The sequence below is a fragment of the Lentzea chajnantorensis genome (assembly GCF_054300775.1).
Window position 1 is genome coordinate 232047 of the sequence record NZ_JBSDZT010000002.1, and the last position, 55879, is coordinate 287925.

Sequence of the window (55879 nt, forward strand, 5' to 3'; positions counted from 1 at the left end):
TGCCCGCCGAGGCGCAGGGGCTGGTCGACCGGTTCACGAAGAAGGTCAGCGGCAGCTGGGGCACCGGCAAGCTGTTCACCACGAAGGTCGCGAACGTCCTGATCGCGGACGACGGCCGCGTGGTCGCGGGTGCCGTTCCCGAGCAGGTCCTGTTCGACACGATCGGACAGGTGAAGTGACCACCTCGACCAGCGCGCCGGCGGCCGCACCGGTGCAGACCGGGGTCGCCGCGCGGACCAGGGGTCTGCGCAAGGAGTACGGGAGCACGGTCGCCGTGGACCGCGTCGACCTGGAGCTGCCGGAGGGGGCCGTGCTCGGCATGCTCGGCCCCAACGGGTCGGGCAAGACGACCACGATCCGGATGCTGCTCGGGTTGGTGCGGCCCACCAAGGGGGAGATCGAACTGCTCGGCCGGCCGCTTCCGGACGGGGCCGAGCAGGCGCTGCCGCACGTGGGCGCGCTGGTCGAGGGTCCGGGGTTCCACCCGTTCCTGAGCGGGCGGGAGAACCTCATCCGCTGTGCCGCGTTCGAGCCGCTGCTGCCGAAGAAGCAGGTCAAGCAGGCGGTGGAGGACGCACTCGAACGCGTCGGGCTCGCCCAGGCGGCCCACCGCAGGTTCCGCGGGTACTCGCTCGGCATGAAGCAACGTCTCGGCCTCGCCGGGGCGTTGCTCGTGCCGCGCAGGCTCGTCGTGCTGGACGAGCCCACCAACGGGCTCGACCCGGCCGGCACCAGGGAGATCCGCAAGATCATCGCCGAGCTGCACGCGAGCGGCAGCACCGTGATGGTGTCGAGCCACCTGCTCAGCGAGGTCGAGGCGACCTGCACCCACGTCGCCGTGCTGCACCGGGGAACCGTTGTGGCGCAAGGAGAGCTGACCGAGCTGCTGCAGGCGGGCGGTTCGGCGCTGCAGGTGGTCACGCCGGACGTGGAGGACGCGCTCGGCGCACTGCGCCAGGCCCGCATCTCCGCGCGACCGCTCGGCGAGGGCCTGCGGGTCGAACTCGCGGGGACCAGTGCCCCGCAGGTGATCGAGACGCTGGTCAAGGCCGGCGTGCACGTCCACGAGGCGACGCGCTGGAAGACCGGCCTGGAGGAGCTGTTCGCGCGGCTCACCGACGCCGAGGAGGCCGAGCGCGGGATGTCCGCCGTGGACACGCTGGACGGGGGGAACGCGATGATCACGCGTCAGCTGGGGTCCGAGGTGCGCTGGATGCTGCGCAGGCCGCGGACCCTCATCGGGTTGTTCGGCCTGGTGCTCGTGCCCATCGTCATCAGCTTCGGCATCTGGACGGCCGACGGCGACGGCGGCGGGCCGGGCCTGTCCGCGATCCTCACCGGCAACGGCCTGGTCGTGTCCATCTTCACGCTGTTCCTGTCGCTCAACCTGCTGCTGCCGCTGGTGGCGTCCATCTGGGCGGCGGACGGGCTCGCGGGCGAGGCGCAGCACGGCACGTTGCGCGGGCTGCTGGTCGCGCCGGTGTCACGGGTGCGGCTGCTGTTCGTGAAGCTGTTCGGCATCAGCGCGATGTCGCTGCTGGCCGTCACGCTGATGGCGGTCGTCGGCATGGCCGCGGGCACGGCGTTCCTGGGCAACGACGGCATGATGACGTTGTCCGGCAACACCCTGTCGACCGGTGAGGGCCTGCTGCGGATCGCGTTCTTCATCGTGCTGGTGACGTTCCAGATGATCGCGGTCGGCGCGGTGGCGCTGGCCGTCTCGTCGACCACCGAGCACCCACTGGTGGTGCAGGCGGCCACGATGACCGGGATCATCGTGTTCCAGGTGCTGGGGCAGTTCCCGTCGCTCGACTGGCTGCACCCGTTCCTGCTCACGACCGGGTTCCCCGGCTTGGTCGACGTGATGCGCGACCCGATGCCGCTCGACCAGATCTGGGACAGCACCCTGCTCGCGGGCTGCTACCTGCTGATCGGCACCGGCCTGGCGGCGGCTCGCCTGATCACGAAGGACAACTGACGTCTGCCTGGGCAGGCAGGGGGTCAGCGGAAGCCGCCCTCGCTGTTGATGACCTGGCCGGTGACCCAGCCGGCGTCGTCGGTGCAGAGCCACGAGACCAGCCGGGCGGCGTCGTCCGGCTGGCCCCAGCGGCCCAGCGGCATCCGCTCCCGCACCCACTCGTGCGCCTCCGGCGTCGCGTAGCCGGTGTCCGTCGGGCCGGGGTTCACGGCGTTGACCGTGATCCCCTGCCTGATCAGGTGGTGCGACAACGTCGGCAGGATTCCCACCAGGGCACCCTTCGACGCCGCGTACGCGACCTCACCGGGCATCGGGCCCAGGTTCTGACCGGACGTCATGAGCACGACCCGTCCGCCACGAGCGCCGTCGTGCTGCCGGGCAAACGCTTGCGCGAGCAGGATCGTCGACCGCGTGTTCACCGCGTGGTGCGCGTCGAGCATCGCCGCGTCCAGCTCGCCCAACGGCCCGTCGCCGCCGGAGCGGGCGTGGTTGCAGACCAGGACGTCGACCCGGCCGTACGCCTCGACCGCGGCCGCCACCAGCCGGTCGGGCGCGTCCGGCTCGGCCAGGTCGAGGCCCAGGTGCTCGACCCGTCCGCCGATGCCCGCGACGACCTCGTCGACCGAGTCGGCACCCCACGGCTGTTCGGCGTCGTGCGGCACGTGGTGCTGCACGAACAGGTCGGCGCCGAGTCCGGCCAGGCGCGTGGCGATCGCGTACCCGATGCCCTGCCGCCTGCTCACGCCCGTGACCAGTGCGACCCGCCCGTCGAGATGTCCCATGGGCCAACAACTACCCGACGCGCGCGACACCGTCCAAGTCGATTGCGAGCCGCACCCGGTCACCGACCGACACCGGTCCGACGGCCTCGTACTCCTCGCCGTCGATCTCCACGAGCAACCGCACGTGGTCGCGCCGGTGCACCCGTTCCACCACCGTCCCGGACAACGGCCCGTCGGCGTCGACGCGCAACGCCGTCGCCCGCAGCCCCACTCGCGGAACGTCCAGCCCGACGAACGAACCGGGCACGAACTTGCCGCACCCCAGGAACTTCGCCGTCTCCACGTCGACCGGCGCCGACCAGACCTCCGCGGGCGGCCCGACCTGGACGACCCGGCCGCGCGACATGATCGCCACCCGGTCGGCCAGCGTGAACGCCTCGTCGTGGTCGTGCGTCACGACCAGCGCCGTCGTGGCCGACTCCCGCAGCAGCCGCGCCAGGTCCACCGCGAGCTGCTCGCGCAACGCCCGGTCCAGCGCCGACAGCGGTTCGTCCAGCAGCAGCAACCGCGGTGACGGCGCCAGCGCCCGTGCCAGCGCCACCCGTTGCTGCTCGCCGCCGGACAGCTGCGTCACGCGCCGGTCGGCGTACCCGTCGAGGCCGACGAGCTCCAGCAGCGACACCACCCGCTTGTCGCGCTCCTCGCGGTCGACGCCCCGCATCCGCAGCCCGAACGCCACGTTGCCCGCCACCGACCGGTGCGGGAACAGCTGCCCGTCCTGGAACACCAGCCCGAACCCCCGCCGGTGCACCGGCACGCCGGCCAGGTCAGCGCCGTCCCAGCGCACCGCGCCCGCGGACGGCTTCTCCAGTCCCGCGACGGTGCGCAGCAGCGTCGACTTGCCGCAGCCGGACGGCCCGAGCAGCGCCACGACCTCGCCGTCGGCGACCTCCAGCGACACGCCGTCGACGGCCGTCGTCCGTCCATACCGGACGGTGATCGAGCCGAGTGCCAGTGCCATCAGAACTCCCCGCTGCTCGGCACGCGCAACCGCTCGATCAGCAGCACGCACCCGACCGTGACGACCATCAGCAGCGCGCACGCCGCGTAGGCCATCTGGCTGTTCAACTCCCCCGGCCGCGACATCAGCCGCGCGATCACCACCGGCAGCGTCGGCGACTCCGGCCGCGCCAGGAAGCTCGTGGCACCGAACTCCCCCAGCGCCACCACGTACCCGAACCCGGCCGCCGCCGCGAGCGAGCGCCCGACCAGCGGCAGGTCGACCTCGCGCCACACGCGGGCGGGCGAGGCGCCCAGCGTGGCCGCCGCCTGCCGCAGCCGTTCGTCGACCGCCCGCAGCACGGGCAGCACCATCCGCACGACCAGCGGCGTCACGACCAGCGCCTGCGCCAGCGGCACCAGCAGCGGCGAGGTGCGGAAGTCGCCCGGCAGCGCGTCCATCGTGATGAGGTACCCGAAGCCGACGGTCACCGCGGACACGCCCAGCGGCAGCATCAGCGCGGTGTCCAGCACCTCGGCGAACCGGCCGCCCGCGCGCCGCAACCCGACCAGCACGACCGCCGAGAACACCCCGACCACCAGCGCCACGGCGGTCGCGTCGAACGCCGTGCGCACCGAGTTGAGCGCCGCGTCGATCCCGGTGACCGCGAGCGTCCCGCGGTCACCGCGGGTGGTCAGCGCGGCGTACCCGGCGAGGCTCCAGCCGTCCCTTGTGGACAGCGAGCGCGTGACCAGCCCCACCACCGGCGTCAGCAGCGCGGCCACGACGGCGAACGCCGCGAGGACCACGTACCACTCACCACCGGACGGCCGGCGTGCCAGCTCCTCCCTGCCGCGCAACGACAGCGCGGTCTCCCGCCGCCTTCGGGCCAGTGCTCCGAGCACCAGCACCGCCAGCACTGCGGCGAACTGGAGCAACGACAGCGCGGCGGCACCGGACAGGTCGAACAGCTCGACCGTCCGCAGGTAGATCTCGGTCTCCAGGGTCCGGTACCGCGACCCGCCGAGCACCAGCACCACACCGAAGCTGGTGGCGCAGAACAGGAACACCACCGCCGCGGCCGACCCGACGGCGGGGGCCAGCGCCGGCAGCACCACCGACAGGAACGCCCGCGGCCGTGACGCCCCCAGCGCACGGGCGGCGTCCTCGGCCCGCCGGTCCGTGTGCGCCCACAGCCCGCCGACGGTCCGCGCGACCACGGCGACGTTGAAGAACGCGTTCGCCAGCACGATCGGCAGCACCCCGCCGTCGGGCCAGAACGTCCGGAACGCCAGGCCCACCACCACGGTCGGCAGCACGAACGGCACCATCACCGCCGCGCGCACGAACCCGAGCCCGCGAATCCGGCACCGGGCCAGCACGAACGCGAGCGGCATCCCGGCGAGCACCGCCACGGCCGTCGAGGCGAGGGCCTGGCCCAGGGTGAACCCGACCAGCTCCCAGGTCTCCCCGGCGAGGACCGCGTCGAGCACCCCGCCCTCGCGCAGGCCGAGGGTGACGATCGCCAGCACCGGCCACGCGAAGAAGAGTCCGAGGAAGGCCAGCGGCAGCAGCGCCGCCGCCGACCACCCGGTGCGGGCCGAGACCAGCGTCAGCCCTGCACGAGCTTGCGCCACTGCTCGACCCAGGCTTCGCGGTTGTCCTTCACCTTGTCGGCGGGCAGCGTCTGCGGGTTCGCCGGCAGCGGGGCGTCCTTCGTCCACGACTCGGGCAGTGCGACGCCCTCGCGCGACGGGTAGACGTACATCTGCTCGGCGACCTGCGCCTGGAACTTCTCGCCCAGCAGGAAGTCGAGGACCTTCTTCGCGTCCTCGGAGTTCTTCGCGCCGGACAGCACGCCCGCGTATTCGACCTGGCGGTAGCAGGTGCCGAGCACGGCCTTGGTCTTGCCGCCCTCCGCCGACGGCGACGACGCGTACGACACGACGATCGGCCGGTCGCCCTTGGTGGCGGAGAACTCCTGGTTGTAGGCCTCTTCCCAGCCGCTCACGACCTTGACGCCGTTGGCCTTGAGCTTGGTCCAGTACTCCTGCCAGCCGTTCTCGCCGAACTTCGCGATCGTGCCGAGCAGGAACGCGAGACCGGGCGAGGACGTGGCCGGGTTCTCCACGACCAGCTTGTCCTTGAACTTCGGGTCGACCAGGTCCTCGTAGGAGGCCGGCTCGACACCGCCGAGCTTCGCCGGGTCGATGTTGAGGCACACGTCACCGACGTCGACGGCCTGCAGCCGGTTCGTGCCGTCGACCTGGTAGCGCTGCGCGCCCTTGGCCGCCTCCGGTGAGGCGTACTCGGCGAAGACGCCCTCGGCCAGCGCCCGCGACGCGAACGTCGAGTCGACGCCGAACGCGACGTCGCCGATCGGGTTCGCCTTGGTGAGCACCAGCTTGTTGGTGAGCTCACCCGCGTCACCGCTCGCGATCTGCTTCACGGTGATGCCGGTGGCCTGCTTGAACTCGTCGAGCAGGCCGTCCTTCACCGCGAACGAGTCGTGCGTCACCAGCGTGACCTCGCGCGCCTGCGGGGCGGTCGACGTGCCGGCCGAGCACCCGGTGACCAGCGCCGCAGCGGTCAGAGCAGCGAAAATCCTTCTCATCATCTCTCCCTACGCCGGTATGACCCGGATCAGGTGGACGGTCGAGGGCTTGCGAGCCCTCCTCTCAGCCCGGCGCTTCACCGGACTCCCGTGGCGAACGCGCAGCTTACGTGACGTGGTGGGACGATCAGGACATGGCCGAGCTGTTGAGCGACGATCAGTTGAACGACGTGCTGCCCAAGCTGCCCGACTGGACCGCCCAGGACGCGGCACTGGTCCGGACGGTGGAGCTCGCGAGCTTCGCGCAGGCGATCATGGTCGTGAACCGGGTCGCGGAGATCGCGGAGAACGACAACCACCACCCGGACGTCGACATCCGGTACAAGACGCTGACATTCCGCCTGAGCACGCACTACAAGGGCGGGATCACCGCGCTGGACGTCTCCCTCGCCGAGGAGATCGACGGGGTGGTGGACGCGCTCTCCTGAGGGAGGCTGCCGTCAGCCGGCGACCCGGCTCGGTGCGCCGTCGGCGGCCTTCTCCTCACCGGAGGGCGGGCCGCCGGCCCGGCGCCGGGCCGCGAGCCCGATCGCGACCAGCGTCAGCAGGCCCGCGGCCGGGTAGCCCCAGCCGAGCACCACGAGGTACCAGGGGCGGGCGAAGTCCCAGATGTTCGGCTGGGCGAGCAGCAGGAACGAGATCAGGAAGCCGCCGGTCAGCAGCACCCACAGGCCGGCGGTGATCGTGCAGAGCACGTGGCCGCCCTCGTAGACCAGCCACAGCAGGGCGGGCACCACCCACACCCAGTGGTGGCTCCACGAGATCGGCGAGACCAGCAGGCCGAGGAACTGCACGCTGACGATCAACGCCAGCACGTCCCTGGTCCTGCTGACGGCGAACCACGCGAGCGCGGCCGCGACGACGACGGCGACGAGGTAGAGCGGCCCGGTCTGCACGTCGTGGCCGACCGTGCGGCTCAGCGCGCCGCGCATCGACTGGTTGATCGCGCTGCCGACCGGCCCGACCCGGCTCGCGTCGCCGAGCAGCTGGAACCAGAACCTGTCCGACTGCGACGGTGAGATCGCCCAGCCGATGCCGTACGTGGCCGCGAAAGCGACGAACGACCAAACGGCGGCCATCCACCTCTTCGTGATGAGGAAGTACAAACCGGAGATCGCGGGCGTCAGCTTGATGCCCGCAGTGAAACCGACACCCGCGCCGCCGACCCAGTTGCGCGCGCTCGCGAGCGTGCCGATGAGGATCGCGCACAGCACCAGGTTGATCTGCCCGTAGTTGAGCGTGGTGCGCACCGGCTCGATCCACAGCACCAGCGCGGTCCACAGCATCGCGCGGCGCGGGTCGTCGAGCCTGAGCAGCTTCAGGCTCGTGCGGACGATGAAGTACAGGCACCCGAGGCAGATCAGCTGCCAGATCCAGCGGGAGGCCTCCCACGGCACCCAGCTCATCGGCGTGAAGATCGCGGCCGCGAACGGCGGGTAGGTGAACGGTAGCGGGAAGACGTCCGCGTACTGGTCGAGCCGCCACTCGTAGAGGTCGCCCCGGAACAGGTGCGGTGATCCGTTGCGGTAGACGAGCAGGTCGATCATGGTCATCTTCGCCTGGAAGGCGACCATGAGCAGGTGCCCGACCACCGACAGGGCGAGCAGCCACGGCGCTACGGAGAGCACACGCGCTTCCACAGCACGGAGTTTCACGCGGAAAACGTTACTCGATGCAACGCGAGTGGGTACCCGAGCGTCATCAGAACGGGAGAGATCGCCGTAGGGAGTTTTTCTGATCATGTCTGTTGATCTTGTTGTTGCCGCTGTCGCCGCTCTGGGCATGCTGGGAGTCGCGTTCGGAGTGTTCGCGGCGGCCGCTCGGAGCAAGAGCAGCCTTTAGGCAGCTGAAGCCGGAGCAACGTCCACAAACCGTTGCCGCCCAAGCCGAAAGGGGGAGCCTCCACAGTGGAGGCTCCCCCTTCTGGCTTCTTAGCCCTGCTTCAGGACCGCGGTCCTGGCGTCAGGACCTTCTTAGAAGTAGTGCGCGCGACCGCCGATCGGCTTGCCGACCGCGCCGAGAACGGCGAGGATCGCGCCGATGACCAGCAGCACGACACCGATGGTCGTCAGAATGCTGATACCGGCGAGCCATCCGACGACGAGCAGGATCAGTCCGAGGACGATCATGACACCTCCAGGTGGGGAAATCCTCAACTCGGATACCCCACGAAGGTCGGTACAAACACGAATTTTCTAGCCCCGCACGACATTCAGCTCTCTGCGCACGTCTCGTGACGATCCGTCATCACGTTCGCCGATGATGTATTCCGCCTCGCGCAGACATTCCTCGCACCGCCGCAGGTCACCGGTCTGCTTGAGGACCTTCCCGAGCAGCACGAGCGTGTGCGCCAGGTCGTAGGTCGCCCGCATCTCGCGCAGCAGGCCCACGGACTCCTCGTAGTACGCGATGGCCTCGGCATACCGCCCGGCCTTCAGGTGCAGGGCGGCGAGCCCCTCGATGTTGCGGCACAGCACCGGGGTCGGCCGGACGCCGGCCTCCCGCATCGCCGCCCGCGCCTGTTCCCCGACCACGAGCGCCTGCTCGTCGTCACCGGACATCAGGTAGAAGTCGCCGAGGCTCGCGAGGTAGTTCGCCCGCTCCACCCGGTCGGCGAGCCCGTCGGCCAGGTCCCGCACCCCGAGCAGGGCGGCCAGCCCGTCCGCCGCGCGGTCCTGGAACTGGTAGATCTGGGCGAGGCCCCTGGTCAGGTTCACCCTGGAGGCGGGGTCGTCCTCCTCCAGCCGCAGCGCCGCCCGCAGGTGCAGCTCGGCGTCGTCCAGCGCCCGCATGGCGATGTACGTGCCAATCAGGCAGCGGTGCATCCGCGCACGGCCCCAGCGGCTGCCGGCGCGTTCCGCCGCCGTGAGCCCCTGGAGGTTGAGCGCCACGGCAACGGCGAGGTCACCGGCCCGCAGGACCGCCAGGTGCATCGAGAACGCCAGCGCCCACGCGACGTCGTCCGCGCCGGACCGGGCCGCGTGCGCCACGACCCGCAGCAGCGCCGGTTTCTCCGCGGCGAACCACTCCCCCGCGGCGGCCAGGTCCGCGACCGGCCGGACCACCGCGTGCGCGACCGGCGGTGCGACCGGCGGCTCGACGACCACCGACCGGACCTGTGTCCAGGCGAGCAGCGAGGTGTGCAGGTAGTGGTCGAACATGCCGCGCAGCGCGTGCTCCCGTTCGGTCTCCGGCAGCTCGGCGGCCCGTTCCGCCGCGTAGTCGCGCAACAGGTCGTGCAGGGAGTACCGGTCGTCCGCGCCGTGCTGGACGAGGGTGCCGGCGACGAGCTCGCCGAGCGCCGCGCGAGCGGTCTCCACCGGCACCGCGGCGAGGCTGGCCGCGGCGTCGGCCGTGAAGTCGGGGCCGGGGTGCAGGCCGAGGAGCACGAACACCCTCGCCGCGGTCGCGCTGACCGACCGCAGCGACCACGAGAACACGCCGCGGATGCCGGTCGTGGGGTCGTCGATGTCCAGCGCGTCGAGCCGTTCGCCGTCCAGCTCGCCGGCGAGGGTGCCCAGCGCGTCGCCGTACGCGGCACGGGCAGCGACGATGCTCAGCGCGAGCGGCAGACCCGCGCAGCGCCGCACCAGGCGGGCCACCGCCTCGGGTTCCGCCGCCACCCTGGCCGGCCCGATCCGTTCGACCAGCAGGTCGACCGACTGCCGGTCGTCGAGCACGTCCAGCGCGACCGGCAGCGCACCCTCCCGTTCCACCAGCCCGCTGAGCCGGTTGCGACTGGTGACGACCACGAGGGTCGCCGCACCGCCGGGCAGCAACGGCCGCACCTGCTCGACATCACGCGCGTTGTCCAACAGCAGCAGCACGCGGCGTTCGGCCAGCGCCGACCGATAGGCCGCGAGGAGGGCGTCCTCCGCCGCCGGCACACCGGCCGCGGCGAAACCGAGCGCCACCAGGAAGTCACGGGCCACCGACAGCGGGTCGACCGGCTCGGCACGCGAGTCGAACCCGCGCAGGTTCACGTAGAGCTGCCCGTCGGGGAACCGGTCAGCCTGCTCGTGCGCCCACCGCACGGCCAGCGCGGTCTTGCCGACCCCGCCGATCCCGTTGATCGCCGAGATCAGCACCGGCTCACCCGGCCGCGCCCGCACCAGCTCGGTGAGCCGGTCGAGCTCCCGCTCCCTGCCCACGAAGTGCGGGACACCGGCCGGCAGCTGCCGGGGCACGTCGTCGGGCGGCACCTCACCGCTGAGCACCTGCCGGTGCGCGTCGCGCAGCCGTTGCCCGGGACCGGTTCCCAGCTCGGCGGCGAGGCGGGCGCGGACCTCCTCGTAGACCGCCAGCGCCTCCGCCTGCTGGTCCGACCGGTGCAACGCCAGCACCAGCTGCGCCCAGAACACCTCCCGCAACGGGTACCGCGCGACCAGCGCCCGCAGCTCGGGCACGAGCGCGCCGGTGTCGCGGGCGAGGTCCTGGTCGATCCGGCGTTCCAGCGCCACGACCTGTTCTTCGAGCAGCGGTGGCACGTCGTCGCGGTGCAGCGGCTCGGAGACCACGTCGGCCAGCACCGGGCCGCGCCACAGCGCCAGCGCCGCGTGCAGCTCCCCCTGCTCCACCAGCACGCGGAACCGCGTGAGGTCCAGCTGTTCCGGCGCCACCACGGCCGCGTAGCCGCCGCTGCGGGTGGTGACGCAGCCGGCCGCGCCGAGCGCCTGCCGCAGCCGCGTCACGACCATGTGCAACGTCTTGTGCGCGCGGTCCGGCGCGGGCGGTGCGCCGTCCCACAGCCGGTCCACCAGCTCGTCGACGGACACGAACTCGTTGGCGCGCAACAACAACGTCGCGAGCAGCACCCGGCAGCGGCCGGCCGGGACGGTGACCGGCGCACCGTCGAGCAGGACCTCCAGCGGCCCCAGCACCCGGTACTCGGCCTTCACGCCGTCGTCCCGTCGGCGTCCTCGATCCGGTCGAGCCGGGCGAGCAGGTCCTGCAGGTCCTCCGCCCCCTGGTAGTACGTCGAGTCCTGGCTGCCCTTGATGATCTGCACGGCTTCGAGGAGGCACTCGCGCGCCTGGACGGGGTCCCCCATGGCGATGAACGCCTCGCTCATCTTGCGCAGGCAGTCGGCGATGTTGGTCGCGGTCCGCATGTCCCGCCACATCTGCAACGCCCGCCGGTAGATCACAACGGCCTCGGTGTGCCGTCCCAGCGCGTGGTGGATGTCACCCAGCGTCTCCGTGTTGCCGCACGGTCCCTCGTCCTGGCCGTTGAAGTCGGTCTCCGCGAACTTCTCGGCCGCCTGCAGGCAGAGCTGCAGGGCCCGCTCGTGCTGCCCGACGGTGTGGTGGGCGCGACCCAGTGCGGCGAGGTGGCGGCCGACCTCGTAGCTGTCGTCCTGGCCCACGATCCGCGGGTGGATCTCCGCCAGCACGTCGAGCGCGTCCGCCAGCCGGCCCTGCCGTTCGTAGGCGAACGCGAGCCCGCGCCGCAGGTGCGCCTCCGCGAGGACGTTGCCGCCGGGCCGGGCGCACCGGATCGCCTCGCGCAGGTGGAACTCGGTCTCCCCGTAGTCGTCGAAGCTCATGAGGATCGCGGCGATCCTGCGGTGCATGAGGCTCTGCGCCTCCACGTCGCCGAGCCGCTGCGCCGCGGCCAGCCCGAGGCGGTGCAGGCCCACCGCCTCCCGCATGTAGCCCTGCCGGGAGAGGTAGCCGTGCAGCATGAACGGCACCCGCCAGACGACGTGGTCCGCACCCAGCTCGTTCGCGCGCTCGACGGTGCCGAACAGCACCGGGTACTCGGCGCCGAACCGCGCCCACGCCACGTCCGAGTCCGGGACCTCCTCGACGACCACTCCCGGCGAGGGCGGCTCCGTGACGACCGGCGGGATGTTGAACTGCAACCGCTGCCAGCAGTTCTGGGTCAGGTGCAGGTAGTGCTCGAACATCCGGTGCACCGCCGCGTCCCGCACCTGCGCCGGCAGCTCGGCCGCCCGTTCCGCCGCGTAGTCGCGCACCAGGTCGTGCTGCGAGTACCGGCCGCTCGCACCGACCTGCACGAGGCTGCCCGCGACCAGCTCGGCGAGCGCGCGCCGGGCCTCGGCCGCCGGCAGCGCGGTGAGGCTCGCCACGGCGCTCAACGCGAAGTCGGGGCCGGGGTGCAGCCCGAGCAGCACGAACGTCCTGGCCGCCGGCTCGCTGACCGACCGCAGCGACCACGAGAACACACCGCGGACGCCGGTGGTCGGGTCGTCGATGTCCAGCGCGTCGAGCCGTTCGTCGTCCAGCTCGTCGGCGAGGGTGCCCAGCGAGTCCCCGTACGCGGCACGCGCGGCGACGATGCTCAGCGCGAGCGGCAACCCGGCACACCGCTTGACCAGCCGCCGCACCGCGTCCGGCTCGGCCTCGACCCTGGCGGCGCCGACGCGTTCGACCAGCAGGGCGACCGCCTGCCGTTCGTCGAGCACGTCCAGCGCGACCGGCAGCGCACCCTCCCGCGCCACCAGCCCGGCGAGCCGGTTGCGGCTCGTGACGACCACCAGGTTCGCCGCGCCACCGGGCAGCAACGGCCGCACCTGCTCGACGTCACGCGCGTTGTCGAGCACCAGCAACATCCGCCGCTCGGCCAGCGCCGACCGGTACGCCGCCACGAGCGGCTCCCCCGACGTCGGGATCTCGTGCGACGCGAAGCCCAGCGCCACCAGGAAGTCGCGGGCCACCAACATCGGGTCCGCGGGCTCGGCCTGGGAGTCGAACCCGCGCAGGTTCACGTAGAGCTGCCCGTCGGGGAACCGGTCGGCCTGCTGGTGCGCCCACTGCACCGCGAGCGCGGTCTTCCCGACGCCGCCGATCCCGTTGATCGCCGAGATCAGCACCGGCTCACCCGGCCGCGTCCGCAGCAGCTCGGTGAGCCGGTCGAGCTCCCGCTCCCGACCGACGAAGTGCGGCACACCGGCCGGCAACTGCCGCGGCACACCGCCGGACGGCACCTCACCGCTGAGCACCTGCCGGTGCGCGTCGCGCAACCGCTGACCGGGGTCGACCCCGAGCTCGTCGGCGAGGCTCCTGCGCACCTCCTCGTAGACGGCGAGCGCCTCCGCCTGCTGGTTCGACCGGTGCAACGCCAGCACCAACTGCGCCCAGAACGTCTCCCGCAACGGGTGCTTCCCGATCAACGCCCGCAACTCGGGCACCAGCACGTCGGTGTCCCGCGCCAGGTCCTCGTCGATGCGCCGCTCCAACGCCACGACGTGCTCCTCCACCAGCGGCGGCACGTCCTCGCGGTGCAACGCCTCCGAAGCGACGTCGGCCAGCACCGGCCCCCGCCACAACCCCAGCGCCGCCCGGAACTCCCCCTGCTCCACCAACGCCCGGAACCGCGTGAGGTCCAGCTGCTCCGGCGCGACCTCCGCGCGGTACCCACCGGACACCGTCCGCACGCAGCTGGCCGCCCCCAACGCCCGCCGCAACCGCAACACGACCGTCTGCAACGTCTTGTGCGCCCGTTCCGCAGCCGGCGGCGCCCCTTCCCACACCCGGTCCACCAACTCGTCGACGGACACGAACTCGTTGGCGCGCAACAACAAGGTGGCCAGCAACACCCGTCCCCGCCCAGCCGGGACGGCGATCGGCTCGCCGTCGGCCAGCACCTCGAGCGGTCCCAGGACGCGGTACTCGACGATCACACAGCGAGAGTCTAGGTGTGATCGTCAACCGAGTACCCGCGCGTTTCGACCGCGCGAGCCGGGAGTCCAGGTCACCGTCAGGACGCGTACGGGTCGATCAGCGTCAGCGGTGTCCGAGCCGCTTCGAGGGCCGGTTCCGGAAAAGCCGAACCGGCCGTGTAGAAGCGCGCACGGGTGCGACCGACAGGTGTGAGGACCCCGGCGGCGACCAGGTCCCTGAGATCACGCTGGGCTCGTTGCAGGCCCAGGTCCTCGGCTCGCTCGTAGCGGGTACGGCGCACCCGGCCCGACATCGCGACGTCGTGCAGAGCCGACACCACCCTCTGCTCCAGCCCCCGGGACGCGGCGAACTCGTCGAGCAGCACCCACACGCGACCAGAACGGTCCAGGCGACTGCGCACGGTCTGCGCCTGCTGGTGGTAAGCGGTGAGGTTGAACCGAACCCAGCCGGAGACGTCCTGGTCAGGACGGTAGATCGCCCCGCGGCTCTGCAGTTCGCGGTAGTACTCCCAGGTGTTGCCCGGCCGCCCGAGCCACGCCTCGATCGAGGAGAACTCCGGCGCCAGCTCTCCCTCCCTGGCGATCATGAGCGTCTGGAGCGACCGGGACATGCGGCCGTTCCCGTCCGCCCACGGGTGGATGGAGACGAGGTGGAGATGCGCCATCGCGGCACGCACGAGCGGATGACTGCCGTCGTCCGCGTTCAGCCACTCCACCAGCTCGCCCATCAAATCCGGCACGTCGGCCGCTTCGGGCGCCGTGTACACCGCGATGCTGGGGTCTCGGGCATCCGTCACGTACACCGCGCCGCGACGCCACTGGCCAGCCGGCTTGCGCGGGGTGTTGCGGTGCCCCTGCAGCATCCAGTGGAGCGCGTTGAGGAGCTCCTTGCCGTACCGGAAGTCCTCGACGTCGTGCAGCGTCTGGATGTACGTCATCATCCGCTGGTAGGCGAGCGTCTCCTCGCGATCTTCTTCGGAGACGTCGACGTCCCGTTCACCGTCGATCAGGTCCTCGACGTCCACGGTGGACACCTTGAAGCCTTCGATCGAGTTGGAGGCGGCCACCGCGTCAGCGGTCAGGAACTTGCGCAGCCCGTCGGTCCACTTCGTCGGAGCGGACCGGACCTGGAGGCGCAACGAGCGCCGCAGTTCCTCGATCTCGTGCAGAACACGCTGATCTTCGGACCTGAGGGCGGGCGTGGGGTACAGCATCGACCAACAATAGAATGACGCAAACATTGCGTCAATGCGTCAGGTGCCGGACCTCCACGATCCGGCACCGTCGTCCGGGGTCAGACGTTGAAGCGGAACTCCACGACGTCGCCGTCCGCCATCACGTAGTCCTTGCCCTCCATGCGGACCTTGCCCGCCGCCTTCGCGTCGGCCTTCGAGCCCGCGGCCACCAGGTCGTCGAACGACACGACCTCGGCCTTGATGAAGCCCTTCTCGAAGTCGGTGTGGATGACGCCCGCGGCCTGCGGGGCCGTCGCGCCCTGCGGGATGGTCCACGCCCGCGCTTCCTTCGGGCCCGCGGTCAGGTAGGTCTGCAGGCCGAGGGTGTGGAAGCCGGCGCGGGCGAGCGAGTGCAGGCCCGGCTCGTGCTGGCCGATGGACTCCAGCAGTTCGAGGGCCGACTCCTGGTCGAGCTCCAGCAGCTCGGACTCGACCTTGGCGTCGAGGAACACCGCGTCGGCCGGGGCGACCAGCTCGCGCAGCTCCTTCTGGCGGGCCTCGTCGCCCAGCACGCCCTCGTCGGCGTTGAAGACGTAGAGGAACGGCTTGGTCGTGAGCAGGGACAGCTCGCGGATCAGCGCGTGGTCCACCTCGGACTTCGCGGAGAACAGCGTGCGGCCGGAGTCGAGGATCTCCTTGGCCTTCTGCGCGGCCTCGAGGGCGGGGCGGCGGTCCTTCTGCATCCGCGCCTCCTTCTCCAGGCGCGGGACGGCCTTCTCCAGGGTCTGGAGGTCGGCGAGGATCAGCTCGGTGTTGATCGTCTCCATGTCGGAGGCGGGGTCGACGCGGCCGTCGACGTGCACCACGTCGGGGTCGTCGAACACGCGGATGACCTGGCAGATCGCGTTGGCCTCGCGGATGTTGGCGAGGAACTTGTTGCCGAGGCCCTCGCCCTCCGACGCGCCCTTGACGATGCCTGCGATGTCGACGAACGACACCACGGCCGGCACCTCGCGCTCCGAGCCGAAGATCTCGGCGAGCTTGGTGAGGCGCGCGTCCGGCAGCGGCACGACGCCGACGTTCGGCTCGATGGTCGCGAACGGGTAGTTCGCGGCGAGCACGTCGTTGCGCGTCAGTGCGTTGAAGAGGGTGGACTTGCCGACGTTGGGCAGGCCGACGATACCGAGGGTCAAACTCACGGGTGACGAGTCTACGGCAGGCCACGGTGGTGTCCGATTCCCGCGAGCCATAGCGCGTTCCCGCTGGCAGGATCGCTGACATGGTCATCGACGAAGAACACGCGTACCGGGTGTGCGCCGCACGTGACGCCCGGTTCGACGGGTGCTTCATCCACGCGGTGCGCACGACCGGCATCTACTGCCGGCCGTCGTGCCCCGCGGTGACCCCGAAGCGCCGCAACAGCCGGTTCTTCCTCACCGCGGCCGCCGCGCAGTCCGCCGGCTTCCGCGCCTGCCGCCGCTGCCTGCCCGACGCCACGCCCGGTTCGCCGGAGTGGAACCTGCGCGCCGACCTGGCCGCCCGCGCGATGCGGCTGATCAGCGACGGCGTGGTCGAACGCGACGGCGTGTCCGGCCTGGCGACGAAGCTCGGCTACTCGGAACGCCACCTCACGCGGGTGCTGACCGCCGAGCTGGGCGCGGGTCCGCTGGCGCTGGCCCGTGCCCACCGCGCGCACGCCGCCCGTTTGCTGATCGAGACGACCGAGATGGCATTCGCCGACATCGCGTTCGCGGCCGGGTTCGCCTCGGTGCGGCAGTTCAACGACACCATCCGCATGGTGTTCGCCTCCACCCCCTCCGACATGCGCGGCCGCGGCAAGGCGCCGGTCGGCACGCCGGGCCGGATCGTGCTGCGCCTGCCCTACCGGCCCCCGTTCGACGCCGTCGGCCTGCTCGCGCACTTCCGCGCGCACGCCCTGCCCGGCGTCGAGGAGGTCACCGACGACTCCTACGCGCGCACGCTGCTCCTGCCGCACGGCGAGGCGACCGTGCGGCTGACGTTCCCGGCCGACCACGTCCTGTGCTCGCTGCGCCTGGCCGACGTCCGCGACCTGGGTGCCGCCGTCGCGCGGGTGCGGCGCCTGCTGGACCTCGACGCCGACCCGGTGGCCGTGGACTCGTTCCTCGGCGCCGACCCGCTGATCGGCCCGCTGGTCCGCGCGGTCCCCGGCATCCGCGTCGCGGGCAGCGTCGACGGCGCCGAGACCCTGCTGCGCCTCGTGGCCCCGTTCGCGGGCGTCCCGCTGCGGGTCCCGGACGGCGCGCTGACGCACCTGTACTCGGCGGGTGACCACCCGGTGGCCGAGGCGCTGGCGAGCGGCAGACTCGTCGTGGACGTGGGCCGCTCCCTCGAAGACCTGACCGAAGAGCTCGCACCCCTGGTCGGCGCCCAGAACGCCGACGAGGTGGCCATGCGGGTCCTGGGCGCACCGGACGTCCTGGTGCTCCCCGCGCGACTGCGCGACCTGGCTCCCCACGGCCCGGACTGGCGGCCGTGGCGCTCCTACGCGAGCGCACACCTGACGAGGAAGGCAGCAACCCCATGAGCGTCGCCCACACGTCCACCGTGGACACCCCGACCGGCCCGTTCACCGCGGTCGTCGCGGCGGACGGAGCGGTGCTGGCCAGCGGCTGGACCGCGGACCTCGCCCTGCTGACGCCGCAGATCCACGCCTCGCTGATGCCGTCGGAGATCGTCCCGCGCCCCGACCTCGGCACCGTGACGAAGGCCGTCGAGGCCTATCACGAGGGTGACCTGGAGGTGATCGACACCGTCGAGGTGCGGCAGAAGTCCGGACCGTTCCTGCAGCACGCGTGGGACGTCCTGCGCACCGTCCGCGCCGGCGAGCCGGTCACCTACAGCGAGTACGCGTCCCTGTCCGGGCGTCCGGCGGCGGTGCGGGCGGCGGCGTCGGCGTGCGCGCGGAACTCCGCAGCCTTGTTCGTGCCGTGCCACCGCGTGATCCGGATCGGTGGGGACCTGGGTGGGTTCCGCTGGGGGTTGGACGTGAAGCGCTGGCTGCTCGCGCACGAGAGCTGAGCCCTGGGCGATAGGGACCGGGCGCGGAACGGCAGTTCGGGCAAGGCGGCGGAGCGAGACGCGTCCGGGCGAAGCGGAGCCAGCGACGAAGCGCGGCGCGTACGGGCGAAACACGAGCGGGCGAGGCGCAGGGCCGCTGTGCGGGCGGAGCGGTCGCGAGTGGCACCTGAGCAAAGCGGGTGGACGCGAGCGGAGCGCGAGCCTGCGGGCGCGCAGGCGAACCGCGTGCGAGCCGACGGCGGCGCGACGAACACCGAGCGAGCTGGTCGCGGCGCGACCAACCGCGTGACACCGGCTCCGCGCTGGAGGTGGTGCGGGACGGTCAGGCCAGCGACACCTCCAGCGTGGAACCGGTGCGGGCCTTGCGGACGCGCAGGCGGGTGGGGATGCGTTGGCGGAGCTCCTCGACGTGGGAGACCAAGCCGACGACGCGGCCACCGGCGCGGAGCTCGTCGAGGGTGTTCATGACGATGTCGAGGGTGTCGGAGTCGAGGGTGCCGAAGCCCTCGTCGACGAACAGGGTGTCGAGGAGGGCGCCCCCGGTCTCGTTGGCCACCACGTCGGCGAGGCCCAGGGCCAGGGAGAGGGAGGCGAGGAACGACTCGCCGCCGGACAGGGTCTTGGCCGGGCGTTCGCGGCCGGAGTAGTCGTCGAGGACGTCGAGGGTGAGGCCGCCGCGGGTGCCGCGGGCGCCGGCCGAGTCGGAGTGCACGAAGCTGTAGCGGCCCTGGCTCATGCGGTGCAGGCGGGCGGAGGCGGCGACGGCGACCTCCTCCAGGCGGGCGGCCAGGACGTAGGAGCGCAGCGTCATCCTCTTCGAGTTCTGGCCGCGGCCGTTGATCACGTCGGTGAGCGCGTCCAGCTCGGCGTAGGCGGCTTCCAGCGGTTCCAGTGCCTTGCGTTCGGCGCGCAGGCGGGCGGCCAGTTCGCCGACGCGGTCGAACGCGCCGCGGGCGCGGGCCAGGCGGGTGGCGGCCTCCGAGGCGGTCGTGCGGGCCGCGGTGGCCTGGGCGACCACCTCGTCGAGGTCCACGGCGGTGGCCGGGTCGACGCCGGCGAGCTCCTCCAGGGTGGCGGTGGCGCTGGCGCGAGCGCGTTCCCAGGCGGCGATGCGGTCGTCCAGGGCCTGCAGCTTCACCGGCGGGCGGGCGGCGGCCAGGGCGGTGGGCACGTCGGCGAAGCCGGCTTCCGCGGCGAGAGCGGCGACCAGCGCCTCCTGCTCGGTCACGCGGGCCAGCGCGGCGTCGCGGGCGGAACGGCGGTCGGCCAGCTCCACCAGGGCCTTGGCCAGGCGCAGGAGGTGGTCGCGGCGGGTCAGCACGTCGTCGTGCTCACCGCGCGCGGCGTCCAGGCGGGCGGCGCGGACCTCGACGGTCGTGGTCAGGGCGGTGTGCTCGGTGCGCAGGCCGACCAGGTCCTGCTCGACGCGCGACTTCTCCGCGCCCAGGTCGCGGGTCTTGGCCTCCAGCGCCACGAACTCCGTCTGCCGCTGCGACCGGGTCCGGGCGAGCTCCGCCGCGGCGCGGTGCTCAGCTACCACGACGCCGGGCTCGTCGGAGCCCAGCACCTCCCAGCACGACTGGATGCGCAGCTCGGCTGCGTGCTGGGCCTTCTCGGCCGCGTTGCGCTGCTCCAGCGCGGCCTGCTCGTCGCGCGCCGCGTCCTCCTCGTCGGCGGCACCGACACCGCCCAGCATCGGTTGCGCGGGGGCGGGGTGGCTGGGCGACCCGCACACCGCGCACGGCTTGCCCCGCTGCAACGCCGACGCCAGCTCGATCGCCATGTTCTCCAGGCGCTGCTGGCGGACCTGCTGCAGCACGTCCTTGGCCTTCTGGTGCACGTCGATCGCCTGGTGCAGCTCGTTCTTGCGCGCCTCCAACGCCTTCAGCGCACCGGGCAGCGCCTCGGCCGCGTCCGCCTTGGCCTTCAGGCCCTCCAGCCGCGCGGACGCCTCGGCCGCGGCGTCGAGCTGGGCACGGCACCGCGCCAGCTCCTCCGGCAGCACCTCCAGCTCGGCGTTCACCGCGAGCAGCCGCCGCTCGACCTGGTAGGACGCGTGCTTGAGCTCCGAGAGCCGCCGCTCGTCGGCCTTCTGCCGTTCGGCCTCCGCGGCCAGCTCCCCGAGCCCACCGGCCTCCTCGCGGAACCGCTCGGCGTCGGCCCGCAGCTCCGTGCCCGCGTACCCCAGCCGCTCCAGCGCCTCGGCGGCCCGCGCCTCGTCGCGCAGCGCGAACTCGTGGGACTGCCGCAGCTTCGCGATCTCACCGTGCGCGGGCACGACCGGGACGGCGCGGCGGGCGGCGTCGCGTTCGGCGAACCAGGCGGCGGAGTCCGCGTCCTCCACCCGCTGCAACAGGTCGCGGGCCTCGCGGACGCGGCGGATCTGGTCGGCCTGCACGCGCGCCTGCGCGAGCAGCGCGTCGGCCGAGTCGGCGAGCCCCGCGGTCTCCACCGACCGCTCCTCCAGCTCCTTCACCGCGCGGGACAGCCGGTCGAGCAACGCCTCCAGCCAGTCCGGCTCGTCGGACGGCTCCTCGCCTGCGGCCTCGGCGACCCGGTGCACCAGTTCGTTCGCACCGCGCCGGCGCTCGTCCAGCGCGCGGCCGGCCGTCAGCCGCCTGTCGCGGAACCACTTCTCCACGTCGAGGAACCGCTCGGTGCCGAAGAGCTTCTCCAGCAGGACCTCCCGCTCGGCCGTGTCCGACCGCAGGAACTTCGCGAACTCGCCCTGCGGCAGCAGCACGACCTGGAAGAACTGCTCGTACGACATGCCCAGCAGGTCCTCGACCGCGCGTGCCACGTCGTCGATGCGGGTGATGCCCTCGCCGTCCCAGCCCTCCAGCCAGGTCAGGGAACACTTCGCGGGCTGCGTGGTGAAGCCGCCGCCGCGCTTCTTCGGCCGGTCGAACTCCGGCGAGCGCACGATCCGGAACCGACGCGCCTGCACGGTGAGCTCCAGCGACACCTCGGTCGGCGTCTGCGGGTCGGCGTACTCGCAGCGCAGCTTCTTCACGTCGCCCCGCGCGCCAGGCACCCGGCCGAACAACGCGAACGCCACCGCGTCGAGCAGTGTCGTCTTGCCCGCGCCCGTGTCCCCGTGCAGCAGGAACAGCCCGTCCGCGCCGAGCTGGTCGAAGTCGACCGCCTCGGGTCGCGGGTAGGGCCCGAACGCCGTCAGCTCCAGGCGGTGCAGCCTCATCGCTCCCGCTCCCTCGCGACCGACGCGAAAGCCTCGCGCAGCAACGCCTTCTCCGCTTCCGACGGCTCGGACCCGCGCGCGTCGGAGACGAAGCAGCAGGCCACCTCCTCGTCGGTGCGGCCGCGCACCCGCTCGGCGTAGGTCATGGTGTGCTGCTGGCCCTGCTCCGGCCGCCACTCCACGTGCACCGCGTGCTCGAACCGCTTCTGCAGCTGCCGCAACGCGTCCATCGGCCGCACCCGGTCGGTCAGCACCACCGACAGGAAGTGGTCCTCCAGCGGCGTGTGCGCCGGGTCGGACAGCACGTCCTCCAGCGTGCCCGTCACCGTCGCGAGCGCCCGCGGCACCGGCAGGTCGCGCCGCTCCACGCCGACCAAGCCGCCCTCGTCGAGCTCCACCAGCCACACGGACTTGCGGTGCCGCGCCTCGGAGAACGAGTACGCGAGCGGGCTGCCCGAGTACCGCAGGTTGTCCGCCAGCGTCTGCGGCCCGTGCAGGTGCCCCAGCGCCACGTAGTCCACGCCCTCGAACACCCGGGAGGACACGTCCTGCACGCCGCCGACCGCGATGGTGCGCTCCGACTCCGATGGCGCCCCGCCGGTGACGAACGCGTGCGCCAGCACCACCGACCGCGCCGCGCGACCGGCCAGGTCGGCCCGCACCCGCCGCATCGCCTCGGTCAGCACCCCGGCGTGACCCTTCTCCACGACTCCCAGGACGTGCCGGGCCGGCTCCGGTTCCAGGAACGGGATGCCGTACAGCACAACGGGTCCGTGCTCGTCGGCCAGCTCGACGGGCGTGGCCAGCTCGGCGATCGAGGTGCGCAGGTGCAGCCCGCCGGCCGCCGCGAACTCGCCGAACACGCCGATCCGCGCCGCCGAGTCGTGGTTGCCCGGCGTGATCACGATCCGCGCGCCGGCCGCCCTGATCCGCATCAGCACCCGCGCGCACAGCGACACCGCGTCCGCCGACGGCACCGCCCGGTCGTACAGGTCGCCGGAGATCACGACCACGTCGACCCGCTCGGAGGCGACCAGGTCGGCGAGGCCGCCCAGCACCGACTCCTGCTCCACGAGCAGGTCCCGGCCGTGGAACGTCCGCCCCACGTGCCAGTCGGAGGTGTGCAGGATCCGCATGGGCCCAACCGTAGAGACGGGGTCCGACAAAACTCCGCCAGGGTTCCCGGCGTGTCACCCGATCGAGTTCACATCGGTGGTGGAGCATCATCGGTGCCGTGACCGCAGTGATCATCACCGCCTCCCTCGTCCTGGCCCTCGTGTGCGCCGGGGCGCTGGTGTTCGTCTGGCGCCTGTACCAGGACGGCGTCCGCCGGACCGACGAGGCCATGCTCGCCATCCAGGCCGAACGCGCGCGCGTGGACGCCCAGCAAGCGGCTTTGCAACGGTACGAGGTGGCGTTCTCCAGCGTCTCCGGCCGCGGCGAGCTCGGCGAACAGGTGCTCGTCGAGACGGCGCGCGCGCTCGGCCTGAGGGAGAACCTGCACTACACGTTGCAGACGGACGTGGCCGGCGGCGGCTCGGTGCGGCCGGACATGGTGCTCAACGTCGGCGGCGGCCGCGCGGTCCCGGTCGACTCGAAGATGTCGATGGCGACCTGGGCGGAAGCGGTCGAGACCGACGACCCGCAGGAACGCCAGGACGCGCTGCGGGTGCACGTCCGCAACATCCGCTCGCGCGCCGCGGAGCTGGCCGGCAAGGGCTACCAGCGCTGGGCCGACGCGATCTACGGCACGATCATGTTCGTCCCCAACGACGGCGCCGTCGTCGCCGCGCTGGACACCGACCCGGAGCTGCTGCGCTGGCTGCTCGACCGCCGGGTGTTCCTGTGCGGCCCGACCGGGTTCGCGGTGATCGCGTCCTCCGCGATGTTCGCGGTGACCGAACGGGCACTGGCCGACGACGTCGAACAGGTCCGCGTGCAGGCCGGGCGGGCCCACCGGGCCGCCGACGCCGCGATCGACGCCGTCAACCTCTCCTCCACCCACCTGCAGCGCTTCCTCAGCGCGCGGCGCCGTGCAGCTCGACGCGCTGGAGGGGTTCCGCGCGAGCGTGGAGCCGCTCACCGACGCCTCCGCCACCCCAACGCCCCTCCCGATCGTCCGAAGGGCGGACGAACAGTCCGCATAAAACGCACAGAGCGTGCAGTCGGGTTGCTTTCTCGTGAGATAACCACGGACTGACGAACACCGAATGGCCGAACGGCTACCGTGTGCCTCGTGAGTGAGCTGCGTGACCGTCAGGACGACCTCGACGAGGTCGAGGACTACGACGCCGTGCCGTGGAACTACCGGGCCATCGGCGGGTCGTTCAAGGGCATCCCGTGGTGGGCCGCGATCCTCTGCGCGTTCATCCCGGCGGCCATCAGTGCGTTCATCGACATCAGCGGCACCAAGACGGTCGGCTGGACGTTCAACGTGGCGTTCTTCCTCGGCGCGCTCGCCGCGATCCTGCTGGTGCAGCGCCGCAGCCTGTTCGCGCCGATGGTGCAGCCGCCGCTCGTCCTGGCCGCCACCGTGCCGCTGCTGGTCCTGATGACCGGCGGGGTGGAGAAGGGCGGCCTCGCCGCCATGGCGCTGGGCCTGGGCAAGCCGCTGATCGACAGCTTCCCGGTCATGGCGATCACCACCGCCGTCACCGTGGCGCTGGGCATCGTGCGGATCTTCCTGCAGAAGGACCCGAACCGGCCGAGCGCGGACGAGGTCCGCGAGGCGAAGGCCGAGATCAAGTCGCGCAACAAGCCCGCTCGCAAGCCCGCGCGCGAAGAGGTCGTCGACGAGCCGGAGGAGCGTCCGCGCCGCCCACGTCCCGAGGGGGCCCCTGCACGCCGTCCGCGTCCGGAGGGTGCTCCGGCCCGCCGCCCACGCCCGGAAGGTGCCGCCCGTGGCGAGCGCCCGGCCGGCCAGCGCCGTCCCCGCCCCCCACGCGACGACCGCTGAGCTGCTGAAACACCCTGACTCATTTGTCCGGGCCCGGCCCGCTCAACCACACCCCGCACAACCTCGGCTGAACGCACGCGGGGACCTTTCGTACTCAGTGAGAGTACGAAAGGTCCCCGCGTGCACTTCGGAGGACTAGCGGACGAGGTCCTTGCGGAGCTCGCGCGGCAACGAGAACGTGATCCGCTCGTTCGCCGTGGTGATCTCCTCGACCTCGCCGAAACCGTGCGTCTCCAGGAACTTCAGCAGCTCCATCACGAGCAGGTCCGGCACCGACGCGCCCGAGGTGACGCCGACGGTCTCGACGCCCTCGAGCCACGCCAGGTCGACCTCCTTGGCGTAGTCGATGAGGTACGAGGCCTTGGCGCCGTGCTGCAGCGCCACCTCGACCAGGCGGACCGAGTTGGAGGAGTTCTTGGAGCCCACGACCAGCACCAGGTCGCACGACGGCGCCATCGTCTTCACCGCGGTCTGGCGGTTCGACGTGGCGTAGCAGATGTCGTCCGAGGGCGGGTCCTGCAGCTCGGGGAAGCGGTCCTTGAGCTGCCGGACGCGCACCATGGTCTCGTCGACCGAGAGCGTCGTCTGCGACAGCCAGATCACCTTGTTCGGGTCGCGCACCTCGACGGTGGCCGCGTCCTCCGCGGTGTCGACGAGCTGCACGTGGTCGGGTGCCTCACCGGCGGTGCCCTCGACCTCCTCGTGGCCCTCGTGGCCGATCAGGAGGATGTCGTAGTCCTCCTTGGCGAACCGCACGGCCTCCTTGTGGACCTTGGTGACCAGCGGGCAGGTCGCGTCGATGGTGCGCAGCGACCGCTGCTCGGCCTCCGCGTGCACCGCGGGCGACACGCCGTGCGCCGAGAACACCACCAGCGCGCCCTCGGGGACCTCGTCCGTCTCGTTGACGAAGATCGCGCCTCGGTCGGACAGGGTCTCCACGACGTACTTGTTGTGGACGATCTCCTTGCGCACGTAGACGGGAGCGCCGTACTTCTCGAGGGCGAGCTCGACCGTCTCGACGGCACGATCAACGCCCGCGCAGTAACCACGCGGCTTCGCCAACAGGACTCGCTTGGGCATGCCTCCAGGGTACCCAGGACCGTTCCTAGGCATTTGCCGCGCTGGTGCGGCAGGCTAGGCGGTATGAAGCCACTGCCACTGGGTGTCCGAGTCGCCGCCGGGCTCGCGGTGACCGCCCTCGAACAGGCCCGCAAGCTGCCGCAGCAGCTGGCCGGACTCCCGTTGACGGTGGTCAGCGAGGCTATGCAGCTCTCCATGCGGGTGCAGCAGCATGTGACCGAACTCGCCATCAAGGGCGACGACGTCCTCTCCGGACTGAGGCCCGCGGAGGAGGAGCCGGAGTGGGCGACGTTCGACGAGGACGAGACGCCGGTCACGACTTCTCAGGAAACCCCCGCCGGTGACCCGTGGGAGGAAGAGGAACGCGCGCTCGCCGAGGTGCCGGAGTTCCTGCCGTCCTACGACGAGCTGACGATCGCCCAGCTGCGCGCCCGGTTGCGGAACCTGTCGCTGGAGCACCTCGAAGAGCTGTTGCGCTACGAGCTGGACCACGCCGCGCGGCCGGAGTTCATCGGCATGCTCAACCGGCGGATCGCGACGGTCAAGGCTCAGTGACCGACAAATCCACGCCGGAGAACCCGTGGCCGGTGCGGACGGTCGCGCGCAAGCTGCTCGACTGGATCAACCGGCTCGGCGAGGTCTGGGTCGAGGGCCAGGTGACGCAGCTGAACGCCCGCAGCTCCACGGCGTTCCTGACGCTGCGCGACCCGAGCGTCGACATGTCCATGTCGATCACCGCGAGCTCGGGGATGGTGCGCGAGCTGCAGCTGACCGAGGGCAGTCGCGTGATCGTGCACGGCAAGATCAGCTTCTACCCGAACCGCGGCACGCTCTCGTTGCGCGCGGACGAGATCCGCGCGGTCGGCATCGGCGAGCTGCTCGCCCGCATCGAACGGCTGCGCAAGCTGCTGCACGCCGAGGGCCTGTTCGACCCGCGCCGCAAGCGCAGGCCGCCGTTCCTGCCGCAGAAGATCGGGCTCGTCACCGGACGCGCCTCCGCGGCGGAGCGGGACGTGCTGACGAACGCGCGGAACCGCTGGCCCGGCGCGCACTTCCGCGTCATCAACGTCGCCGTGCAGGGCCCGACCGCGGTCACCCAGGTGATCACCGCACTGTCCACTTTGGATCGCGATCCGGAGTGCGACGTCATCATCATCGCCCGCGGCGGCGGCAGCGTGGAGGACCTGCTGCCGTTCTCCGACGAGGCGATGTGCCGCGCGGTCGCGTCGTGCCGCACTCCGGTGCTGTCCGCGATCGGGCACGAACCGGACACCCCGCTCATCGACCACGTCGCTGACGTGCGGTGTTCGACGCCCACCGACGCGGGCAAACGGGTGGTTCCCGATGTCGCCGAGGAGGGTGAACGGGTCAGGCAGATGCGCGACCGCGGCCGGCGCGCGCTGCACGGCTGGGTCGACCGCGAACGCCGCCTGCTCGACCAGCTGCGCTCACGACCTGTGCTTTCGGACCCGCACGGTCCGCTCGACCGCAGGGCAGAAGAGGTGAACCGGCTGCGGGAGCAGGGACGGCGAGCGGTCACGCAACGTCTCGACCGCGAGGACGTCCACCTCTCCGGGACGAAAGCCCGCTTGACGACCCTGGGACCAGCCGCCACGCTGGCGCGCGGATATGCCGTTGTGCAACTCGTCACACCCGACGGGCCGGACGGTGTGTTGCGGTCCGTGACGGACGCCCCCGGCGGAACACAGCTGCGGGTGCGCGTCGTTGACGGAGCAGTGCGCGCTGTGGTGACCAGCGCGGGAACCGATGCGGGAGGGGGAGGTACCGATGATGCGTGATGCCGTGTTCCTGCCCCTGACCATGGAGGCGGCCGGCGCGTGCGCGTCCGGGCTGCGCACCAAGGCGGAGGCGGCGAACAGGGCCGCGGCGGAGTGCTGGACCGATCTGGTGGGCGACTGCGACACCGCGAGCCGCCGGACGCTGATCCTGACGTTGCACGACCTGAGCGAGGCCACCGCGGGCACGGTGCAGTACCGGCGTGTCGCGGAGGCCGAGGCGCTCATCGACGAGGCGGTGCGAGAGGGTGACGGCGAGGAGTTCGCGGAGGCGCTGGTCGGGTACGACCTGGCCGTCGCGACCGTGCTGAGCCGTCTGAGGAGCCAGTCCGCGTGAGTCCGGAAGCGCAGAAGGAAACACTGGGTTACGAAGCCGCCCGCGACGAGCTGGTCGAGGTGGTCCGCAAGCTGGAGGCCGGTGGCCTGTCGCTGGAGGACTCGCTTGCGCTCTGGGAACGCGGTGAGGCGCTCGCCAAGACGTGTGAGCAGCATCTCGCCGGTGCGCGCGAGCGAATCGATGCAGCTCTCGCCGTGGTCGAGGAGGACGTTTCGCAGGCGTGATCCCGTGCAAGGATTCAGATTGCCGATCACAAACCCGGCACGCTGAGTAGTCGCATGGAGGCGCGCAATGGTGAACACCCCCGCGGAACGACGTCGCGAAGCCCCGGACCGGAACCTGGCGCTGGAGCTCGTGCGCGTCACCGAGGCCGCGGCGATGGCCGCCGGCCGGTGGGTGGGACGCGGCGACAAGAACGGTGGTGACGGCGCCGCGGTCGACGCGATGCGCAAGCTGATCCACACCGTGTCGATGCGCGGTGTCGTCGTGATCGGCGAGGGCGAGAAGGACGAGGCGCCCATGCTGTTCAACGGCGAGGAGGTCGGCAACGGCGAGGGCCCCGAGTGCGACGTGGCCGTCGACCCGGTCGACGGCACCACGCTGATGTCGAAGGGCATGCCGAACGCGCTGGCCGTGCTGGCCGTGGCCGAGCGCGGCGCGATGTTCGACCCGTCCGCCGTGTTCTACATGGAGAAGCTGGCCGTGGGCCCGGAGGCGGCCGACGTCATCGACATCACCGCCCCGATCGCGGAGAACATCCGCCGGGTGGCGAAGGCCAAGCACAGCGACGTGTCCGACGTGAACGTGTGCATCCTCGACCGCCCCCGGCACGAGTCGATCGTGCGGGAGGTGCGCAAGGCCGGCGCGCGCATCCACTTCATCTCCGACGGCGACGTGGCGGGCGCGATCGCGGCCGCACGTCCCACGTCCGGTGTGGACATGCTCGTGGGCATCGGCGGCACGCCGGAGGGCATCATCGCGGCGGCGGCGCTCAAGTGCGTCGGCGGCGCGATCCAGGGCCGGTTGTGGCCCAAGGACGACGAGGAGCGCGAGAAGGCGATCGGCGCGGGCCACGACCTGTCGCGCGTGCTCACGACGAACGACCTCGTGTCGGGCGACAACGTCTTCTTCTGCGCCACCGGCGTGACCGACGGCGACCTCCTGCGCGGTGTGCACTACCGGGCGGGTGGCTGCACGACCCAGTCGATCGTCATGCGGTCCAAGTCCGGCACGGTGCGCATGATCGACGGCTTCCACAGCCTGCACAAGCTGCGCGAATACGCCTCGGTGGACTTCGACGCGCCCGAGAACGTCCAGCAGCCGCTGCCGTAGGTCGCTGTGAATCTGTGAACCGTCAACGGACTGTCACCCTCCGAGTGACCCTAGTGACCGGGTCGGTTTTGTCCTTAGTTTCCGTCCTGACCCCGGCAACCCTGCGCCGGGTTCAGGAAAGGAACTCAACGATGAGGGCACGTTCGTTGTTCTCCGCATTCGTCGTGGCCGCGGGCGCTCTGCTCGCCTCGGCCGTCTCGGCGACGGCGGCCCCCACCCCCACCGCTGACGGCGAGGTCTCGCCGATGATCGTGGGTGGCGGCAACGCCACGCAGGTCTACTCCTGGATGGTCTCCCTGCAGAGCACCTCCGGCAGCCACTTCTGCGGCGGCACGCTGATCAAGGCCAACTGGGTCGTGACGGCGAAGCACTGCGTCCAGGGCTCCTCGGCGGCCTCGATCCGCACCCGGATCGGCACGACCAACCGCACCAGCGGCGGCACGGTCACCGGCGCGTCCCGGATCGTCACGCACCCGTCGGCCGACCTGGCGCTGGTGCAGCTCAGCACCTCGGTCAGCCAGGCGCCCGCCCCCGTCGCGGCCACGTCCGGTCCGGTCGGCACCGCCACCCGCATCATCGGCTGGGGCCAGACCTGCCCGGTCCGCGGTGCCTGTGGCGCTCCGGTCACCCTGCAGGAGCTGAACACCTCGATCGTCTCGGACAGCCGTTGCTCCGGCATCAGCGCCGCGTCGGAGATCTGCACCAACAACACCGACGGCAACAAGGGCGCCTGCTACGGCGACTCGGGTGGCCCCGAGGTGAAGTCGATCAACGGCCGCTGGGAGCTCATCGGCGCGACCAGCCGCTCCGGTGGCGGCGCGAACTGCGCCCAGGCCCCGTCGATCTACGTGGACGTCCCGTACTTCCGCTCGTGGATCAGCCAGTACGCCGGCACCGTCTAGTCGCACGGCGGTAAGCGCAGCCCCGAGGACCCGTCTCCCCTTCATCGCGGGAGGCGGGTCCTCCGCGTCGCGACCGCCGCTCGTGCCGTGGCCGGGGTGCATCCGAACATGATTGAAGTCACCTGAGGGTGGTTATCCCATCACCGAGGGGTGATGAGGATGCGAGTTCTGATCACGACGGTGCTCCTGCTCCTCGGTGTGGCGGCCTTCGCCACTCCCGCTCAGGCTCAGGCGGGGTGCACCGTCTACAACGGAGCGTGTCTGGAGAAGCACTCGAACCTGGCATGGCTCGTCTACAACGGGAAGACGAGCTACGGCCCGGTGAAGGTGAGCCACGGCAAGCCGGGGCACGAAACCCCCGTCGGCACGTTCTCGGTACTGCGCAAGGTGAAGAACGACTGGAGCGTCCCCTACAACGGCCCGATGCCGAACGCGGTGTACTTCACCACGACCGGTATCGCGTTCCACCAGGGTGACATCGCGGTCCAGTCGCACGGTTGCATCCGGATGACGCTCGACGCCTCGCAGGTGTTCTACGACAACCTGGTGGTCGGCGAGCAGGTGCAGGTCCTTCCTTGATCGAGCGGTGACGTGCCCGCCGGGGTCCGAAGTGGACTCCGGCGGGCTCGTCGCGCGGTCAGCCGCCGTGCAGCAGGCGCCGGACGGTCCCGGCGATGCCGTCCACGCGCTTGAGGGCCGCCTCGTGGTCGAGGCCCTCGTCCTCCCGTGCGAGCGTGTAGACGACCCCGCCCGCACCCGCGACGTGGTCGGGCACCCACACGATCCCGCGTTCGGCCAGCAGGTCCGCGACACCGTCGTCGGTCAGCTGGTTGTTCGCCGGGCCGACGACCAGCCGGACGTCCAGCGACCGCACCACCTCCGGGCTCAGCACGCCGCCGACGGCCGCGGGCACCAGCACGTCGGCCTTCGTCGTGTACGCCTGCTCCGGCTCCACCCAGCCGAACTCGCCGGTCCGCCTGCTCCGGTCCACATCGGACACCACGACGTCCGCGCCCGGCAGCCCCCGTGCGACGAGCTCGCCGACCGACCCGAACCCGCTGATGACGACCTTCCTCCCGGTCAGGTCCGCGCTCCCGAACACCTCCTCGGCCGCCGCGCCGAGCGCCGCCAGCACCCCGCGCGCCGTGGGTCCGCTCGACGAGCCCGTGCCGCCGTGCTCCTCCGGCAGGCAGTACGCGTGCGGGGTGATCTCGCGCAGCACCAGCATGTCGTCCGGCCCGGTCCCGACGTCCGGCCCCGCCCGGTACTGCCCGCCGAACTCCTCGATGAGCTCGGCGTGGTCGAGCAGCACCGCCCGCCGCAGCTCGGGCATGAGCGGCCGGTCGGCCACGATCACGCTCTTCGCGCCTCCGTGCGCGAGGCCGGCCGCGGCGCACTTGAGCGTCATCGCCCTGGACAGCCGCAGCACGTCGGCGATGGCGTCCCCGACCGCCGGGTAGGCCTTCATCCGGCAGCCGCCGACCGCAGGGCCCGCCGCGGACGAGTGGACGGCGACCATGGTGGTCATGCCCGACCTCCGCCCGGTGCGCACGACCAGCCGCTCGTGTTCCCACATCTCGTGTCCTCCCCGAACTTCCGACAACATCCGCGCTTGAAGTTAGGGTGATGACCAAGGCCATGGATGCTGTGCCGAACCTTGTTCGGCAGAGACAGGCAGGAGGCGTGGTGGACGAACTTGATTCGGCGATCGTGCGGGAACTGCAGCGCGATGCCCGGCAGTCGAACCGCGACATCGCGCGCAAGGTGGGCGTGGCGCCGTCGACGTGCCTCGAACGCACCCGGCTGCTGCGCGAACGCGGCGTGATCCGCGGCTACCACGCCGACATCAACCCGATCGCGCTGAACCGCTCGGTGCAGGCCCTGGTGTCGGTGCAGGTCCGCCCGCTCAGCAGAGCCGTGATCGACGCGTTCCAGAACTTCGCCGCCGGACTGCCGGAGGTGCAGTCGGTGTTCGTGATGGCGGGCAGCGACGACTTCGTGATCCACGTGAGCGCGCAGGACAACGAGCACCTGCACGCGTTCCTGGTGGACCGGCTGAGCCAGCGCAAGGAGATCGTCGGCTTCCGGACGTCGATCATCTTCCAGGCCATCGCGAAGCACGACCCGGCACCGCTGCCGTAGCGCGCGGTGCCGGGTCGTGGTCAGCCGGCGTTGCTGGAGTGCCCCGGGAAGAGGTGGGCGCCGGGGTTGAGCGCCACGGCGATGTTGTTGACCGCCGTGGCCGCCTCGCCGAACCCGGTCGCGATCAGCTTGACCTTGCCGGGGTACTGCGCGACGTCACCCGCCGCGTAGACGCGGTCGATCTTCGTCTGCATGGTGGTGTCGACGACGACCGCGCGGTGGTCGAGCTCCAGGCCCCACGACTCGATCGGTCCGAGGTCGGCGGTGAACCCGAGCGCGGCGACCACGGTGTGGGCGGGCAGCGTCTTGACGTCCTCGCCCTTGACCTTGACGTCCACTTCGGACAGCGGTGTGCCGCGCAGCGCGAGCACCTCGGCGTCGGTGATGATCTCGATGCCCAGCTCCCGGACCTGCCGCACGGTCGCGGCGTGCGCGCGGAAGTTCGCCCTGCGGTGCACCAGCGTGACGCTCGCGGCGATCGGGTGCAGCGCCAGCGCCCAGTCGAACGCCGAGTCGCCACCGCCGACGATCACGACGTGCTGGTCGGCGTGCTCGGCGAGCACCGGCACGAAGTGCACCATGCCGCGCCCCAGCCAGCCGTCGCCCGCGGGCAGCGGACGCGGGTTGAACTCGCCCATGCCGGCGGTGATGAGCACCGCGCCGGCGTTGAGGGTGGTGCCGTCCGCGAGCCCGACCCGCAGACCGTCCTCAGTGGACTCACAGGTGCGGGCCTGCCGCCCGAGCAGGTAGGTGGGCTTGAACTGGCCCGCCTGCTCGACGAGCCCGTTGACGAGGTCGCGGCCGCGGACCGCGGGGAACCCGGCCACGTCGAAAATCATCTTCTCCGGATACATCGCCGTCACCTGGCCGCCCGGTTCGGGCAGGGCGTCGACGAGTGCGACGGAGAGTTCCCGGAAGCCTGCGTAGTAAGCGGCGAACAACCCCGTGGGACCAGCGCCCACGATGAGGAGGTCGACGTCACGCTCCATGAGTGGTGCCCTTCTGCCAGTGGTGGGTGGCAGTGCTGTGATCGAGCGTAGAGACTCGGGGTATGTCTGAACAGGAGTACCGCGTCGAGCACGACACGATGGGCGAGGTCCGCGTGCCGGTCGACGCATTGTGGCGTGCCCAGACCCAACGCGCGGTCGAGAACTTCCCGATTTCCGGTCGAGGCCTGGAACGCGCGCAGATCCGCGCCCTCGGCCTGCTGAAGGCCGCGGCGGCCCGCGTGAACGCCCGCCTCGGCGTCCTCCCCGACGACGTCGCCGCCGCGATCGCCGCGGCCGCCGACGACGTCGCCTCCGGCGCCCACGACGAGCACTTCCCGGTCGACGTCTTCCAGACGGGCTCCGGCACGTCGTCGAACATGAACGCCAACGAGGTCATCGCCACCCTCGCCACGCGCTCACTGGGCCGTGACGTCCACCCGAACGACCACGTCAACGCCTCCCAGTCGTCCAACGACACGTTCCCCACGACCCTGCGCGTGGCCGCCACGGAAGCCGTGGTGACCGACGTCGTCCCGGCACTGGAACACCTGGAGTCGGTGCTCTCGCAGCGTGCTCTTGAGTGGTCCGACCTGGTCAAGTCCGGCCGCACGCACCTGATGGACGCCGTGCCGATCACCCTGGGCCAGGAGGCAGGCGCCTGGGCCGCCCAGGTCCGCTACGGCGTCGAACGCCTGAACGCCTCGATCCCGCGCCTGGCCGAGCTCCCGATCGGCGGCACCGCCGTGGGCAGCGGCCTGAACGCCCCCGAGGGGTTCGGCGCCGCGGTCGCCGCCGAGCTCGCCACCGCGACCGGCCTCCCCTTGACCGAGGCCCGCGACCACTTCGAGGCCCAGGCCACCCAGGACGGCGTGGTCGAGATCTCCGGCCAGCTCCGCGCGACCGCCGTGGCCCTGTTCAAGATCGCCAACGACCTCCGCTGGCTCGGCTCCGGCCCCCGCACCGGCCTCGGCGAGCTAGCACTCCCCGACCTCCAGCCCGGCAGCTCGATCATGCCCGGCAAGGTCAACCCGGTGATCTCCGAGGCCACGATGATGGTCGTGGCCCAGGTCATCGGCAACGACGCCGCGGTCGCGTTCGCCGGCTCCCAGGGCAACTTCCAGCTGAACGTGATGCTGCCGGTGATCGCCCGCAACGTCCTGGAGTCCTCCCGCCTGCTCGCCGCCGTCGCCCGCCTGCTCGCCGACAAGGTGCTCGCGGGCGCCGAAGCGCAGGAGTCGCAGATGCGCGAGTACGCCGAGTCGTCGCCGTCGATCGTGACGCCGCTGAACCGCTACCTCGGCTACGAGGAGGCCGCCTCCATCGCCAAGCAGTCGCTGAAGGAGCGCAAGACGATCCGCGCGGTGGTGCTGGAGCGTGGCCACGTGCCCGGGAAGCTGAGCGAGGAGCAGCTGGACGAGGCGCTGGACGTGCTGCGGATGGCCCGCGGCGGGCGTTGACGCCCAGGTCGTCCGTCGGGGCACGGCAGGACCGGGTGCGCGGGGGCGTCGGTTCGACGACCTCCGCGCGCTCGTGGCGGATCGGGCGCTGAGGGTGGAGTTCCTCGGAGGCTGAACGCGTCCGGTCCGTCGCGTCTACACGCACCTGATGCCGTTCAGCGGCGACAAGAGCAGGAAGGCCGTCAGCCTGGAGACGGCGTGATGCTGCAGCTAGGCACAGATGAGCTGACTTGGTGCGACCGTGAACTGGTCTCGGCCGGTCTCCGTTTCAACGCCCCGGGGACGCCGGGTCGAGATGGTGATCAGATCGCGGCCGCCGGCGTCGGCTTGGCGCGACACGACCTCGCAGTCCAGCTCGACTTCAACCGGATACACCGCGTCGGGCGTCAGCCGGTCATCCGCATCGAACACCGGCGGCTTGTCGAAGAGGCTCCAGACCGCTCCGTCGGCGTCGGTGAGCTGAACCTCGACCCAACCCGGCTGAGGTTCGTCGCTCACCCAGCGCACCGCTTGGCATCTCACTCGTGTCATGCGGACGAGTATGACGGCCTGGAAGATCAGCTAGACCGAAAACAGCAGGTCAGGGGTATATTGCGAGCCGGATGGCGATGTTGTGGTCGCTGAGATTCTCGCTAGACGTGGGTCTTGGGCTGTATGGCCGTTGAGCTGCGGTCTTCTTGCTCGCTCGAACCCGACGGGAACGAAAAGAGCAAGAGCTTCCCGGACCGCCAGAAGAAGAGGGCGGACGACTTCTTGCTTGAGGTCGAGTCGAACAAGCGAGAGGGCAAGTACGTCGATCCCAAGGCCGGTGAGGTCAAGTTCGACCCAGGAGAGCCTGCGCTACCAGGCTAACAAGCGTCTAGTGCCGTTCTTCGGCGAGAGCGCCATGAAGAGCATCGACATCCCGGTGGTGTGCGGCTGGCTGACCGAGATGACAGAAGCGGGCCTGTCGCTCACCTATCAGCAACTCCTGTTCGACCGGCTCTCCTCCATCCTGAACGCGGCGGTGGAGGAGAAGATCATCCGCTCGAACGCGCGCAGGGCGCGGAGCGTGCAACGACCGTCACCGCCAGAGCGGCGGGTCAAGCCCTGGCCGGAGAAGAGGTTGAACTCGATCCGGCTGACCCTGCCTGCACGCTACAAGCCCGCTGCCGCGCTCAGAGCCGATGCGAGGATGCGTCAGGGCGAGATCTTCGCATTCTCCCCCGACGACATCGACCGGGAGGCGCGGGAGCTCCACATCGTGCGTCAGGTCTGGATCGTCAAGAACGCGCTCGTGTTCGCCCGGCCGAAGAGCAAGAAGGAGCGGACCACGCCGGCCGGTGACGGCGTCCTGGACGAGCTGGACGACTACCTGGAGGAGCTTCCCGCCGGTCGCGGTCACGCTGCCCTGAGAGAAGCCCGACGAGAAGCTCGTGACGGTCCGGCTGCTCATGGCCACGCCGGACGGGAGCGCGTGCCAACGCCAAAGGTTCAATATGGGCGTCGGGCGTCCTGCGTTCGCCAGGCCGGTCTGAGTACGTGCCGCAGGACGACGGGATACACGCTCTACGGCACCTGTACGCCTCGGCGCAGCTTGAGGACAGCGTCTCGGTCAAGGCGCTGAGCCTTAACCTCGGGACCACGATCCGGGCTTCGCGCTGCGCGTGTACACACGCCTGATGCCGTCAGCGGCGACAAGAGCAGGAAGGCCGCCAACGCACTCTTCAAGCCAAAACGCCATAATGGCTCGACCCAAACGACATGAAGCTCGGTTAGATCATTCTCGCTGGAACGTTAGCCACAACCCATGGACACAGTTAGTGGAGGTCTCAGTGAGCGAGGTACAACGGCGACGTGGGCCCGCCTTTGACCGAGTCGTAGGTGCAGCGGGCGGAGCTGGGCTCGGCATACTCGTCGCACTTGCGTTGGGGCCAGAGGTTGCAGGGGTCATCGGCAATGCGTCAGGCCCGCTGATCGAGGAGTTGTCGTATGCGACTCGACGAATCCTGGCTCGACAGGCAGAGCGCGTGGAGTCGGCAGTTGGAGAGGCCGTTATCGAAGGTGGCTGTCCTCTGGAAGAGCTGATTCGTCGATCGCTTGCTGACGACCGGCGGGCAGCACTGCTGACGACCGCACTTCAGGCCGCTGCTACTGCACAGGACGAAGCGACTGTCCGGGCGCTTGGTCGCGCATACGCACGCGGTGTGCTCAGCACCGACGTTGCGAAGGTCGACGAACAAGCTCGAATCGCCTCGACACTTGCATCGCTCGATCCGATGGACGTTCGGGTGCTCCACCTACTGCGAGGCCGTGAGCACTGGAGTAAGAGGCCAGACGGCGATGAGGAGGAAGAAGACGAGTTCGTGATTGTCAATGCAGATCCTGGCGTCTGCGATGTCGTGGACACTGTGGTCGCGCGTCTCGCGACGCTTGGTGTCGTCACAGATGAGGCGACGACCTGGGCGGCCATGGGCAAATGGCAGATCACGACGTTTGGGACACGCTGTCTTAACGCCCTGATCGAAGTTGGCTACTCCTCGGCCGAGGAGGCCGCCACAGACGTTGAGAGTGCCTCCTGACCGACAGGAGCAGAAAGGCCGCCAACGCGCTCTTCAAACCGAAGAAGCGGGCTGACGGCCTGGAGACGGCCTGACAAGATCAGATAGACCCAAAACAGCAGGTCAGGAGTACATCGCGAGCCAGATGGCGATGTAGTGGCAGATGGCCGCCACCACGGTGGCCGCGTGGAAGAACTCGTGGTACCCGAACACCTGCGGCCACGGGTTCGGCCACCGGGTCGCGTAGAACACGGCCCCGGCGGTGTACAGCAGCCCGCCGACGAGCAGCAGCACCAGAGCGGCCGCCCCGGCGTGGTGCAGCAGTTCGGGCAGGACGAAGACGGCCACCCAGCCCAGGGCGATGTAGATGGGCACGCCGAGCCAGCGGGGGGCGTGCGGCCAGACCAGTTTCAGGGTCACGCCGGCCAGTGCGCCGAGCCAGACCACCCAGAGCACGACGTGGCCGGTGTCGCGGTCCATCGCCAGCAGTGCGAACGGGGTGTAGGTGCCGGCGATGAACACGAAGATCATCGAGTGGTCGAGGCGCTTCATCCACGTGCGGACGCGTTCGGACTGCCACGTCACGCGGTGGTACAGCGCGGAGACGCCGAACAGGCCCACGACGGTGGCGCCGTAGACGGAGGTCGCCAGTGCGGCGAGGCCGGACACCGTGGAGGCCGCCAGCGCGATGAGCGTGGCACCGGTGGCGACGGAGACTATGAAGGACCAGAGGTGCAGCCATCCACGCAGGCGCGGCCGCAGTCCGGGCTGTGGGGGAAGAGGCGCAGCAGCGGTCACAGGACAACAGGTTACGCCACCGTAGGTTTCCGACCATGGATCAGTGATGAACTCCGCACGGCGTACGCTGTTCGGACGTGGCACTCCGCACGCGTGTGAAAGACGTCGCTATCCACCTCTACGAGTGGATTCTCCGGCGCGAGCTGAGCGGGACGCAGGTGCCCAAGCACGTCGGTGTCGTGCTCGACGGGAACCGGCGGTGGGCGCGGGAGGCCGGGTTCACCGACGTCGCGCACGGGCACCGGGCGGGGGCGCGGAAGATCCTGGAGCTGCTCGAGTGGTGCGGTGACGCGAAGGTCGAGGTCGTCACGCTCTGGATGTTGAGCACGGACAACCTCAACCGGCCGTCCGACGAGCTCGCGCCGCTGCTGGACATCATCGCCGACATCACCGACGAGCTCGCCGCCGACGGCAACCCGTTCCGGGTGCGGCACGTGGGTGCGATCGACATGTTGCCGCGGGAGCACGCCGAGCGGCTCACGACCGCGGCGGCCAAGACCAGGGACCGCACCGGCATCCAGGTCAACGTCGCCGTGGCGTACGGGGGGCGGCAGGAGATCGCGGACGCGGTCCGCAAGCTGTTGCAGGCGCACGCCGAGCGCGGCGGGACGATCGAGGAGCTCGCGGAGGTCTTGGACGTCGACCACATCGCCGAGCACCTCTACACCTCGGGGCAGCCGGACCCGGACCTGATCATCCGCACGTCCGGGGAGCAGCGGCTGTCCGGGTTCATGCTGTGGCAGTCGGCGCACTCGGAGTTCTGGTTCTGCGAGGCGTACTGGCCCGGCTTCCGGCGCACTGACTTCCTGCGGGCGATGCGCGAGTACGCCAAGCGCCACCGCCGTTACGGCGGTTAGTGACCCGCACGCGGAACGGGGCGCCCACGGCGAAGGTGGGCGCCCCGTTCGTGCGTGAGGACGTCAGCCCTCGAAGTTGACGTCGTCGCCGTCCACGATGCCGCCGGCGGCGCAGGTCTCGGTGATGCTCGGCGAGTTCACCGGCACGGCCGCACCCAGCACGCCGACGTTGTTGCCGCAGACACCGACGACGGCGTCGACGTTGTTGCCGTTCAGCACGCTCAGCAGCCCGCCGTTGGACTGGTCGAAATCGGGGGCCGCGGAGGCCATGCCGACGCCGAGCATCATCAGGCCAGCCGCGGCGGCCGCAGCGGCACACGCCTTCTTCAGCATTTCTTCTCCTCGTGAACGGGTGCTACTGCCGGAAACGGTCCAGGGACGCCATCAAATGACGTCCCTGGACCCGGGAATTAACCCGAAGGCGGAAATCAGCCCTCGAAGTTGACGTCGTCGCCGTCCACGATGCCGCCGGCGGCACAGGTTTCCGTGATGCTCGGCGAGTTGATCGGCACCGCGGCGCCCAGCACGCCGACGTTGTTGCCGCAGGCGCCGACGACGGCGTTGACGTTGTTGCCGTTCAGCACGCTGAGCAGCGGGCCGTTCGACTGGTGGAAGCCGTGGTAGTAGTTGTGGTGGCCCTGGTCGTGGCCGTGGTGGTCGTCGCCCTCGCCGGCCATGGCGGCCGGGGCGAACGCGAGCGACAGAGCGGCAGCAGCGGCGACCGCGGCGAAAACCTTCTTCACGTCGTTCTCCTTCATGTCGGGTCTCCCCGTCATTTCCGGAGTCTTCGGGGATCTCCGGACGGTGGGGTTCTCGTGCAGAAAAGCTACCCGCGGGAATCTGGCTTGATGCTCCCGTTGCCCCCATTGTGTGACGGCATGATCAACAACATTCCCCCTTCAGGTGGTGTTCGTTTCGCGATTCGGCCGCGACCGGGACGCTGTGGTACACGCTCTACGCTCTCCTGCTCATGGACGCAGGCGAGCTGGTGCGCAGGTACCTGGTGCTGGGGCTGCGGCTCGGGCGGCTGAGGTCGGGGTTCGTGGACTCGTACACCGGCGACCCGGCGCTGAGCCGCGCGGTCGACAACGAACCGCGCCTGGACCCGCGGGCGCTCGCCGGGCACGCCCGGCAGCTGCGCGCGGAGTTGCTGGACTGCGCCGACCTCGCCGACCAGCGCAAACGGTTCCTCGACGCGCACCTGAGGGCGATGGAGTGCAACGCGCGCAAGCTCGCCGGCGAGCGCATCTCGTTCGTCGACGAGGTGGAGCAGTACTTCCAGGTGCGCATCCGCCCCGGTGACGAGGACGCGTACGCGCAGGCGCACCGCAACCTCGACGCGCTGCTGCCCGGTCGCGGGTCGCTGGGCGACCGGCTGGCCGACTTCCGCGAGGAGGACGAGGTGCCGAAACGGCGGCTCCAGGGGTGTGTGCAGGCCCTGTCCAGCGCGCTGCGGGACCGCGTGCGGCACCGGTACGCGCTGCCCGAGCAGGAGATCGTCGAGTACCAGGTCGTCACGAACAAGCCGTGGAGCGGCTTCAACTACTACCTGGGCGGCTACCGGTCCAGGGTCGCGATCAACGCCGACATGGGCCACCGCATGTCGAACCTGCCGCACCTGGTCGCGCACGAGTCCTACCCCGGCCACCACACCGAGCACTGCCGCAAGGAGGCCGGGCTCGTCCACCGGCGCGGGCACGCCGAGCAGTCGATCTTCCTGATCAACACGCCGCAGTGCCTGATGGCCGAGGGCATGGCCGACCTGGGGCTGCACGCCGTCGTCGGGCCCGGCTGGGGCCTGTGGACCGAGGAGGTCCTGCGCGACCTCGGGTTGCGAATGGACGGCCGACTGTCCGAAGAGGTCGAGGCCGCGGCGGCCGGTCTGCTCACCGTGCGGCAGGACGCCGCGCTGATGCTGCACGACCGAGGTGCCGACCAGGACGACGTCGTCGCGTACCTGCGCAAGTGGCTGTTGGTGCCGGACCGCCGCGCACGGCAGATGGTGCGTTTTCTGGCGGACCCGCTGTGGCGCGCGTACACGACGACGTACGTCGAGGGGGTGCGCCTGGTCAGGGCCTGGCTGGACGTCCGCGCGCCCGGTGAGTCGCTCGAGTCCCGGTACCTGAGGCTCCTCGACGAGCCGCTGGTGCCGGAGTCCTTGCGGGCCCAGGTCCGCGAAGGGTTGTCGTGGCTCGCCCGCAACACCGCTGAGAGCGGCTCCTGACCTGCGGATAAACCTCCGCGACCACGTTTCGTCCAGTTTTCGCGGAGATGACAAGTTCGGATTCACCTGTGTGGCTTCATGCACACGTGGCACTTCCGCAGGTAACTTCGGAAGTGGCGGGACGCGACCACTGCGGACCGCGCAGGGAGGCTCTGATCGTGGCAGACGACGTCGCGAGGGGGCCGGCACCCGGCCCTCGTGGCCGACCAGCCTGAAAGGGCGGGACGGTCGATCAGGGTGGTGCCTGGCCCAGCGAGGAGCGGACGCGGGTGCCGCGTTCGTGAGGGAGTTGCCGTGAACGCACGACGTCCCGCGAGCCGTTCCTCAGGCTCATCGCGCACATCCTCCTCCCGGCGCAAGTCCGCCGCTCCGGCCATCACCACGTATGTGCTGGACACGTCGGTACTGCTGTCCGACCCGCTCGCCCCCACCCGGTTCGCGGAGCACGAGGTCGTGCTCCCGCTCGTGGTGATCAGCGAACTGGAGGGCAAGCGCCACCACCCCGAACTGGGCTGGTTCGCGAGGGAGGCCCTGCGCCTGCTCGACGACCTGCGCTTGCGGCATGGTCGCCTCGACTCCCCGATCCCCATCGGGGATCTGGGGGGCACCTTGCACGTCGAGCTCAACCACTCCGACCAGGAGGTGTTGCCATCAGGCTTCCGAACGGACTCCAACGACGCCCGGATCCTCGCGTGCTCCCTCAACCTCGCCGCTGAGGGGCGCAACGTCACCCTGGTGACGAAGGACATGCCGCTGCGGGTCAAGGCCGGATCGGTCGGCCTGCCCGCGGAGGAGTACCGGGCGCACGACGTCACCTTGTCCGGCTGGACCGGGATGTCCGACCTGGACGCTCCGCAGTCCCTGGTGGACGGCCTGTTCAAGGAGAACGTCGTCGACCCGGCCCAGTACGAGGGCCTGGAGCACGTCGCCGAGCTGCCCTGCCACACCGGTCTGCGGTTGCTGGCGGGCACGTCGAGCGCTCTGGGCCGGGTGACCGCGGACAAGCAGATCAGGCTGGTGCGCGGGGATCGGGAGGCGTTCGGACTGCACGGGAGGTCCGCTGAGCAGCGGATCGCGCTGGACCTGCTGCTCGACGCCGATGTCGGCATCGTCTCGCTGGGCGGACGTGCGGGCACCGGCAAGTCGGCACTGGCGCTGTGCGCCGGTCTCGAAGCGGTGATGGAACGACGGCAGCACCGCAAGGTCGTGGTGTTCCGGCCGCTCTACGCGGTCGGCGGCCAGGAGCTCGGGTACCTGCCCGGCAGTGAGAACGAGAAGATGGGGCCGTGGGCGCAGGCGGTGTTCGACACCCTCGGCGCGCTGGTGAGCCAGGCGGTGCTGGAGGAGGTGCTGGACCGCGGGATGCTGGAGGTCCTGCCGCTCACCCACATCCGCGGCCGCTCGCTGCACGACTCCTTCGTGATCGTGGACGAGGCGCAGTCGTTGGAGCGCAACGTCCTGCTGACCGTGCTGTCGCGGCTGGGCAGCAACTCGCGGGTGGTGCTGACGCACGACGTGGCGCAGCGCGACAACCTGCGGGTCGGGCGGCACGACGGCGTGGCGGCGGTGATCGAGAAGCTGAAGGGCCACCCGCTCTTCGCCCACATCACCCTGACCCGCTCGGAGCGGTCGCCGATCGCGGCGCTCGTCACGGAGATGCTGGAGGACTACGCCTCGTAGTGTCCTGAGTGGACGGAACGGCCCCGCGTTCCCACCGCGCGGGGCCGTTTCCCGTTCTCTGCCAGGACACAGGCCCTAGTCGAGCGCGCGCCTCATGAAGCCGCGCAGACCGAGGCCGCCGAAGCCCGCGATCGCCACGACGAGCACCAGCAGCACGACCGGCAGCGGCATGTGCGGCACCTCCGGCACCAGCTCCGCCCGCATGCCCTCGCTGACGTACGTCAACGGGTTCAGCGCGCAGACCACCTTGAACCACAGCAGGTCGTCGCTCAGCGACCGCCACGGGAACTGCGACGAACCGGTGAACAGCAACGGCGTCAGGATCACCGCGAACATCACGTTGACCCGGCGGGCGGGCACCGACGTGCCGATGACCATGCCGACCGACCCGCCCGCGAGACAGCCCAGGACGATCACCAGCAGCGCACCGGGGATTCCCGACCACTGCCAGGAGACGTCGAGCATCACGAACCCGACCGGCACCATCAGCACCGCGGCGAAGAACCCGCGGATCGCGCCGAACACGATCTTCTCCACCGCGACCAGCGGGATGGAGATCGGCGCCAGCAGCCGGTCCTCGATCTCCCGCGTCCACGAGAAGTCCAGCACCAGCGGCAGCGTCGTGTTCTGCAGCGCGCCCAGGAACCCGTTCATCGCGATGATGCCGGGCAGCAGCACCTGCGCGAAGTCGTCTTGGACGTACCCGATGTCCCCCAGCACCTTCGCGAAGATGAAGAGGATGAAGAACGGCTGGATGATGACCTGCGCGAGGAAGCTCGGCAGCTCGCGGCCGGTGACGAAGACGTCGCGCCACAGGATCGCCTTGAACGTGCGCAACTGGCTCACCGCAGCTCCCGCCCGGTCAGGTGGATGAAGACGTCCTCCAGGCTGGGCTTGCCGATCGCCACGTCGCTGACGACGACGTCGAGGTCGCGCAGCACGTTCAGCACCGCCGGCAGCGTGACCGCGGTGTCGGCGTCGGTGTACACGCGGTACATCCCGCCGACCTCCTCGACCCGCTGCGCACCGTCCACCTCGGACAGCACCTGGTTGATCTTCGCGGGCTCGTGGCCGTTCGGGCTCACCGTGACGCTGACGGTGTTGCTGCCGGGCAGGTTCCTCGTGAGCTCCGCGGGCGTGTCGAGGGTGAGCAGCTTGCCGTGGTCGACGATGCCGACCCGGTCGCAGAGCTTCGCCGCCTCGTCCATGTCGTGCGTGGTCAGCACGACCGTGACGCCCTCGGCGTGCAGTGCGGCGACGCGTTCGTGGACGAAGAGCCGGGCCTGCGGGTCGAGCCCGGTGCTCGGCTCGTCGAGGAACAGCACCTTCGGGCGGTGCATGAGCGCGCGGGCGATCATCAGCCGTTGCGCCTGACCGCCGGAGAGCGTGTCCACGAGCGCGTTGCGGTGGTCCTTCAGCCCCATGCGTTCGAGGATGTCGTCGGCGAGCTGCTGGCGTTCCTTCGGTCCGATGCCGTGGTAGGCGGCGTGGAACAGCAGGTTCTGCCGTGCGTTGAGCGAGCGGTCGAGGTTGTTGCGCTGCGGCACGACCGCGAGCAGCTGCCGTGCGCGCTTGGAGTCGGCGACCACGTCGACGCCCTCCACGAGCGCCTGCCCCGAGGTGGGGCGGACGCGCGTGGTGAGCACGCCGACCGTGGTCGTCTTGCCGGCCCCGTTCGGACCGAGCAGGCCGAACACCTCACCGCGGCGGACGGTGAAGCTCAACCCGTCCACCGCCGGCTTTTGTCCTGGTTTGTAGATTTTGCGGAGTTCTCTCACGGAGACCGCGTCGTCCATTCCTCACCAACCCCCTGGCAACGGCCGCCCTTCCGCGAAGCCAGCAGCGGACTGGATGCCGAGAACTGCCTTGTCGCGGAACTCCTCCAGCGAGGTCGCACCCGCATACGTGCAGGCCGAGCGAACGCCGGACGTTATCGCGTCGAGCAGATCCTCCACGCTCGGGCGCGCCGGGTCCAACCGCATTTTCGACGTCGAGATGCCTTCTTCGAACAGGCCCTTCTTCGCACGGTCGAACGCGTTGTCGCTGCGCGTGCGCGCCGTGACCGCCCGCTTCGACGCCATTCCGAAGGATTCCTTGTAGAGATTCCCGCGTTCGTCGCGCTGCAGGTCACCGGGCGACTCGTAGGTGCCGGCGAACCAGCTGCCGACCATGACGCTGCTCGCGCCCGCCGCCAACGCCAGCGCCACGTCCCGCGGGTGCCGCACGCCGCCGTCGGCCCACACGTGCTTGCCGAGCCCGCGCGCCTCGGCGGAGCACTCGGCGACGGCGCTGAACTGCGGCCGGCCGACGCCGGTCATCATGCGGGTGGTGCACATCGCGCCCGGTCCGACGCCGACCTTGATGATGTCCGCACCGGCCTCGACGAGGTCCCGCACGCCCTCCTTCGTGACCACGTTGCCCGCGGCGATCGGCACGGTCGGGCTCGCCTCGCGAACCGCGCGGATGGCGCCGATCATCTTCTCCTGGTGCCCGTGCGCGGTGTCGACCACCAACACGTCCACCCCGGCCTTGAGCAGCGCCTCCGCCTTGGCCCTGACGTCGCCGTTGACCCCGACCGCCGCGGCGATCCGCAGCTGCCCGTCGTCGTCGGTGGCGGGCTTGTAGATCTCCGCCCGCAACGCCGAGAGCTCGGTCAGCACGCCGCGCAGCCGTTGCTGCTCATCGACGCCGAGCGCGATCTTGTGGGTGCTGTGGTGCAGGTGCTCGAAGACGTCCTGCGGCTTGGTGTCGAGCGGCAGCAGGAGGACGTCGGTGTTCATGACGTCGCCGATGCGCGCGAACCGGTCGACCCCGGTGCACGCGGCCTCGTCCACCACACCGATGGGCCGCCCACCGTCGTCGACGACGACAACCGCGCCGTGCGCACGCTTGTGCATGAGGTTGCGCGCGTCCGCCACGGCGTCACCGGTGGTGAGGGTGAGCGGCGTGTCCCAGACCGGGTGCCGCTCCTTGACCCAGGCGGTGATCTCCGCGACGGCCTCCGTGGGCACGTCCTGCGGGATGACCACGATCCCGCCGCGCCGCGCGATGGTCTCGGCCATCCTGCGCCCGGCCACGGCCGTCATGTTCGCCACGACGATCGGGATGGTGGCGCCGGTGCCGTCCGAGGTGGACAGGTCGACGCCGAACCGCGACTCCACGGCGCTGCGGCCGGGGACGAGGAAGACGTCGTCGTAGGTCAGGTCGTAAGAGGGTCGATGCCCTTCGATGAACCGCACGTGCTTCCACGATACGCGCAGCGCCCGGGATGGCCAGCCGCGTCTACGGCCGCCACACGTACGGCGTCGTGGTCGTCACAGCCGTGAACCCGAGTCGTTCCAGGATCGGCCGTGAGTCCTCCGACGCGTCCACCTGCAGGTACCGGATGCCGCGCTCGACCGCGATCCGCGCCCGGTGCGCCACCAGCGCCCGGTAGATGCCGCGCCCGCGCCACCGCTCCAGCGTCGAGCCGCCCCACAGCCCGCCGAACTCGGTGCCCGGCACGACCTCCAGCCGGGCCGACGACACGACCACGTCCCCGGCCTCCGCGACGACGATCACCACGTCCGGGTCGTCCTTGATCGACACCAGCCGGTCGACGAGCGCGCCGCAGTCCTTGCCCCACACTTCGCCGAGGCAGTCGCCGATGCGCCGCAGGTCGGCCTCGGCCCGCGTCTCCCGCAGCACCACGCCGGCGACCTCGACCGGCGCCGTCATCTCCTCGGCGAGGCCGATCAACACCGTCTCCCGGTCCTCGGCGGCGAACCCGGCGGCCTCCAGGCGCCGCGGCAGGCCGGCGGGCCGGTCGTGGGCCCAGGTCTTCCACTCGACCGGCTGACCGCGCCGCGCGAAGACGTCGCGCTGCCGTGCGATCAGGGCGTCCAGCTCGGCGCCGGTGACGCCCAGGTCGGGCAGGCCCGCGACGGTGCCTCCGTGCGGGCCCTCCACCCGGAACACCGGGCCGTCGCGGTGCACGGGGGCGCCGGGGACCGCGTTCGCCCACTCGGCGGGACGGGCCTGGGTGTCGTAGGCGCTCAGCAGAGCGGCAGCGTCGGTCACTGACCCAACGCTATGGGCGCCGGTTCCTCGACCGCACGCGATTTACCGCCCTTGTGCAGCGCGATGCCGCACCCGAGCGTCACGGTGACGACGCCGACCGCGGACGCGAACGTCAGGTCCTGCACGCCGAGCAGCACGGACGCCGCCAGCCCCGCGACCGGCATCAGGCCGATGAGCACGCCCGCGCGGTCGGAGCCGAGGCGGTGCACGGCGAAGTACCAGAGGCCGAACGCCAGCGCGGTGACGAGGACGGCGAGCGACACGAGCGCAAGCGCCTGCTTCGCGTCGGGCACCTGCCAGCCGCCGACGAACGTGCCCAGGACGGACCCGATGACGGCCGCGATGATGCACGTCCAGGTGGCCACGCCGAGCACGCCGAGCCGTTTCACCACACCGACCGCGAACAGCGTGAAGCAGACCTCGCCGGCCATCGTGAGCAGGGCGAGCAGCAGGCCGGGGCCGTGCCACGCGCCACCGCCGGACAACACCACCACACCCGCGGCCACCACCACCGCGCCGACGATCGCGGCAAGCGACCGTTGCCGGGCGAGCAGGGCGAGGGCGATCGGCGAGGCACCCATGACGGCGGCGACGAAACCGGGTTCCGCGTACTGCTGGGCGGCGATGAGCAGGGCGTTGAAGCCGAGCATGCCGGTGAGCACCACGCCGAGCAGCGGCGGGAGGTCGCGCCACGACGGCACCGGCAGCCGGCGCGCGACCAGCAGCAGGATGGCCGCCGCGAGGGCGTAGCGCAGGGCCTGGCCGGTCAGGACCGGGTAGCCGGCCAGCATCCCCGTGATCGGAACCGACGCACCGACGATCGTTGCCGCTGTCGCTCCCGCGGCCACCCCGAGTCTCATGCACCAGAGCTTTGCCGCGGACTGGTCCAGATTTAAGCTCCACTTCGATGTCTGCGAACTGGACCACTTTCCGCGAGCTGCTGCTGCCCGAGCACCAGCGGCGCCGTGGCGTGGAGGCAGCGCTGCGGCGGGCGGTCCGGGACGGGCGGCTCGCACCGGGCACGCGGCTGCCGTCGTCGCGCGACCTGGCCGCGCAGCTCGGCGTCGCGCGCGGCACCGTCACGTCGGCGTACGCGCAGCTCGTGGCGGAGGGCTACCTCACGGCCCGGCGCGGGTCGGGGACGACGGTCGCGGCGCTCGGGCCGGCCGGGGTGTGCGGGGTGCCGGAGCCTCCGCGGCGCTGGCGGTACAACCTGCGGCCGGGACTGCCCGCGCTGAGCGCGTTCCCGCGCGCCGACTGGGTCGCGGCGCACCGCGCGGCGCTGGCCGAGCTGCCCGACGACGACCTCGCCTACCCCGACCCGGCCGGGTTCGTGGGGCTGCGCAAGGAGATCGTCGACTACCTGGCGCGGGTGCGCGCGGTCGTGGCGCGCGACGCGGTGATCACCAACGGCTCGGCGGACGGGCTGCAGCTGACCGCGCGGATGCTGAACGGCAGCATCGCGATCGAGGAGCCGAGCCACTTCGGCGGCGCGGACCTGCTGCGGTCGCACGGCCTCAAGCCGGTGTCGGTTCCCGTTGACGACAAGGGAATCCGGGTCGACCTGTTGTCCAGAACGGACTGTCGCGCGGTGCTGGTGACGGCGGCGCACCAGTTCCCGCTGGGGGTGGTGCTGCACCCGGAACGGCGGCGGGCGCTGGTGGAGTGGGCGCGCGAGCGGGGCGGCCTGATCATCGAGGACGACTACGACGCCGAGCACCGCTACGACCGGCCGGCGCTGGGCGCGTTGCAGGCGCTGGCGCCCGACCACGTCGTGTACCAGGGGACGACGAGCAAGGTGCTCGCGCCGGCCCTGCGGCTGGGGTGGCTGGTGGTGCCGGAGCGGTTGCGCGCGGGTGTCGTGGACCGCAAGAAGTACAACGACATGGGCACCGGCACGATCCCGCAGGCCGCCTTCGCGCACCTGCTGCGGACCGGTGGTTACGACCGGCATCTGCGCCGTACGCGCGCGCTCTACCGCAAGCGCCGGGATGCGTTGCTCGACGCCGTTGCGACGCACTTGCCGTCGTGGCAGCCGATCGGTGTCGCGGCCGGGTTGCACGTGGTGCTGCGCATGCCGGACGGCACGGACGACATGGCGTTGAAGCGCGCACTGGAGGCGCGAGGTGTGCACGTGTGGGCGCTCGCGCAGTACGCGCGCACGCCCATGTGGCCCGGACTGGTGCTGGGCTACGCCGCGCTGACGCCGGACCGCCTGCGCGAGGCAGTCCGCGAGATCGCCGCGGTGGTCTAGAGGGCTGGTCTGAGCACCTGGCCAGAAGCCTTGCCCGCCCCTCCCCCTCCTTGCAGACGCCAGCAGAGCCAGGAGTGGGAAGCTCGGAGGCGTCACAGGCACAACAGCTGGCAACCTGCTCAGAGGATGTGTTCGCGCTTCTCGGCGACGGTGTTGCCCTGGAGGATGTGCTCGCGGGCCTGACCGGCGGTGGCACCGGCCGTGACAGCGGCGACGGCGGCGACGAGCAGGGCGGCGGCGATGATCTTGACGGCTCGCATGGCGCGGTGAACCCCCAGGTAGAACGAATGTCGGGCCCAGCCTAGTCCGGCCCTCGAGAAATTGTCAGTGCACGGGTGCACCATGAAACCGTGCACCTCTCCGAAGTAGTCGACACGTCGGCCGCGGTGGCCGCGACGCGGTCGCGCCTGGCCAAGGTCAAGGCGCTGGCCGCGGTGCTGCGCGCGGCGGTGGCCCCCGCGGACGCCGAGGACGTTGCAGGGGCCGGAGGCGCCGCTGGCACCGGGGACGCCGCAGGAGCCGAGGGCACCTTGGACGCCGAGAACGCCGCCGGCACCGCGGACACGGTGGTCGCCGTCGTGTCGTTCCTCATCGGCACGCCCCGGCAGGGCCGCATCGGCACCGGCTGGCGGACGGTCCTCGACCTGTCCGTGCCCCCGGCCGCGGAGCCGTCGCTGACCGTCGCCGAGGTCGACCTGACGCTGGGGGCCGTCGCCACGACGTCCGGCAAGGGGTCGGCGCAGCGGCGGGTCGACCTGCTGGTCGGGCTGTTCGGCCTGGCCACGGCCGCCGAGCAGGACTTCCTGCGCCGCCTGCTGACCGGTGAGCTGCGCCAGGGCGCGCTGGAGGGCGTGATGCTCGACGCCATCGCCTCGGCGGCGGACGTGCCGGGTGAGGCGGTCCGCAGGGCGTTCATGCTGTCCGGTCGCCTGCCGGAGACGGCCGTGGCGGCGTTGCGGGGCGGTGCCGGGGAGCTGGAGGCGTTCCGGCTGGAGGTCGGCCGGCCGCTGCGCCCGATGCTGGCCTCCCCCGCCGAGTCGCTCGACGCGGCGCTGACCGAGCTGGGCGGCTGCGTCGTGGAGCACAAGCTCGACGGGGCCCGCATCCAGGTGCACCGCTCCGGCGACGAGGTGCATGTCTACACCCGCACGTTGCGGGAGATCACCAAGACCGTGCCGGAGCTGGTCGAGCTCGTCCGCGGCCTGCCGTGCACCTCGGTCGTGCTGGACGGCGAAACGCTGGCGCTGACCGACGAGGGCCGCCCGCGCCCGTTCCAGGAGACGATGAGCCGCTTCGGCGCGCAGGACGAACGCGAGCTGCTGCTGCACCCGTACTTCTTCGACTGCCTGCACCTCGACGGGGAGGACCTGCTCGACGAACCGCTGCGCGACCGCCTCGCCGCCCTGCGCTCGGTCGCGGGTGAGCACGTCATCCCCGGCGTCCTCGACCCGTCACCGGAGGAGGCAGGCGCGGTGGTGGCGGCGTCGCTGGGCGCTGGCCACGAGGGTGTGATGGTGAAGTCGCTGTCCTCGGTCTACGCGGCGGGCCGGCGCGGCCGCTCCTGGCAGAAGGTGAAGCCGGTCCACACCCTCGACCTCGTGGTCCTGGGCGTCGAGTGGGGCTCCGGGCGCCGCCGCGGCTGGCTGTCGAACCTCCACCTCGGCGCCCGCGACCCGGACGGCGGCCCGCCGATCATGGTCGGCAAGACCTTCAAGGGCCTCACCGACGAGCTGCTGACCTGGCAGACGAAGGCTCTGCAGGAGATCGCGGTCTTCGAGGACGAGTGGGTCGTGATGGTCCGCCCGGAGCTCGTGATCGAGATCGAGCTGGACGGCGTGCAGGTCTCGTCGCGCTACCCCGGCGGCGTGGCCCTGCGCTTCGCCCGCGTGGTCCGCTACCGCCCGGACAAGGACCCGTCCGAGGCCACGACGATCGAGGAGGTGCGTGCCCTCCTGCCGACGGCGCTCAGCACCGGCCCGTGACGACCGCGATCTGCGTGGCGAGCGCGAGCAGCTGCCGCAGCTCGTCGTAGCGCTGGTAGTCGTGCGTGCCGGCGGCGGCGAAGCGCTCCTCCAACCCGGCGTGCACCTGGTCGAACATGGCGAGCTGCACCGCCGTGAGCCGGCCACGCCGCACCAGCGCGGCGGCGAGGCAGTGCAGGTCGACGTCGGCGATGGCGCCCTTCGAGTACCGGAACCAGACGGCGTGCAACGCCGCTTCCCGCCGTGCGCCGTGCCAGTGCGACGGCCGGTTGGGGTTGGGCGCGGCTGGGTGCGGCACCCGCAGACCGAGCCGCTTGGCCCGCCGCCGCAGCACGGCGTAGGCGCGGACCTCGGCCTGCCACGCGTCCCGGCCGGCCGTGAGCACCTCCACCGCCAGCGGCAACGCCGCCGGGTCGGAGGCGAAGTCACCGGCCACGGCCTCCAGGAAGCTCATCGACGCGCGAACCCGATGGGGTGGTAGCGCTCGACGCAGCCCTTCAGGCCGTTGACCCGCTGGTTCAGCGGCAGCGAGACGTCGAGCGCCTTCCTGGCCGACCGGGCGCAGCTCACGCCGCAGGGCAACCGGACGGCGGCACCGAGCCGGGATGCGGCAGCGGCTCCCCCCGCGGGCGGAAGTCGCGGGGGGAGCCGGTCCACGCCGCCCTGGACCTCAGGTCAGGTCCGGGCCCTGCTCCCGCAGGTCGTCCACCTTCGACATCGCGTCCCGCAGCTCGGCCAGCCACGCGTCCGCGTGCTCCCCGACCAGCCGCACGGCCCACGCCAGCGCGTCGGCCCGTGACCGCGCCACACCGGCGGCCACCAGGGTGTCGAGCACCTGGCGCTCCGGCTGGCGCAGGCGCGTCATCACCGGCACGGCCAGGTGCGTGAAGAGCTCGCGGGTGCCGCCCTGCACGGCGCCCCACGCCACCTTGCGGCCGTAGCGGTGCTCGGCCTGGCGGGCGATCTCGATGCGTTCGTCGCGGGTCTGCTCGCGCCACCGGGAGATGCGGCCCGACTCGGCCGCCGCGCGGGAGGCGTCGTCGAACTCGCCCTCCAGGTCGGGCAGCGTGCCGACGACGGTGATCTCCTCGCGGTCGACGACGACCTCGGGGGTGCCGGTGAACCAGCCGTCCGGCAGCCGGCCTGCGAACCAGGCCGCCGCGTCTTCGGCCGGTGGCAGGTCGGCCTGCTGCCAGCCTCCTCGTCCGCGCCATCCACGTCCCATTTCCACCACACCCTTGATTACATGATTACCTCGTTACCGACGTTACGCCTGCAATCAGTCAGAGGGTGTTCGCCGACAGTGAAGTGACCAGCGCGTCCACCGACACCACCGGCCGGTCGCACACGTAACCGCGGCACACGTACGCGGCGGGCGCTTCGTCCACCAGCGGACGGTCTTCCAGCAACGGCGCCGAGCCGGGTTCACCGGCCACCACGACCCCACCGCCGGGCACGTGGGCCACCGCCGTCGCGAACAGCTCGACCAGGCGCGGATCGTCGACCGCCCCCACCACGGCGACCTGCACCGGGCCCGCCACCAGCGCCTCGGCGACGGTGAGCCAGTGACCCGCGAACCGCGGGGCGCGTGCGGCCAGCAGACCCGCGCGGGTCACCGCCGCAGCGGCGGCCTCGGCGTAGTGGGCCGACCGGCCCGCGCCGACCAGCAGGGACGCGGTCAGCAACGCCGAGGCCAGCGACGAGGCACCGGAGGGCGAGGCGTTGTCGGTCGAGTCGGCCGGGCGGCGCACCAGCGCCTCGGCGTCGTCCGCGGTGTCGAAGTAGGCCCCTGCGGTGCCGGGGACGGCGAAGCGCGCCAGTGCCGTGTCCAGCAGGCCGCACGCCGTGTCGAGCCACCGCACCGACCCGGTGACCTGGTGCAGCGCGAGCAGGCCGTCCGCCAGGCACCCGTAGTCCTCCAGCACACCCGCGGACGGGCCGGCGACACCGTCGCGCGAGGTCCGCAGCAGCCGTCCCTCGACCAGGTGCACGCCGGTCAGCGTCGTGGCCGCCGTCGTCGCCGCGAGCACCCAGGACGTCTCGCCGAAGAACGCGCCCGCCTCGGCCAGCGCCGCGATCGCCATGCCGTTCCAGGCCGCGACCACCTTGTCGTCGCGGCCGGGCTGCGGGCGCTCGGCACGCCGCGCGAGCAACGCCGCCCGCACGTCCTCCCCCGGCTCGGACACGAACCGCAGCGTGGACCAGCCGTCCTCGAAGTTCGGCTCCTCGGTGACGCCGAAGGCCTCCGCCGCCGCACCCAGCTCGTCGTACGACCACACGTAGGTCAGGCCCTCGACGCCCTCGGTGTCCGCGTCCAGCGACGCCGCGAAGCCGCCCTCGTCCGTGCGCAGCTCGCGCAGCAAGAACCCGGCCGTGTCACGCGCGACCCGCTCATAGCGCGAAGAACCCGTGACACGCGTGAGGTGCGTGTAGAAGCGGAGCAGCAAAGCGTTGTCGTACAACATCTTCTCGAAGTGCGGCACGACCCAGGACGCGTCGACGCTGTATCGGGCGAACCCACCGCCGAGCTGGTCGTACATGCCGCCGTCGGCCATCGCGTCGGCCGTGACGGTCGCCATCGACAGCGCCTGCACCGAGCCCGTGCGTTCGTGGTGGCGCAGCAGGAACTCCACCACCATCGACGGCGGGAACTTCGGTGCGCCGCCGAAGCCGCCGTTGCGCCGGTCGAACTCGCCCAGCAACGACACCACCGCACCGCCCAGCACCTCGGCGTCCACAGTGGACGGCGGCAGCGGCGTGGCGCGGCGCGAGATCTCCTCCACCACGGCCGAGGCGGACGCCAGCACCTCGTCACCCTGCGTCGTCCACGCCGAGGAGACCGCCTCGACCAGCTGCCGGAACGACGGCATGCCGGGCCGCGGCGACGGCGGGTAGTAGGTGCCCGCGTGGAACGGCTTGGCGTCGGGGGTGAGGAACACGGTCATCGGCCAGCCGCCGTGGCCGGTCATGGCCTGCGTGACCTCCATGTACACCGCGTCGACGTCCGGGCGTTCCTCGCGGTCGACCTTCACCGCCACGAAGTGCTCGTTCACGTACGCGGCGATGCCGGCGTCCTCGAACGACTCGTGCGCCATGACGTGGCACCAGTGGCAGGCCGCGTACCCGACGGAGAGCAGCACCGGGACGTCGCGCCGCCGGGCCTCCTCGAACGCCTCGGGGCACCACGGCCACCAGTCGACCGGGTTGTCCGCGTGCTGCAGCAGGTAGGGGCTGGTCGCGTCCGCTAGCCGGTTCGTCATGCGAACAACACTAAATGAGCAGCGGAAACGGCGACTCTCGATCAGACTCGACCGGGTGTTGCTCACCATGACCACCACCCACCGGCCGGCGACCGACCTCGGTCACCTGCTGCACAAGCACCCGGACCGGGCCCAGTCGTTCACGACGAGCTCGGGTGTCGCGCACGTCTTCTACCCGAAGGCGACGCACGAGGAGTGCACGGTCGCCCTCCTGCTGGAGGTCGACCCGGTCGCGCTGGTGCGAGGTCCCGGCAGCACGCTCACCCAGTACGTCAACGACCGCCCGTACGCGGCCGGGTCGTTGCTCACGGTCGCGCTCGGCAGCGTGTTCCGCACCGCCATGAACGGCCGCAGCGACAGCTACCCGGAGCTGGCGCGCACGCCGATCCCGCTGGTGGTCCGCATTCCCGCGCTGCCGCACCGGCTCGCCGACCGGCTGTTCACGCCGCTGGGCTGGACCGTCGAGGTCGACGAGCACGGCGACTCCCGCTACGGCGACGTCACGCTGACCGGCACGGTCAAGCTCAGCGACGCGCTCCGGCACCTGTACGTGCTGCTGCCCGTGCTCGACGGCGGCAAGCACTACTGGGTCGCCGCCGACGAGGTCGACAAGCTGCTCAAGGCCGGTGACGGCTGGCTGGCGCAGCACCCGGACAAGGAGCTGATCACCACTCGCTACCTGGCGCGCAAGCGGCCGCTGGTGCTGTCGGCGCTGGAACGGCTCGCCGAGGTCGACGAGGTCGAGCCGGAGGAGCTGGACAACGCGCTGGCCGAACCGGAGGTCTCGCTCGCCGCGCAGCGCAAGGTGGCCGTGGTCGAGGCGCTCAAGCAGGCGCGGGCCAAGCGCGTGCTCGACCTCGGCTGCGGCGGGGGCGCACTGCTGCGGGTGCTCGTCGACGAACCCGAGTTCACCGAGCTGCACGGCGTCGACGTGTCCGCGAAGGCGCTGCAGGAGGCCGCGCGCAAGCTGAAGCTCGACCGCGTGAACGACCGGGCGCGCGAGCGGATCACGCTGCGGCAGTCGGCTCTGACCTACGCGGACCCCGAGCTCGCCGGGTACGACGCGGCGGTGCTGATGGAGGTCGTCGAGCACGTCGACCCGTCGCGGCTGCCCGCGCTGGAGCACTCGGTGTTCGTGGTCGCGCGCCCGGCGACGGTCCTCGTGACCACGCCGAACGTGGAGTACAACCCGCTCTTCGACACGTTGCCGGAGGGCCGGTTGCGGCACTCCGACCACCGTTTCGAGTGGACTCGCGCGGAGTTCCGGGAGTGGGCGGGAGGTGTGGCCGCACGACGCGGTTACACCGTGCGACATGTGCCGATCGGGCCGGAGGACGCCGAACGTGGCGCACCGACCCAGATGGCCGTGTTCAGCCTGGGGGCGGAGAACTGATGGAACTGAAGATCCCGGACCTGTGCCTGGTGGTGCTGGTGGGCGCCTCCGGCTCGGGCAAGTCCACGTTCGCGCGCAGGCACTTCCTGCCCACGCAGGTGCTGTCCAGCGACTACTTCCGCGGGCTCGTCTCCGACGACGAGAACGACCAGTCGGCGTCCGCGGCGGCGTTCGACGTGCTGCACCACGTCGCGGCGAAGCGGCTGGAAGCCGGCAAGGTCACCGTGGTCGACGCGACCAACGTGCAGGCGCCCGACCGCGCGAAGCTGGTCGAGGTCGCGAAGCGCGCGAACGTGCTGCCGGTGGCGATCGTGCTGGACACGCCGGCCGACGTCTGCCTGCGGCGCAACGCATCGCGGCCGGACCGCGACTTCGGCGCGCACGTCGTGAAGCGGCACCGGGCCGCGTTGCACCGGTCGTTGAAGCATCTGGGCAAGGAGGGCTTCAA

At 71.1% G+C, this 55879-nt stretch carries 53 protein-coding genes and 3 pseudogenes (2 of these 56 only partly in view); 27 read left to right on the top strand and 29 right to left on the bottom strand.

The genetic code is table 11. The features are described from left to right. The 3 genes and pseudogenes from ACVDFE_RS01515 to ACVDFE_RS01525 all read left to right on the top strand — a co-directional run. A protein-coding gene (locus tag ACVDFE_RS01515) for a LolA family protein (protein ID WP_458429319.1) crosses the window boundary here: on the top strand, positions 1-179 show its 3' portion. The gene continues 889 nt to the left of window position 1, outside the view; only the last 179 of its 1068 coding nucleotides appear in the window; its start codon lies off the left edge, out of view; its stop codon occupies positions 177-179. After that, positions 176-1132 (top strand): annotated as a pseudogene (locus tag ACVDFE_RS01520) (ABC transporter ATP-binding protein); the annotation flags it as partial. The gene ACVDFE_RS01515 and the pseudogene ACVDFE_RS01520, both read left to right, overlap by 4 nt. 66 nt (positions 1133-1198) lie before the next feature. Then, positions 1199-1978, top strand: a pseudogene (locus ACVDFE_RS01525) (ABC transporter permease); the annotation flags it as partial. A gap of 23 nt (positions 1979-2001) precedes the next feature. On the opposite strand, the gene ACVDFE_RS01530 reads toward ACVDFE_RS01525, so the two are convergent. The 4 genes from ACVDFE_RS01530 to ACVDFE_RS01545 are packed head-to-tail and all read right to left on the bottom strand — an operon-like array spanning position 2002 to position 6317. After that, positions 2002-2760 carry an SDR family oxidoreductase gene (locus ACVDFE_RS01530; RefSeq protein WP_458429320.1) on the bottom strand — a complete coding sequence of 253 codons (759 nt, stop codon included), beginning with the start codon at positions 2758-2760 and terminating at the stop codon, positions 2002-2004. A gap of 10 nt (positions 2761-2770) precedes the next feature. Next, the gene (locus ACVDFE_RS01535) at positions 2771-3721 is read right to left on the bottom strand and encodes an ABC transporter ATP-binding protein (protein WP_458429321.1); all 951 of its coding nucleotides are present in this window, start codon (positions 3719-3721) and stop codon (positions 2771-2773) included. Continuing rightward, complete coding sequence (locus tag ACVDFE_RS01540) at positions 3721-5337, bottom strand: ABC transporter permease (RefSeq protein WP_458429322.1); 1617 nt, start codon at positions 5335-5337, stop codon at positions 3721-3723. The genes ACVDFE_RS01535 and ACVDFE_RS01540 overlap by 1 nt, the downstream gene beginning before the upstream one ends. Beyond that, complete coding sequence (locus ACVDFE_RS01545) at positions 5313-6317, bottom strand: thiamine ABC transporter substrate-binding protein (protein WP_458429323.1); 1005 nt, start codon at positions 6315-6317, stop codon at positions 5313-5315. Before ACVDFE_RS01545 ends, ACVDFE_RS01540 begins: the two co-directional genes overlap by 25 nt. Before the next feature lie 131 nt (positions 6318-6448). Between ACVDFE_RS01545 and ACVDFE_RS01550 the strand changes: the two genes are divergently transcribed. Further along, positions 6449-6742, top strand: coding sequence for a 4a-hydroxytetrahydrobiopterin dehydratase (locus ACVDFE_RS01550; protein ID WP_458429324.1), 294 nt, complete (start codon positions 6449-6451; stop codon positions 6740-6742). A 12-nt stretch (positions 6743-6754) separates the two neighbouring features. Here the strand turns inward: ACVDFE_RS01550 and ACVDFE_RS01555 are convergent, their stop codons facing one another. From ACVDFE_RS01555 to ychF, 6 genes are all read right to left on the bottom strand, one after another. Beyond that, positions 6755-8098 (bottom strand): mannosyltransferase, encoded by a 1344-nt coding sequence (locus ACVDFE_RS01555; RefSeq protein WP_458429325.1) that lies wholly within the window; start codon positions 8096-8098, stop codon positions 6755-6757. A 189-nt stretch (positions 8099-8287) separates the two neighbouring features. Beyond that, complete coding sequence (locus ACVDFE_RS01560) at positions 8288-8443, bottom strand: DUF6131 family protein (protein WP_170067891.1); 156 nt, start codon at positions 8441-8443, stop codon at positions 8288-8290. 66 nt (positions 8444-8509) lie between these two features. Next, a complete protein-coding gene (locus tag ACVDFE_RS01565) occupies positions 8510-11212 on the bottom strand; it encodes a BTAD domain-containing putative transcriptional regulator (protein ID WP_458429326.1) in 2703 nt (900 codons plus the stop codon). Next, the gene (locus ACVDFE_RS01570; RefSeq protein ID WP_458429327.1) at positions 11209-13959 is read right to left on the bottom strand and encodes a BTAD domain-containing putative transcriptional regulator; all 2751 of its coding nucleotides are present in this window, start codon (positions 13957-13959) and stop codon (positions 11209-11211) included. Before ACVDFE_RS01570 ends, ACVDFE_RS01565 begins: the two co-directional genes overlap by 4 nt. A 77-nt stretch (positions 13960-14036) precedes the next feature. Further along, positions 14037-15173, bottom strand: a complete 1137-nt coding sequence (locus ACVDFE_RS01575) for a Fic family protein (protein WP_458429328.1) — start codon at positions 15171-15173, stop codon at positions 14037-14039. A gap of 80 nt (positions 15174-15253) precedes the next feature. Next, positions 15254-16333, bottom strand: coding sequence for a redox-regulated ATPase YchF (gene ychF, locus ACVDFE_RS01580; RefSeq protein ID WP_360386074.1), 1080 nt, complete (start codon positions 16331-16333; stop codon positions 15254-15256). A gap of 80 nt (positions 16334-16413) precedes the next feature. On the opposite strand from ychF, the gene ACVDFE_RS01585 reads away from it, so the two are divergent. Both ACVDFE_RS01585 and ACVDFE_RS01590 read left to right on the top strand, forming a co-directional pair. Next, a complete protein-coding gene (locus tag ACVDFE_RS01585; RefSeq protein ID WP_360386073.1) occupies positions 16414-17700 on the top strand; it encodes an AlkA N-terminal domain-containing protein in 1287 nt (428 codons plus the stop codon). After that, positions 17697-18194: a methylated-DNA--[protein]-cysteine S-methyltransferase gene (locus ACVDFE_RS01590; RefSeq protein ID WP_458429329.1), complete on the top strand. Its 498-nt coding sequence runs from the start codon at positions 17697-17699 to the stop codon at positions 18192-18194. Before ACVDFE_RS01585 ends, ACVDFE_RS01590 begins: the two co-directional genes overlap by 4 nt. A gap of 322 nt (positions 18195-18516) precedes the next feature. Here the strand turns inward: ACVDFE_RS01590 and ACVDFE_RS01595 are convergent, their stop codons facing one another. Both ACVDFE_RS01595 and ACVDFE_RS01600 read right to left on the bottom strand, forming a co-directional pair. Further along, positions 18517-21393 carry an AAA family ATPase gene (locus ACVDFE_RS01595; protein ID WP_458429330.1) on the bottom strand — a complete coding sequence of 959 codons (2877 nt, stop codon included), beginning with the start codon at positions 21391-21393 and terminating at the stop codon, positions 18517-18519. Then, positions 21390-22529 carry an exonuclease SbcCD subunit D gene (locus tag ACVDFE_RS01600; protein WP_458429331.1) on the bottom strand — a complete coding sequence of 380 codons (1140 nt, stop codon included), beginning with the start codon at positions 22527-22529 and terminating at the stop codon, positions 21390-21392. Before ACVDFE_RS01600 ends, ACVDFE_RS01595 begins: the two co-directional genes overlap by 4 nt. A gap of 98 nt (positions 22530-22627) precedes the next feature. Between ACVDFE_RS01600 and ACVDFE_RS01605 the strand changes: the two are divergent. Both ACVDFE_RS01605 and ACVDFE_RS01610 read left to right on the top strand, forming a co-directional pair. Continuing rightward, positions 22628-23540, top strand: a pseudogene (locus ACVDFE_RS01605) (DNA recombination protein RmuC). 89 nt (positions 23541-23629) lie between these two features. Next, a complete protein-coding gene (locus ACVDFE_RS01610) occupies positions 23630-24349 on the top strand; it encodes a DUF6542 domain-containing protein (RefSeq protein ID WP_360386065.1) in 720 nt (239 codons plus the stop codon). A gap of 135 nt (positions 24350-24484) precedes the next feature. Here the strand turns inward: ACVDFE_RS01610 and ACVDFE_RS01615 are convergent, their stop codons facing one another. After that, complete coding sequence (locus ACVDFE_RS01615) at positions 24485-25429, bottom strand: 4-hydroxy-3-methylbut-2-enyl diphosphate reductase (protein ID WP_458429332.1); 945 nt, start codon at positions 25427-25429, stop codon at positions 24485-24487. A 63-nt stretch (positions 25430-25492) separates the two neighbouring features. Between ACVDFE_RS01615 and ACVDFE_RS01620 the strand changes: the two genes are divergently transcribed. From ACVDFE_RS01620 to ACVDFE_RS01650, 7 genes are all read left to right on the top strand, one after another. Beyond that, positions 25493-25984: a lipid droplet-associated protein gene (locus ACVDFE_RS01620; protein WP_360386061.1), complete on the top strand. Its 492-nt coding sequence runs from the start codon at positions 25493-25495 to the stop codon at positions 25982-25984. Continuing rightward, complete coding sequence (gene xseA / locus ACVDFE_RS01625; protein WP_360386059.1) at positions 25981-27228, top strand: exodeoxyribonuclease VII large subunit; 1248 nt, start codon at positions 25981-25983, stop codon at positions 27226-27228. Before ACVDFE_RS01620 ends, xseA begins: the two co-directional genes overlap by 4 nt. Next, positions 27218-27562, top strand: a complete 345-nt coding sequence (locus ACVDFE_RS01630; RefSeq protein ID WP_360386057.1) for a sugar ABC transporter substrate-binding protein — start codon at positions 27218-27220, stop codon at positions 27560-27562. Before xseA ends, ACVDFE_RS01630 begins: the two co-directional genes overlap by 11 nt. Further along, positions 27559-27786: an exodeoxyribonuclease VII small subunit gene (locus tag ACVDFE_RS01635; RefSeq protein WP_360386055.1), complete on the top strand. Its 228-nt coding sequence runs from the start codon at positions 27559-27561 to the stop codon at positions 27784-27786. Before ACVDFE_RS01630 ends, ACVDFE_RS01635 begins: the two co-directional genes overlap by 4 nt. A 67-nt stretch (positions 27787-27853) precedes the next feature. Continuing rightward, a complete protein-coding gene (gene glpX / locus ACVDFE_RS01640; RefSeq protein ID WP_360386053.1) occupies positions 27854-28894 on the top strand; it encodes a class II fructose-bisphosphatase in 1041 nt (346 codons plus the stop codon). 131 nt (positions 28895-29025) lie between these two features. After that, positions 29026-29796, top strand: a complete 771-nt coding sequence (locus ACVDFE_RS01645) for a S1 family peptidase (protein WP_360386051.1) — start codon at positions 29026-29028, stop codon at positions 29794-29796. Between the two features lie 159 nt (positions 29797-29955). After that, positions 29956-30375: a L,D-transpeptidase gene (locus tag ACVDFE_RS01650; protein ID WP_360386049.1), complete on the top strand. Its 420-nt coding sequence runs from the start codon at positions 29956-29958 to the stop codon at positions 30373-30375. A gap of 58 nt (positions 30376-30433) precedes the next feature. Here the strand turns inward: ACVDFE_RS01650 and ACVDFE_RS01655 are convergent, their stop codons facing one another. Then, positions 30434-31372: a Glu/Leu/Phe/Val dehydrogenase dimerization domain-containing protein gene (locus ACVDFE_RS01655; protein WP_458429333.1), complete on the bottom strand. Its 939-nt coding sequence runs from the start codon at positions 31370-31372 to the stop codon at positions 30434-30436. A 110-nt stretch (positions 31373-31482) separates the two neighbouring features. Between ACVDFE_RS01655 and ACVDFE_RS01660 the strand changes: the two genes are divergently transcribed. After that, positions 31483-31938: an Lrp/AsnC family transcriptional regulator gene (locus ACVDFE_RS01660; protein WP_360386045.1), complete on the top strand. Its 456-nt coding sequence runs from the start codon at positions 31483-31485 to the stop codon at positions 31936-31938. A 20-nt stretch (positions 31939-31958) separates the two neighbouring features. On the opposite strand, the gene ACVDFE_RS01665 is transcribed toward ACVDFE_RS01660, so the two are convergent. Further along, positions 31959-32927, bottom strand: a complete 969-nt coding sequence (locus ACVDFE_RS01665; RefSeq protein ID WP_360386043.1) for an NAD(P)/FAD-dependent oxidoreductase — start codon at positions 32925-32927, stop codon at positions 31959-31961. Between the two features lie 62 nt (positions 32928-32989). Here ACVDFE_RS01665 and ACVDFE_RS01670 point away from each other — a divergent pair, with 62 nt between their 5' ends. Next, positions 32990-34384, top strand: coding sequence for a class II fumarate hydratase (locus ACVDFE_RS01670; RefSeq protein ID WP_360386041.1), 1395 nt, complete (start codon positions 32990-32992; stop codon positions 34382-34384). 210 nt (positions 34385-34594) lie between these two features. Here the strand turns inward: ACVDFE_RS01670 and ACVDFE_RS01675 are convergent, their stop codons facing one another. After that, a complete protein-coding gene (locus tag ACVDFE_RS01675) occupies positions 34595-34882 on the bottom strand; it encodes a hypothetical protein (RefSeq protein WP_458429334.1) in 288 nt (95 codons plus the stop codon). A 156-nt stretch (positions 34883-35038) separates the two neighbouring features. On the opposite strand from ACVDFE_RS01675, the gene ACVDFE_RS01680 reads away from it, so the two are divergent. From ACVDFE_RS01680 to ACVDFE_RS01690, 3 genes are all read left to right on the top strand, one after another. Then, positions 35039-35236 (top strand): hypothetical protein, encoded by a 198-nt coding sequence (locus ACVDFE_RS01680; protein ID WP_458429335.1) that lies wholly within the window; start codon positions 35039-35041, stop codon positions 35234-35236. A gap of 10 nt (positions 35237-35246) precedes the next feature. Continuing rightward, entirely contained in the window at positions 35247-35990 is a 744-nt protein-coding gene (locus ACVDFE_RS01685) for a hypothetical protein (RefSeq protein ID WP_458429336.1), read from the top strand. Positions 35991-36393: 403 nt separating this feature from the next. Next, positions 36394-36945, top strand: a complete 552-nt coding sequence (locus ACVDFE_RS01690) for a hypothetical protein (protein ID WP_458429337.1) — start codon at positions 36394-36396, stop codon at positions 36943-36945. Between the two features lie 102 nt (positions 36946-37047). On the opposite strand, the gene trhA is transcribed toward ACVDFE_RS01690, so the two are convergent. After that, a complete protein-coding gene (trhA, locus tag ACVDFE_RS01695) occupies positions 37048-37722 on the bottom strand; it encodes a PAQR family membrane homeostasis protein TrhA (RefSeq protein WP_360386037.1) in 675 nt (224 codons plus the stop codon). A 77-nt stretch (positions 37723-37799) separates the two neighbouring features. On the opposite strand from trhA, the gene ACVDFE_RS01700 reads away from it, so the two are divergent. Continuing rightward, positions 37800-38579: an isoprenyl transferase gene (locus tag ACVDFE_RS01700; protein ID WP_360386035.1), complete on the top strand. Its 780-nt coding sequence runs from the start codon at positions 37800-37802 to the stop codon at positions 38577-38579. A 63-nt stretch (positions 38580-38642) separates the two neighbouring features. Here the strand turns inward: ACVDFE_RS01700 and ACVDFE_RS01705 are convergent, their stop codons facing one another. Beyond that, positions 38643-38912, bottom strand: coding sequence for a hypothetical protein (locus ACVDFE_RS01705; RefSeq protein WP_360386033.1), 270 nt, complete (start codon positions 38910-38912; stop codon positions 38643-38645). Positions 38913-39007: 95 nt separating this feature from the next. Then, a complete protein-coding gene (locus ACVDFE_RS01710; protein WP_360386031.1) occupies positions 39008-39322 on the bottom strand; it encodes a hypothetical protein in 315 nt (104 codons plus the stop codon). A 227-nt stretch (positions 39323-39549) separates the two neighbouring features. Between ACVDFE_RS01710 and ACVDFE_RS01715 the strand changes: the two genes are divergently transcribed. Together ACVDFE_RS01715 and ACVDFE_RS01720 are read left to right on the top strand one after the other, a co-directional pair. Further along, positions 39550-40803 (top strand): DUF885 domain-containing protein, encoded by a 1254-nt coding sequence (locus ACVDFE_RS01715; RefSeq protein ID WP_458429338.1) that lies wholly within the window; start codon positions 39550-39552, stop codon positions 40801-40803. A gap of 387 nt (positions 40804-41190) precedes the next feature. Then, on the top strand, positions 41191-42483 hold the full coding sequence (locus ACVDFE_RS01720) for a PhoH family protein (protein WP_360386027.1): 1293 nt from the start codon (positions 41191-41193) through the stop codon (positions 42481-42483). A gap of 75 nt (positions 42484-42558) precedes the next feature. Here ACVDFE_RS01720 and ACVDFE_RS01725 read toward each other — a convergent pair whose 3' ends face one another. From ACVDFE_RS01725 to ACVDFE_RS01745, 5 genes are read right to left on the bottom strand one after another with little or no spacing between them, the layout of a single operon-like run. Beyond that, positions 42559-43329 (bottom strand): ABC transporter permease, encoded by a 771-nt coding sequence (locus ACVDFE_RS01725; protein ID WP_360386025.1) that lies wholly within the window; start codon positions 43327-43329, stop codon positions 42559-42561. After that, entirely contained in the window at positions 43326-44279 is a 954-nt protein-coding gene (locus tag ACVDFE_RS01730) for an ABC transporter ATP-binding protein (protein ID WP_360386023.1), read from the bottom strand. The genes ACVDFE_RS01725 and ACVDFE_RS01730 overlap by 4 nt, the downstream gene beginning before the upstream one ends. Before the next feature lie 3 nt (positions 44280-44282). Beyond that, positions 44283-45722: a GuaB1 family IMP dehydrogenase-related protein gene (locus ACVDFE_RS01735; protein WP_458429339.1), complete on the bottom strand. Its 1440-nt coding sequence runs from the start codon at positions 45720-45722 to the stop codon at positions 44283-44285. Between the two features lie 43 nt (positions 45723-45765). Beyond that, on the bottom strand, positions 45766-46542 hold the full coding sequence (locus tag ACVDFE_RS01740) for a GNAT family N-acetyltransferase (RefSeq protein WP_458429340.1): 777 nt from the start codon (positions 46540-46542) through the stop codon (positions 45766-45768). Next, positions 46539-47402 (bottom strand): DMT family transporter, encoded by an 864-nt coding sequence (locus ACVDFE_RS01745; protein WP_360386017.1) that lies wholly within the window; start codon positions 47400-47402, stop codon positions 46539-46541. Before ACVDFE_RS01745 ends, ACVDFE_RS01740 begins: the two co-directional genes overlap by 4 nt. A gap of 47 nt (positions 47403-47449) precedes the next feature. Between ACVDFE_RS01745 and pdxR the strand changes: the two genes are divergently transcribed. Beyond that, positions 47450-48796, top strand: coding sequence for a MocR-like pyridoxine biosynthesis transcription factor PdxR (gene pdxR, locus ACVDFE_RS01750; protein ID WP_458429341.1), 1347 nt, complete (start codon positions 47450-47452; stop codon positions 48794-48796). Positions 48797-48915: 119 nt separating this feature from the next. Here the strand turns inward: pdxR and ACVDFE_RS01755 are convergent, their stop codons facing one another. Then, positions 48916-49056 carry a hypothetical protein gene (locus ACVDFE_RS01755; protein ID WP_360386013.1) on the bottom strand — a complete coding sequence of 47 codons (141 nt, stop codon included), beginning with the start codon at positions 49054-49056 and terminating at the stop codon, positions 48916-48918. A gap of 90 nt (positions 49057-49146) precedes the next feature. Here ACVDFE_RS01755 and ACVDFE_RS01760 point away from each other — a divergent pair, with 90 nt between their 5' ends. After that, on the top strand, positions 49147-50778 hold the full coding sequence (locus ACVDFE_RS01760; RefSeq protein WP_458429342.1) for an ATP-dependent DNA ligase: 1632 nt from the start codon (positions 49147-49149) through the stop codon (positions 50776-50778). Here the strand turns inward: ACVDFE_RS01760 and ACVDFE_RS01765 are convergent. Genes ACVDFE_RS01765 through ACVDFE_RS01780 form a run of 4 tightly spaced genes read right to left on the bottom strand, consistent with a single transcriptional unit; the run spans position 50762 to position 54038 of the window. Then, entirely contained in the window at positions 50762-51232 is a 471-nt protein-coding gene (locus ACVDFE_RS01765) for a hypothetical protein (protein WP_458429343.1), read from the bottom strand. The two genes, ACVDFE_RS01760 and ACVDFE_RS01765, sit on opposite strands and share 17 nt — an antisense overlap. After that, complete coding sequence (locus ACVDFE_RS01770; RefSeq protein ID WP_458429344.1) at positions 51229-51435, bottom strand: hypothetical protein; 207 nt, start codon at positions 51433-51435, stop codon at positions 51229-51231. Before ACVDFE_RS01770 ends, ACVDFE_RS01765 begins: the two co-directional genes overlap by 4 nt. 13 nt (positions 51436-51448) lie before the next feature. After that, on the bottom strand, positions 51449-52003 hold the full coding sequence (locus ACVDFE_RS01775) for a hypothetical protein (protein WP_458429345.1): 555 nt from the start codon (positions 52001-52003) through the stop codon (positions 51449-51451). A gap of 58 nt (positions 52004-52061) precedes the next feature. Next, entirely contained in the window at positions 52062-54038 is a 1977-nt protein-coding gene (locus tag ACVDFE_RS01780; protein ID WP_458429346.1) for a thioredoxin domain-containing protein, read from the bottom strand. Between the two features lie 55 nt (positions 54039-54093). Between ACVDFE_RS01780 and ACVDFE_RS01785 the strand changes: the two genes are divergently transcribed. Next, the gene (locus ACVDFE_RS01785; protein ID WP_458429347.1) at positions 54094-55431 is read left to right on the top strand and encodes a 3' terminal RNA ribose 2'-O-methyltransferase Hen1; all 1338 of its coding nucleotides are present in this window, start codon (positions 54094-54096) and stop codon (positions 55429-55431) included. Continuing rightward, a protein-coding gene (locus tag ACVDFE_RS01790; protein ID WP_458429348.1) for a polynucleotide kinase-phosphatase crosses the window boundary here: on the top strand, positions 55431-55879 show its 5' portion. Its footprint extends 2020 nt past the window's final position; 449 of the gene's 2469 nt are visible here — the first part of the coding sequence; it begins with the start codon at positions 55431-55433; the stop codon falls past the right edge of the window. The genes ACVDFE_RS01785 and ACVDFE_RS01790 overlap by 1 nt, the downstream gene beginning before the upstream one ends.

Bases quoted from the DNA above. Each gene is read 5' to 3' on its own strand.
- ACVDFE_RS01530 (WP_458429320.1), bottom strand. From the start codon at position 2,760: ATGGGACATCTCGACGGGCGGGTCGCACTGGTCACGGGCGTGAGCAGG.
- ACVDFE_RS01535 (WP_458429321.1), bottom strand. From the start codon at position 3,721: ATGGCACTGGCACTCGGCTCGATCACCGTCCGGTATGGACGGACGACG.
- ACVDFE_RS01545 (WP_458429323.1), bottom strand. From the start codon at position 6,317: ATGATGAGAAGGATTTTCGCTGCTCTGACCGCTGCGGCGCTGGTCACC.
- ACVDFE_RS01550 (WP_458429324.1), top strand. From the start codon at position 6,449: ATGGCCGAGCTGTTGAGCGACGATCAGTTGAACGACGTGCTGCCCAAG.
- ACVDFE_RS01555 (WP_458429325.1), bottom strand. From the start codon at position 8,098: ATGCCCAGAGCGGCGACAGCGGCAACAACAAGATCAACAGACATGATC.
- ACVDFE_RS01560 (WP_170067891.1), bottom strand. From the start codon at position 8,443: ATGATCGTCCTCGGACTGATCCTGCTCGTCGTCGGATGGCTCGCCGGT.
- ACVDFE_RS01575 (WP_458429328.1), bottom strand. From the start codon at position 15,173: ATGCTGTACCCCACGCCCGCCCTCAGGTCCGAAGATCAGCGTGTTCTG.
- ACVDFE_RS01585 (WP_360386073.1), top strand. From the start codon at position 16,414: ATGGTCATCGACGAAGAACACGCGTACCGGGTGTGCGCCGCACGTGAC.
- ACVDFE_RS01590 (WP_458429329.1), top strand. From the start codon at position 17,697: ATGAGCGTCGCCCACACGTCCACCGTGGACACCCCGACCGGCCCGTTC.
- ACVDFE_RS01595 (WP_458429330.1), bottom strand. From the start codon at position 21,393: ATGAGGCTGCACCGCCTGGAGCTGACGGCGTTCGGGCCCTACCCGCGA.
- ACVDFE_RS01600 (WP_458429331.1), bottom strand. From the start codon at position 22,529: ATGCGGATCCTGCACACCTCCGACTGGCACGTGGGGCGGACGTTCCAC.
- ACVDFE_RS01615 (WP_458429332.1), bottom strand. From the start codon at position 25,429: ATGCCCAAGCGAGTCCTGTTGGCGAAGCCGCGTGGTTACTGCGCGGGC.
- ACVDFE_RS01620 (WP_360386061.1), top strand. From the start codon at position 25,493: ATGAAGCCACTGCCACTGGGTGTCCGAGTCGCCGCCGGGCTCGCGGTG.
- ACVDFE_RS01630 (WP_360386057.1), top strand. From the start codon at position 27,218: ATGATGCGTGATGCCGTGTTCCTGCCCCTGACCATGGAGGCGGCCGGC.
- glpX (WP_360386053.1), top strand. From the start codon at position 27,854: ATGGTGAACACCCCCGCGGAACGACGTCGCGAAGCCCCGGACCGGAAC.
- ACVDFE_RS01645 (WP_360386051.1), top strand. From the start codon at position 29,026: ATGAGGGCACGTTCGTTGTTCTCCGCATTCGTCGTGGCCGCGGGCGCT.
- ACVDFE_RS01650 (WP_360386049.1), top strand. From the start codon at position 29,956: ATGCGAGTTCTGATCACGACGGTGCTCCTGCTCCTCGGTGTGGCGGCC.
- ACVDFE_RS01655 (WP_458429333.1), bottom strand. From the start codon at position 31,372: ATGTGGGAACACGAGCGGCTGGTCGTGCGCACCGGGCGGAGGTCGGGC.
- ACVDFE_RS01665 (WP_360386043.1), bottom strand. From the start codon at position 32,927: ATGGAGCGTGACGTCGACCTCCTCATCGTGGGCGCTGGTCCCACGGGG.
- ACVDFE_RS01670 (WP_360386041.1), top strand. From the start codon at position 32,990: ATGTCTGAACAGGAGTACCGCGTCGAGCACGACACGATGGGCGAGGTC.
- ACVDFE_RS01680 (WP_458429335.1), top strand. From the start codon at position 35,039: ATGGCCGTTGAGCTGCGGTCTTCTTGCTCGCTCGAACCCGACGGGAAC.
- ACVDFE_RS01705 (WP_360386033.1), bottom strand. From the start codon at position 38,912: ATGCTGAAGAAGGCGTGTGCCGCTGCGGCCGCCGCGGCTGGCCTGATG.
- ACVDFE_RS01715 (WP_458429338.1), top strand. From the start codon at position 39,550: ATGGACGCAGGCGAGCTGGTGCGCAGGTACCTGGTGCTGGGGCTGCGG.
- ACVDFE_RS01730 (WP_360386023.1), bottom strand. From the start codon at position 44,279: ATGGACGACGCGGTCTCCGTGAGAGAACTCCGCAAAATCTACAAACCA.
- ACVDFE_RS01745 (WP_360386017.1), bottom strand. From the start codon at position 47,402: ATGAGACTCGGGGTGGCCGCGGGAGCGACAGCGGCAACGATCGTCGGT.
- pdxR (WP_458429341.1), top strand. From the start codon at position 47,450: ATGTCTGCGAACTGGACCACTTTCCGCGAGCTGCTGCTGCCCGAGCAC.
- ACVDFE_RS01755 (WP_360386013.1), bottom strand. From the start codon at position 49,056: ATGCGAGCCGTCAAGATCATCGCCGCCGCCCTGCTCGTCGCCGCCGTC.
- ACVDFE_RS01765 (WP_458429343.1), bottom strand. From the start codon at position 51,232: ATGAGCTTCCTGGAGGCCGTGGCCGGTGACTTCGCCTCCGACCCGGCG.
- ACVDFE_RS01775 (WP_458429345.1), bottom strand. From the start codon at position 52,003: ATGGGACGTGGATGGCGCGGACGAGGAGGCTGGCAGCAGGCCGACCTG.
- ACVDFE_RS01780 (WP_458429346.1), bottom strand. From the start codon at position 54,038: ATGACGAACCGGCTAGCGGACGCGACCAGCCCCTACCTGCTGCAGCAC.